Annotated in this window: 57 protein-coding genes and 4 tRNA genes (1 of these 61 only partly in view); 25 read left to right on the top strand and 36 right to left on the bottom strand. The window is 58.4% G+C overall.

Features of this window, described 5'->3' with window-relative positions:
- From AC07YV_RS22035 to gltX, 4 genes are all read right to left on the bottom strand, one after another.
- Positions 1–51, bottom strand: a tRNA-Ala gene (locus tag AC07YV_RS22035) (it extends 25 nt beyond the left edge of the window).
- 53 nt (positions 52–104) lie between these two features.
- Positions 105–180, bottom strand: a tRNA-Glu gene (locus AC07YV_RS22030).
- Between the two features lie 79 nt (positions 181–259).
- Positions 260–335 (bottom strand) — tRNA-Ala (locus tag AC07YV_RS22025).
- Positions 336–581: 246 nt separating this feature from the next.
- On the bottom strand, positions 582–2063 hold the full coding sequence (gltX, locus tag AC07YV_RS22020; protein WP_102701166.1) for a glutamate--tRNA ligase: 1482 nt from the start codon (positions 2061–2063) through the stop codon (positions 582–584).
- A 231-nt stretch (positions 2064–2294) separates the two neighbouring features.
- Here gltX and AC07YV_RS22015 point away from each other — a divergent pair, with 231 nt between their 5' ends.
- Both AC07YV_RS22015 and AC07YV_RS22010 read left to right on the top strand, forming a co-directional pair.
- Entirely contained in the window at positions 2295–3383 is a 1089-nt protein-coding gene (locus AC07YV_RS22015; RefSeq protein ID WP_102701167.1) for an HlyD family secretion protein, read from the top strand.
- Positions 3373–4923: an MDR family MFS transporter gene (locus AC07YV_RS22010; RefSeq protein WP_102701168.1), complete on the top strand. Its 1551-nt coding sequence runs from the start codon at positions 3373–3375 to the stop codon at positions 4921–4923. The genes AC07YV_RS22015 and AC07YV_RS22010 overlap by 11 nt, the downstream gene beginning before the upstream one ends.
- A 127-nt stretch (positions 4924–5050) precedes the next feature.
- Here the strand turns inward: AC07YV_RS22010 and uvrB are convergent, their stop codons facing one another.
- Positions 5051–7066, bottom strand: coding sequence for an excinuclease ABC subunit UvrB (gene uvrB / locus AC07YV_RS22005; protein WP_102701169.1), 2016 nt, complete (start codon positions 7064–7066; stop codon positions 5051–5053).
- Positions 7067–7401: 335 nt separating this feature from the next.
- Here uvrB and AC07YV_RS22000 point away from each other — a divergent pair, with 335 nt between their 5' ends.
- Complete coding sequence (locus AC07YV_RS22000) at positions 7402–8598, top strand: amino acid aminotransferase (RefSeq protein WP_007978664.1); 1197 nt, start codon at positions 7402–7404, stop codon at positions 8596–8598.
- 214 nt (positions 8599–8812) lie between these two features.
- Positions 8813–9022: a hypothetical protein gene (locus AC07YV_RS21995; RefSeq protein ID WP_102701170.1), complete on the top strand. Its 210-nt coding sequence runs from the start codon at positions 8813–8815 to the stop codon at positions 9020–9022.
- On the opposite strand, the gene AC07YV_RS21990 is transcribed toward AC07YV_RS21995, so the two are convergent.
- Positions 9019–9249, bottom strand: coding sequence for a hypothetical protein (locus AC07YV_RS21990; protein ID WP_007978659.1), 231 nt, complete (start codon positions 9247–9249; stop codon positions 9019–9021). The genes AC07YV_RS21995 and AC07YV_RS21990 overlap by 4 nt on opposite strands.
- A gap of 227 nt (positions 9250–9476) precedes the next feature.
- Between AC07YV_RS21990 and AC07YV_RS21985 the strand changes: the two genes are divergently transcribed.
- A tRNA-Asn gene (locus tag AC07YV_RS21985) sits at positions 9477–9552 on the top strand.
- 176 nt (positions 9553–9728) lie between these two features.
- Here the strand turns inward: AC07YV_RS21985 and AC07YV_RS21980 are convergent.
- Positions 9729–11246 carry a nucleobase:cation symporter-2 family protein gene (locus AC07YV_RS21980; protein WP_007978657.1) on the bottom strand — a complete coding sequence of 506 codons (1518 nt, stop codon included), beginning with the start codon at positions 11244–11246 and terminating at the stop codon, positions 9729–9731.
- A gap of 255 nt (positions 11247–11501) precedes the next feature.
- Between AC07YV_RS21980 and AC07YV_RS21975 the strand changes: the two genes are divergently transcribed.
- Both AC07YV_RS21975 and AC07YV_RS21970 read left to right on the top strand, forming a co-directional pair.
- Complete coding sequence (locus AC07YV_RS21975; RefSeq protein ID WP_102701171.1) at positions 11502–11783, top strand: BrnT family toxin; 282 nt, start codon at positions 11502–11504, stop codon at positions 11781–11783.
- A 3-nt stretch (positions 11784–11786) separates the two neighbouring features.
- Positions 11787–12092: a BrnA antitoxin family protein gene (locus AC07YV_RS21970; RefSeq protein ID WP_102701172.1), complete on the top strand. Its 306-nt coding sequence runs from the start codon at positions 11787–11789 to the stop codon at positions 12090–12092.
- A gap of 55 nt (positions 12093–12147) precedes the next feature.
- On the opposite strand, the gene AC07YV_RS21965 is transcribed toward AC07YV_RS21970, so the two are convergent.
- Both AC07YV_RS21965 and AC07YV_RS21960 read right to left on the bottom strand, forming a co-directional pair.
- Entirely contained in the window at positions 12148–12978 is an 831-nt protein-coding gene (locus AC07YV_RS21965) for an arylamine N-acetyltransferase family protein (protein ID WP_102701173.1), read from the bottom strand.
- Positions 12979–13091: 113 nt separating this feature from the next.
- Complete coding sequence (locus AC07YV_RS21960) at positions 13092–13886, bottom strand: exodeoxyribonuclease III (RefSeq protein WP_102701174.1); 795 nt, start codon at positions 13884–13886, stop codon at positions 13092–13094.
- Between the two features lie 522 nt (positions 13887–14408).
- Here AC07YV_RS21960 and AC07YV_RS21955 point away from each other — a divergent pair.
- Complete coding sequence (locus tag AC07YV_RS21955) at positions 14409–14735, top strand: hypothetical protein (protein WP_173900834.1); 327 nt, start codon at positions 14409–14411, stop codon at positions 14733–14735.
- Between the two features lie 22 nt (positions 14736–14757).
- Here the strand turns inward: AC07YV_RS21955 and AC07YV_RS21950 are convergent, their stop codons facing one another.
- Positions 14758–16356 (bottom strand): sensor domain-containing diguanylate cyclase, encoded by a 1599-nt coding sequence (locus AC07YV_RS21950; protein ID WP_102701175.1) that lies wholly within the window; start codon positions 16354–16356, stop codon positions 14758–14760.
- Positions 16357–16539: 183 nt separating this feature from the next.
- On the opposite strand from AC07YV_RS21950, the gene AC07YV_RS21945 reads away from it, so the two are divergent.
- Positions 16540–17007 carry a hypothetical protein gene (locus AC07YV_RS21945; RefSeq protein ID WP_102701176.1) on the top strand — a complete coding sequence of 156 codons (468 nt, stop codon included), beginning with the start codon at positions 16540–16542 and terminating at the stop codon, positions 17005–17007.
- A gap of 425 nt (positions 17008–17432) precedes the next feature.
- Here the strand turns inward: AC07YV_RS21945 and AC07YV_RS21940 are convergent, their stop codons facing one another.
- Positions 17433–19187: a L,D-transpeptidase family protein gene (locus tag AC07YV_RS21940; protein WP_102701177.1), complete on the bottom strand. Its 1755-nt coding sequence runs from the start codon at positions 19185–19187 to the stop codon at positions 17433–17435.
- Positions 19188–19269: 82 nt separating this feature from the next.
- Here AC07YV_RS21940 and AC07YV_RS21935 point away from each other — a divergent pair, with 82 nt between their 5' ends.
- From AC07YV_RS21935 to AC07YV_RS21905, 7 genes are all read left to right on the top strand, one after another.
- Positions 19270–19995, top strand: coding sequence for a murein L,D-transpeptidase catalytic domain family protein (locus AC07YV_RS21935; RefSeq protein ID WP_102701178.1), 726 nt, complete (start codon positions 19270–19272; stop codon positions 19993–19995).
- Between the two features lie 80 nt (positions 19996–20075).
- Positions 20076–21782 carry a copper resistance system multicopper oxidase gene (locus AC07YV_RS21930; RefSeq protein WP_102701179.1) on the top strand — a complete coding sequence of 569 codons (1707 nt, stop codon included), beginning with the start codon at positions 20076–20078 and terminating at the stop codon, positions 21780–21782.
- A gap of 10 nt (positions 21783–21792) precedes the next feature.
- On the top strand, positions 21793–22719 hold the full coding sequence (locus AC07YV_RS21925; protein WP_102701180.1) for a copper resistance protein B: 927 nt from the start codon (positions 21793–21795) through the stop codon (positions 22717–22719).
- Between the two features lie 52 nt (positions 22720–22771).
- Positions 22772–23155, top strand: coding sequence for a copper homeostasis periplasmic binding protein CopC (copC, locus tag AC07YV_RS21920; RefSeq protein WP_102701181.1), 384 nt, complete (start codon positions 22772–22774; stop codon positions 23153–23155).
- Between the two features lie 3 nt (positions 23156–23158).
- On the top strand, positions 23159–24082 hold the full coding sequence (gene copD, locus AC07YV_RS21915; RefSeq protein WP_102701182.1) for a copper homeostasis membrane protein CopD: 924 nt from the start codon (positions 23159–23161) through the stop codon (positions 24080–24082).
- Between the two features lie 116 nt (positions 24083–24198).
- The gene (locus AC07YV_RS21910) at positions 24199–24960 is read left to right on the top strand and encodes a transporter substrate-binding domain-containing protein (RefSeq protein WP_102701183.1); all 762 of its coding nucleotides are present in this window, start codon (positions 24199–24201) and stop codon (positions 24958–24960) included.
- A 166-nt stretch (positions 24961–25126) separates the two neighbouring features.
- Positions 25127–25555: a DUF2628 domain-containing protein gene (locus AC07YV_RS21905; protein ID WP_102701184.1), complete on the top strand. Its 429-nt coding sequence runs from the start codon at positions 25127–25129 to the stop codon at positions 25553–25555.
- A 53-nt stretch (positions 25556–25608) separates the two neighbouring features.
- Here AC07YV_RS21905 and AC07YV_RS21900 read toward each other — a convergent pair whose 3' ends face one another.
- Positions 25609–25830, bottom strand: a complete 222-nt coding sequence (locus tag AC07YV_RS21900) for a hypothetical protein (RefSeq protein ID WP_102701185.1) — start codon at positions 25828–25830, stop codon at positions 25609–25611.
- Between the two features lie 172 nt (positions 25831–26002).
- Complete coding sequence (locus AC07YV_RS21895; RefSeq protein WP_146025389.1) at positions 26003–29620, bottom strand: calcium-binding protein; 3618 nt, start codon at positions 29618–29620, stop codon at positions 26003–26005.
- A 458-nt stretch (positions 29621–30078) separates the two neighbouring features.
- Between AC07YV_RS21895 and AC07YV_RS21890 the strand changes: the two genes are divergently transcribed.
- The 9 genes from AC07YV_RS21890 (at position 30079) to AC07YV_RS21850 (ending at position 37772) form a co-directional block, all read left to right on the top strand.
- The gene (locus AC07YV_RS21890; protein WP_102701188.1) at positions 30079–30348 is read left to right on the top strand and encodes a short-chain dehydrogenase; all 270 of its coding nucleotides are present in this window, start codon (positions 30079–30081) and stop codon (positions 30346–30348) included.
- 277 nt (positions 30349–30625) lie between these two features.
- A complete protein-coding gene (locus AC07YV_RS21885) occupies positions 30626–30841 on the top strand; it encodes a hypothetical protein (protein ID WP_102701189.1) in 216 nt (71 codons plus the stop codon).
- A 52-nt stretch (positions 30842–30893) separates the two neighbouring features.
- Positions 30894–32132, top strand: coding sequence for a HEPN domain-containing protein (locus AC07YV_RS21880; RefSeq protein WP_102701190.1), 1239 nt, complete (start codon positions 30894–30896; stop codon positions 32130–32132).
- A 698-nt stretch (positions 32133–32830) separates the two neighbouring features.
- A complete protein-coding gene (locus tag AC07YV_RS21875) occupies positions 32831–33787 on the top strand; it encodes a DUF2806 domain-containing protein (RefSeq protein WP_102701191.1) in 957 nt (318 codons plus the stop codon).
- Between the two features lie 729 nt (positions 33788–34516).
- On the top strand, positions 34517–34711 hold the full coding sequence (locus tag AC07YV_RS21870) for a hypothetical protein (protein ID WP_008048542.1): 195 nt from the start codon (positions 34517–34519) through the stop codon (positions 34709–34711).
- A gap of 118 nt (positions 34712–34829) precedes the next feature.
- Complete coding sequence (locus AC07YV_RS21865) at positions 34830–34994, top strand: hypothetical protein (RefSeq protein ID WP_158248455.1); 165 nt, start codon at positions 34830–34832, stop codon at positions 34992–34994.
- A gap of 50 nt (positions 34995–35044) precedes the next feature.
- Positions 35045–35377 (top strand): transcriptional regulator, encoded by a 333-nt coding sequence (locus tag AC07YV_RS21860; protein WP_102701192.1) that lies wholly within the window; start codon positions 35045–35047, stop codon positions 35375–35377.
- A 341-nt stretch (positions 35378–35718) separates the two neighbouring features.
- The gene (locus tag AC07YV_RS21855; RefSeq protein ID WP_102701193.1) at positions 35719–37158 is read left to right on the top strand and encodes an AAA family ATPase; all 1440 of its coding nucleotides are present in this window, start codon (positions 35719–35721) and stop codon (positions 37156–37158) included.
- Between the two features lie 2 nt (positions 37159–37160).
- Positions 37161–37772: a hypothetical protein gene (locus tag AC07YV_RS21850; RefSeq protein WP_102701194.1), complete on the top strand. Its 612-nt coding sequence runs from the start codon at positions 37161–37163 to the stop codon at positions 37770–37772.
- Between the two features lie 339 nt (positions 37773–38111).
- Here the strand turns inward: AC07YV_RS21850 and AC07YV_RS21845 are convergent, their stop codons facing one another.
- The 23 genes from AC07YV_RS21845 to AC07YV_RS21735 all read right to left on the bottom strand — a co-directional run bounded on the left by AC07YV_RS21845 (position 38112) and on the right by AC07YV_RS21735 (position 55759).
- On the bottom strand, positions 38112–39065 hold the full coding sequence (locus AC07YV_RS21845; protein ID WP_102701196.1) for a hypothetical protein: 954 nt from the start codon (positions 39063–39065) through the stop codon (positions 38112–38114).
- Positions 39053–39742, bottom strand: coding sequence for a hypothetical protein (locus AC07YV_RS21840; protein WP_008048521.1), 690 nt, complete (start codon positions 39740–39742; stop codon positions 39053–39055). The genes AC07YV_RS21845 and AC07YV_RS21840 overlap by 13 nt, the downstream gene beginning before the upstream one ends.
- Complete coding sequence (locus AC07YV_RS21835; protein ID WP_008048517.1) at positions 39739–40284, bottom strand: baseplate complex protein; 546 nt, start codon at positions 40282–40284, stop codon at positions 39739–39741. The genes AC07YV_RS21840 and AC07YV_RS21835 overlap by 4 nt, the downstream gene beginning before the upstream one ends.
- Entirely contained in the window at positions 40281–41195 is a 915-nt protein-coding gene (locus AC07YV_RS21830) for a hypothetical protein (protein ID WP_102701197.1), read from the bottom strand. The genes AC07YV_RS21835 and AC07YV_RS21830 overlap by 4 nt, the downstream gene beginning before the upstream one ends.
- Entirely contained in the window at positions 41192–41770 is a 579-nt protein-coding gene (locus tag AC07YV_RS21825) for a hypothetical protein (protein ID WP_102701198.1), read from the bottom strand. Before AC07YV_RS21825 ends, AC07YV_RS21830 begins: the two co-directional genes overlap by 4 nt.
- Complete coding sequence (locus tag AC07YV_RS21820) at positions 41770–43956, bottom strand: phage tail-collar fiber domain-containing protein (protein WP_102701199.1); 2187 nt, start codon at positions 43954–43956, stop codon at positions 41770–41772. Before AC07YV_RS21820 ends, AC07YV_RS21825 begins: the two co-directional genes overlap by 1 nt.
- The gene (locus AC07YV_RS21815) at positions 43944–44492 is read right to left on the bottom strand and encodes a phage tail protein (RefSeq protein ID WP_102701200.1); all 549 of its coding nucleotides are present in this window, start codon (positions 44490–44492) and stop codon (positions 43944–43946) included. The genes AC07YV_RS21820 and AC07YV_RS21815 overlap by 13 nt, the downstream gene beginning before the upstream one ends.
- Positions 44485–45660, bottom strand: a complete 1176-nt coding sequence (locus tag AC07YV_RS21810; RefSeq protein WP_102701201.1) for a baseplate J/gp47 family protein — start codon at positions 45658–45660, stop codon at positions 44485–44487. Before AC07YV_RS21810 ends, AC07YV_RS21815 begins: the two co-directional genes overlap by 8 nt.
- The gene (locus AC07YV_RS21805; RefSeq protein WP_102701202.1) at positions 45657–45974 is read right to left on the bottom strand and encodes a DUF2590 family protein; all 318 of its coding nucleotides are present in this window, start codon (positions 45972–45974) and stop codon (positions 45657–45659) included. The genes AC07YV_RS21810 and AC07YV_RS21805 overlap by 4 nt, the downstream gene beginning before the upstream one ends.
- Positions 45971–48040 carry a phage tail tape measure protein gene (locus tag AC07YV_RS21800; protein ID WP_102701203.1) on the bottom strand — a complete coding sequence of 690 codons (2070 nt, stop codon included), beginning with the start codon at positions 48038–48040 and terminating at the stop codon, positions 45971–45973. Before AC07YV_RS21800 ends, AC07YV_RS21805 begins: the two co-directional genes overlap by 4 nt.
- A gap of 3 nt (positions 48041–48043) precedes the next feature.
- Complete coding sequence (locus AC07YV_RS21795) at positions 48044–48781, bottom strand: DNA-methyltransferase (RefSeq protein ID WP_494990351.1); 738 nt, start codon at positions 48779–48781, stop codon at positions 48044–48046.
- An 8-nt stretch (positions 48782–48789) separates the two neighbouring features.
- Positions 48790–48930: a DUF6890 family protein gene (locus AC07YV_RS21790; protein ID WP_173900835.1), complete on the bottom strand. Its 141-nt coding sequence runs from the start codon at positions 48928–48930 to the stop codon at positions 48790–48792.
- Positions 48931–48953: 23 nt separating this feature from the next.
- Positions 48954–49241, bottom strand: coding sequence for a putative phage tail assembly chaperone (locus tag AC07YV_RS21785; RefSeq protein WP_008048498.1), 288 nt, complete (start codon positions 49239–49241; stop codon positions 48954–48956).
- A gap of 3 nt (positions 49242–49244) precedes the next feature.
- On the bottom strand, positions 49245–49496 hold the full coding sequence (locus AC07YV_RS21780) for a hypothetical protein (RefSeq protein ID WP_008048496.1): 252 nt from the start codon (positions 49494–49496) through the stop codon (positions 49245–49247).
- A gap of 46 nt (positions 49497–49542) precedes the next feature.
- Positions 49543–49674, bottom strand: coding sequence for a hypothetical protein (locus tag AC07YV_RS21775; RefSeq protein WP_008048494.1), 132 nt, complete (start codon positions 49672–49674; stop codon positions 49543–49545).
- Complete coding sequence (locus AC07YV_RS21770; protein WP_008048493.1) at positions 49671–50126, bottom strand: phage protein; 456 nt, start codon at positions 50124–50126, stop codon at positions 49671–49673. The genes AC07YV_RS21775 and AC07YV_RS21770 overlap by 4 nt, the downstream gene beginning before the upstream one ends.
- 3 nt (positions 50127–50129) lie before the next feature.
- Positions 50130–51374, bottom strand: a complete 1245-nt coding sequence (locus tag AC07YV_RS21765) for a DUF2586 domain-containing protein (RefSeq protein ID WP_102701205.1) — start codon at positions 51372–51374, stop codon at positions 50130–50132.
- Between the two features lie 11 nt (positions 51375–51385).
- Positions 51386–52078 (bottom strand): phage virion morphogenesis family protein, encoded by a 693-nt coding sequence (locus AC07YV_RS21760; RefSeq protein WP_008048491.1) that lies wholly within the window; start codon positions 52076–52078, stop codon positions 51386–51388.
- Positions 52068–52514, bottom strand: coding sequence for a phage tail protein (locus AC07YV_RS21755; RefSeq protein ID WP_008048490.1), 447 nt, complete (start codon positions 52512–52514; stop codon positions 52068–52070). The genes AC07YV_RS21760 and AC07YV_RS21755 overlap by 11 nt, the downstream gene beginning before the upstream one ends.
- Entirely contained in the window at positions 52514–52966 is a 453-nt protein-coding gene (locus AC07YV_RS21750) for a head completion/stabilization protein (protein WP_008048489.1), read from the bottom strand. Before AC07YV_RS21750 ends, AC07YV_RS21755 begins: the two co-directional genes overlap by 1 nt.
- 110 nt (positions 52967–53076) lie before the next feature.
- Positions 53077–53844 (bottom strand): phage terminase small subunit, encoded by a 768-nt coding sequence (gene gpM / locus AC07YV_RS21745; protein WP_102701206.1) that lies wholly within the window; start codon positions 53842–53844, stop codon positions 53077–53079.
- The gene (locus tag AC07YV_RS21740) at positions 53841–54890 is read right to left on the bottom strand and encodes a phage major capsid protein, P2 family (RefSeq protein WP_102701207.1); all 1050 of its coding nucleotides are present in this window, start codon (positions 54888–54890) and stop codon (positions 53841–53843) included. The genes gpM and AC07YV_RS21740 overlap by 4 nt, the downstream gene beginning before the upstream one ends.
- On the bottom strand, positions 54890–55759 hold the full coding sequence (locus AC07YV_RS21735) for a GPO family capsid scaffolding protein (protein ID WP_102701208.1): 870 nt from the start codon (positions 55757–55759) through the stop codon (positions 54890–54892). The genes AC07YV_RS21740 and AC07YV_RS21735 overlap by 1 nt, the downstream gene beginning before the upstream one ends.
- Between the last annotated feature and the right edge of the window lie 137 nt (positions 55760–55896).

Genomic DNA, 55896 nt, shown 5'->3' with positions numbered 1-55896 from the left:
GCTGACCTCCTGCATGCCATGCAGGCGCTCTCCCAGCTGAGCTATAGCCCCGGATTTTTCGCCTCGCGGCGGAGCGACATCTTGCAACATCGCTTCTGTAAAACTGGCGTCCCCTAGGGGACTCGAACCCCTGTTACCGCCGTGAAAGGGCGGTGTCCTAGGCCACTAGACGAAGGGGACGCAAACCCTTCCATACAACTGATCAACGCTGAGTGTTGATCGCTTCAAGACCGGTGTGGCCAGGCCTTGAAGTGTAAATTGGTGGAGCTAGACGGGATCGAACCGTCGACCTCTTGCATGCCATGCAAGCGCTCTCCCAGCTGAGCTATAGCCCCTCATCGTTGATGTCATCGCTGAGGACGGGGCGAATCTTAAGGGCGTATCGCAAGCCTGTCAAACTTATTTTTGAAATTTTTCAAAATTTTTTGTCGGCATAACAACCACTTACCGCCCTCCCCCCGGAAATTCGGGAGGTTTACACCCAACGCAGACCTGTAGGAGCTGCCGAAGGCTGCGATCTTTTGACGTTGCCTTTTAAAAGATCGCAGCCTGCGGCAGCTCCTACAGGGAATCAAAAGCGTTTAGGCGATAGCGGCCAACAGCTTTTCCCACTCTTTGTTTTCTTTCTTCGACACACCGCCCAGCAGGTCGATGGCCTGGCGCAGACGGAACCGGGTCAGGTCCGGACCGAGGATTTCCATTGCATCGAGCACCGACACCGAGCTCGCCTGGCCGGTGATCGCGGCAAACATCAGCGGCATGGCATCACGCAGCTTCAACTCCAGGGATTCGACTACGGCCTGGATCGTCGCGGTGATGCTGTCCTTCTCCCACTGACGCAGGCTTTCGAGCTTCCACAGGATCAACTGCATCAACTGACGGACCTGATCACCCGACAGCTTCTTGGATTCGAACAGCTTGGCATCCGGATTCACGCCACCGGCAAAGAAGAACCCGGCCAGCGGTGCCACCTGGCTGAAGGTTTCGACCCGGCCCTGCACGTGCGGTGCAATCTTCATCATGTATTCGGAATTGAACGCCCACTTCTGCACGCGCGCGGCGAACTCTTCCACTGGCAGGTCACGCAGCCATTGGCCGTTGAGCCAGGACAGCTTCTCGATGTCGAAGATCGGCCCGCCGAGGGAGACGCGCTTCAGATCGAAGTTGTCGACCATTTCCTGCAACGAGAACTTCTCGCGCTCGTCCGGCATCGACCAGCCCATGCGGCCCAGGTAGTTGAGCATCGCTTCCGGCATGAAGCCCATGCGCTCGTAGAACGTCACCGAGGTCGGGTTCTTGCGCTTGGACAGCTTGCTCTTGTCCGGGTTACGCAGCAGCGGCATGTAGCACAGCTCCGGTTGTTCCCAGCCGAAGTACTCGTAAAGCAGGATCAGCTTCGGTGCCGATGGCAGCCACTCTTCGCCGCGCAATACATGGGTGATACCCATCAGGTGATCGTCGACCACGTTGGCCAGGAAGTACGTCGGCAGGCCGTCGGTCTTCATCAGGACTTGCATGTCCATGCGGTCCCACGGGATCTCGACGTCGCCACGCAGCATGTCCGGCACCACACAGACGCCTTCGCTCGGCACCTTCATGCGGATCACATGGGGTTCGCCAGCGGCCAGGCGACGGGCGACTTCTTCCTTGGACAGCAGCAGCGCGCGGCCGTCGTAACGCGGGGTTTCACCGCGAGCCATCTGCTCGGCGCGCATCTGGTCCAGCTCTTCGGCGGTGCAGAAGCACGGGAAGGCATGCCCCCTGTCGACCAGTTGCTGGCAATACTTCTGATAAATATCGCCGCGCTCGCTTTGCCGATACGGACCGTGCGGGCCGCCGACGTCCGGGCCTTCGCTCCAGTCGATCCCCAGCCAGCGCAAGGCGTCGAAAATCTGCTGCTCGGACTCACGGGTCGAGCGCAATTGGTCGGTGTCTTCGATCCGCAGGATGAACTCACCGCCGTGCTGCTTGGCAAAGCAGTAGTTGAACAAGGCGATGTAGGCGGTACCTACGTGGGGATCCCCGGTAGGCGATGGCGCGATGCGAGTGCGGACGGTGGTCATGGCATGTCTCGAAAAGAAAAAAAAGCGAAGTTCAAACTAGGCGCGAATGGTAACAGGCGACAGCCGCCCGGCTCCAGCGAACAGGGCATTTAAGCCAAGGTTGCGTCTGTAACGCCCCTATGACGCGGTGAATGGCCGAATATCCGCCCATGGCATTTACCACTTATCGGCTGTATGCCAGATTTGCCTGCTGATAACTTCCCTTACAATTTCTCGACTACAGTTTGCCTCATGCCTGCCCAACTCAAGCGTCGCCTCTTTACATTCCTGCTGATGGTCCTGTTGATTGCCGGGGGCCTGTTTGCCCAGTGGTTCTTCAAGGGGCGCTTTTATGAAAGTACCGACAACGCTTATGTCCAGGGCGAGATCACCCGTGTGTCGAGCCAACTGGGCGCACGCATCGATCAGGTGCTGGTGCAGGACAACCAGCATGTCGAGAAAGGCCAGTTGCTGATCAAACTCGAAGGCGACGACTTCCGTCTCGCTGTCGACCGCGCCAATGCCGCCCTGGCCACCCGCCAGGCCGAGCGCCTGCAAGCCCAGAGCAAGCTGACCCAGCAGGCCAGCCTGATTGCCGCCAGCGAAGCGCAAGTCGCGTCCAGCCAGGCCAGCCTGGGCCGCTCGCAGATCGACCTGACCCGCGCCGAGACCTTGCGCAAACCCGGTTATGTCTCGGAAGAACGGGTGACCACCCTCTCTGCCGAATCCCACATTGCCCGCTCGCAAGTGGCCAAGGCCCAGGCCGATGCGCAAAGTCAGCGCCAGCAAGTCAACGCGTTGACCGCCGAGATCAAACGCCTCGACGCGCAGATCGCCAACGCCAAAACCGACCTGGCCCAGGCCGAACTGAACCTGACCCGCAGCGAAATCCACGCTCCCATCAGCGGCCTGATCGGCCAGCGTGCCGCCCGCGAAGGCCAATACGTGCAGGCCGGCGCTTACCTGCTGTCGATCGTGCCGGACGAAGACATCTGGATTCAGGCCAACTTCAAGGAAACCCAGATCGGCCACATGCAACCCGGCCAGGAAGCCGAACTGACCTTCGACGCCTACAGCGACACGCCGATCAAAGCCCGTGTCGACAGCCTGTTCGCCGCCTCGGGCGCGCAGTTCAGCCTGCTGCCGCCGGACAATGCCACGGGCAACTTCACCAAAGTCGTGCAACGGATTCCGGTAAAACTGACCTTCGCCGCGGACAATCCGCTGCGCGGCAAGATTCGTCCGGGCATGTCGGTGACCGCCAAGGTGAACATCAAGGATGCCCCTGCAGACGTCACCCCCAAAGTGAGCAGCAAAGACGCCCCTGACGATGGCCGGTGATCAACTGATCCGCCCGGTCGGCGAACCGACCCGGCGGGACTGGATTGCGGTGATGAGCGTGATGCTCGGGGCCTTCATGGCGGTGCTGGACATCCAGATCACCAATTCCTCGCTCAAGGATATCCAGGGCGCACTGTCGGCGACCCTGGAGGAAGGCTCGTGGATTTCCACCTCCTACCTGGTGGCGGAGATCATCATGATCCCGCTCACCGCCTGGCTCGTGCAGTTGCTGTCGGCGCGACGCCTGGCGGTATGGGTGTCCCTCGGGTTTCTCGCGGCCTCCCTGCTCTGCTCCATGGCCTGGAGCCTGGAGAGCATGATCGTGTTCCGCGCCCTGCAGGGGTTTACCGGCGGCGCGCTGATTCCGCTGGCGTTCACCCTGACCCTCATCAAGCTCCCGGAACACCACCGCGCCAAAGGCATGGCCATGTTCGCCATGACCGCCACGTTCGCGCCCTCCATCGGCCCGACCCTCGGTGGGTGGCTGACGGAGAACTGGGGCTGGGAGTACATCTTCTACATCAACATCCCGCCCGGCCTGATCATGATCGCCGGCCTGATGTACGGCCTGGAGAAGAAAGAAGCGCACTGGGAATTGCTGAAAAGCACCGACTACGCCGGGATTCTCACCCTCGGTGTCGGGCTCGGTTGTCTGCAGGTATTCCTGGAGGAAGGCCATCGCAAGGACTGGCTGGAATCCAGCCTGATCGTGACCCTGGGCAGCATCGCGCTGGTCAGCCTGATCACCTTCGTCATCGTGCAGTTTTCCAAACCCAATCCGTTGATCAACCTCGGCATCCTCGGCAACCGCAACTTCGGCTTGTCCAGCATTTCCAGTGTCGGCATGGGGGTCGGGTTGTACGGCTCGATCTACCTGCTGCCGTTGTACCTGGCGCAGATCCAGAACTACAACGCCCTGCAGATCGGTGAAGTGATCATGTGGATGGGGGTGCCGCAGCTGTTTCTGATCCCGCTGGTGCCCAAGCTGATGAAATTCGTCTCGCCGAAATGGCTGTGCACATTGGGCTTCGGGCTATTCGGGTTGGCGAGCTTCTCTTCGGGCGTGCTGAACCCGGACTTTGCCGGGCCGCAGTTCAATCAGATCCAGATCATCCGCGCCCTGGGCCAGCCGCTGATCATGGTCACCATCTCGCTGATCGCGACGTCCTACATTCTGCCCCAGGATGCAGGGTCGGCATCGAGCCTGTTCAACATCCTGCGCAACCTCGGCGGGGCCATCGGCATCGCCCTGCTCGCCACGCTGCTGGATGCGCGGACCAAGGTTTATTTCGATTACCTGCGTGAGTCCATCGTGCCGAGCAATCCGCAGGTGGCCGAGCGTATTGCCTCGCTGACCGACCGGTTGGGCAGTGAAACGGCGGCATTGGGCAAACTCAGCGAGATCGCGCATCAACAGGCGTCGATCATGGCCTACAACGATGCGTTTCATTTTGTCGGGATTGCGCTGGGGATCAGCATGCTGGCGGTGTTGCTGACTAGAAAATTGCCGGCAGGACTCAAGGCCGGCGAAACTCATTGATACACCGCAAACCTATGTAGGAGCTGCCGAAGGCTGCGATCTTTTGATCTTAAAAAATCAAGATCAAAAGATCGCAGCCTGCGGCAGCTCCTACAGGGGGATTTGTCCGGCCATCAATTGGCGTGTTTCAGACGGTAATCAGGCGCTCGCGCAATTTGGTGATCTCGTCGCGCATCTGCGCCGCGGCTTCGAATTCCAGGTCACGTGCCAACTGGTACATCTTCTCTTCCAGCCCCTTGATGCGCTTGGCAATCTCGCCCGGTGAGCGCAATTCGGCTTCGTATTTGGCGTTTTCCTCGGCGGCCTTGGCCATGCCTTTGCGCTTCTTGCTGCGCGAGCCGGGCACCGTGGCGCCTTCCATGATGTCGGCGACGTCCTTGAACACGCCTTTGGGCGTGATGCCATTGGCCAGGTTAAAGGCAATCTGCTTGTCGCGACGACGCTCGGTTTCGCCGATGGCCCGCTCCATGGAGCCCGTGATGCGGTCGGCATACAGAATCGCCCGGCCATTGAGGTTACGCGCCGCCCGCCCGATGGTCTGGATCAGCGAGCGCTCGGAGCGCAGGAAGCCTTCCTTGTCGGCATCGAGGATCGCCACCAGCGACACTTCCGGCATGTCCAGGCCTTCGCGCAACAGGTTGATGCCCACCAGCACATCGAAGGTGCCCAGGCGCAGGTCGCGGATGATTTCGACCCGCTCCACGGTGTCGATGTCCGAGTGCAGGTAGCGCACGCGTACGCCGTGGTCGGCCAGATAGTCGGTCAAGTCTTCGGCCATGCGCTTGGTCAGCGTCGTAACCAGCACCCGCTCTTCCAGAGCGACACGCTTGGTGATTTCCGACAGCAAGTCGTCGACCTGGGTCAGTGCCGGGCGGATCTCGATTTGCGGGTCCACCAGCCCGGTCGGGCGCACCACCATGTCAATCACGCGCCCGGCGTGCTCGGCTTCATAGTTGCCCGGCGTCGCCGAGACGAAAATCGTCTGCGGGCTGATGCTTTCCCATTCATCGAAACGCATCGGCCGGTTGTCCAGGGCCGAGGGCAGGCGGAAACCGTATTCGACCAGGGTTTCCTTGCGCGAGCGGTCGCCCTTGTACATGGCGCCCACCTGCGGAACGCTGACGTGGGATTCGTCGATCACCAGCAAGGCATCGGCCGGCAGGTAATCGTAAAGGGTTGGTGGCGCCGCGCCGGCTTCGCGACCGGACAGATAGCGCGAATAGTTTTCGATGCCGTTGCAGTAACCCAGTTCGAGGATCATCTCCAGATCGAAACGGGTGCGCTGCTCCAGGCGCTGGGCCTCCACCAGCTTGTTGTTGGAACGCAGGTATTCCAGGCGTTCCTGCAACTCGACCTTGATGCCTTCGACCGCGCCCATCAGGGTTTCCCGGGGCGTGACGTAGTGGCTCTTCGGGTAGAAAGTGAAGCGCGGCAGCTTGCGGATGACTTCGCCGGTCAGCGGATCGAAGGCCGACAGGCTTTCCACTTCATCGTCGAACAGTTCGATGCGGATCGCTTCGAAATCCGATTCCGCCGGGTGGATATCGATCACGTCGCCGCGCACACGGAAGGTCGCACGGGCGAATTCCATGTCGTTGCGGGTGTATTGCAGGTCGGCCAGGCGCCGCAGCAATTCACGCTGGTCGAGCTTGTCGCCGCGATCCACGTGCAACACCATCTTGAGATAGGTTTCCGGGCTGCCCAGGCCGTAGATGCACGACACCGTGGTGACGATGATCGCGTCCTTGCGCTCGAGCAATGCCTTGGTCGCCGACAGCCGCATCTGTTCGATGTGGTCGTTGATCGAGGCATCTTTCTCGATGAAGGTGTCCGAGGACGGCACGTAGGCTTCGGGCTGGTAGTAGTCGTAGTAGGAAACGAAATACTCCACCGCGTTGTTCGGGAAAAACGCCTTGAACTCCCCGTACAACTGCGCCGCCAGGGTCTTGTTCGGCGCCAGCACCAGCGTCGGGCGCTGCACCTGGGCAATCACGTTGGCGATGCTGAAGGTCTTGCCCGAGCCGGTCACACCGAGCAGCGTCTGGTGCGCCAGCCCGGCCTCGATGCCCTCGACCATCAGGCGGATGGCTTCCGGCTGATCGCCGGCGGGCTCGAAACGGGTGACTAGCTGGAATTCAGACATGAAATACCTCTGGATCACTCTTGCCGGACAAACCGGCACGAACGAGAAAGACCGCAAACGACCGATGTCGCCCGAGGAAAAAACTGGATTGTGCTCAATGTGGAGCCGATTGCCAGCGCTTTCAAGGCAAACGTCCTGCATCACGCAAAACCTTTGCCGAGACCAATCGACTGACGGTCGATAAATAATCGGAAAAACTTGCCTTAAAAGGTCAATCGCCTGTCGCCAGCCATCGCCGATGGCCTCTATACTAGCTCCCCGTTTGTGCACCGCTCTAGTGCATTCGGCTGGAGCGCGACACGTCCCTCCACTCTCCATTCAGAGCCGCCGCAATAATGAGCCTGTTCTCCGCTGTCGAAATGGCACCACGCGATCCAATCCTGGGCCTCAACGAAGCATTCAACGCCGATACCCGTACCAACAAGGTCAACCTGGGGGTCGGTGTTTACTGCAACGAGGAGGGGCGAATTCCACTCCTGCGCGCCGTTGTCGAAGCCGAAACGATTCGCGCCGCTCAACACGTTTCCCGTGGCTACCTGCCAATCGACGGTATCGCCGCCTACGACCAGGCCGTGCAAAAGCTGCTGTTCGGCAATGATTCGCCACTGCTCGCCGCTGGCCGCGTCATCACCACCCAGGCCGTTGGCGGTACTGGCGCTCTGAAAATCGGTGCCGATTTCCTCAAGCAACTGCTGCCGAACGCTGTCGTGGCGATCAGCGACCCGAGCTGGGAAAACCACCGCGCCCTGTTCGAAACCGCCGGCTTCCCGGTGCAGAACTACCGCTACTACGACGCCGCGACCCACGACGTGAACCGTACCGGCATGCTGGAAGACCTGAACGCGCTGCCAAACGGCTCGATCATTGTGCTGCACGCCTGCTGCCACAACCCGACCGGCGTGGACCTGAGCCCGGCCGACTGGAAAAACGTCCTGGAAGTCGTTAAAGCCAAAGGCCACGTGCCGTTCCTCGACATGGCGTATCAAGGTTTCGGCGATGGCATCGACGAAGACGCCGCTGCCGTGCGCCTGTTCGCCGAGTCGGGCCTGACTTTCTTCGCATCCAGCTCGTTCTCCAAGTCGTTCTCGCTGTATGGCGAGCGCGTCGGTGCCCTGTCGATCGTCAGCGAATCGAAAGAAGAAAGCGCGCGCGTGCTGTCGCAAGTCAAACGCGTGATCCGTACCAACTACTCCAACCCGCCGACCCACGGTGCCAGCGTTGTCGCTGCCGTGCTGAACAGCCCGGAACTGCGCGCCCAGTGGGAAGCCGAACTGGCCGAAATGCGCCTGCGCATTCGTGGCATGCGCACCCAGATGGTCGACCTGCTGGCAAAAAAAGCGCCTCAGCGCGATTTCAGCTTCGTCGGTCGCCAGTGCGGCATGTTCTCCTACTCCGGCTTGAGCGTTGAGCAAGTTCATCGCCTGCGCAACGAGTTCGGCATCTACGCCCTGGACACCGGCCGCATCTGCGTGGCCGCGCTGAACCAGAGCAACATCGAGGTGGTGACGGACGCGATTGTCCAGGTCATCTGATTCAGCCTTGAAATGAAAAACGGGAAGCCTTCGGGCTTCCCGTTTTTTTATGGACCATCGATATTCCCCTAGACTGAATCAGATCAACGTGTGGGAGCGGGCTTGCTCGCGAAAGGGCCAGCAGCTCCAACACCGATGTCTCAGTCAGATCGCATTCGCGAGCAAGCCCGCTCCCACAGGTTTGCGTACACCTGAATGACCTACGAGATCCCACATGAAAAACGATGACCTGCGCGCCGACCGCGATGACCTGGATGACCTGGATCACTTCATCCCCCGCGCCCCGGCCAAACGCGGCAACAACCTGGTAATGCAAGTCGCTGCGGGTGTATTCCTCGGCGGCCTGGTCCTGTGGCTGGTGCAATTGGGTGCCACAGCGCTCTACGCCAAACTGATGGTTGCCACCATTACCTTCGGCGGTTAAGCCAGTTCGGTCGCACGCTGACTGGCAGCGTCGTCGTAGGCGACATACAGCGATTCGGCGACCTGGCTCTTGATCGCCTTGGTGCTTTCCAGCCCCAGGACGAAACCTTCGGCCTTGCCACCCGCGCGGTTCAATGCTTCAGCGGTGCCGGCCTGAGTGATGGCGTCGAACAACTTTTCGGCATGGGGACCGACCCCCTTGGGCAGGCTGATCTGAGAGATGCTCATGGGTGCACCCCGTGGTGTCGAGGCGGGAGGGGTAAATGATTCATGGTGCGTACCTTTTCGGCGAATGGCCGGCAGCGCGTGTCACCACTTCCGGGCGGCCATGGTAGACCTCTGGGGCGATCCTGGTAACCGCCAATCGCCGCTAAACCACCGCCCGTCCCGATAATTCGCTCCAATTGTTATTCGATGCTTGACTTCTCTTTTTGAATCAGTAAGATACGCGCCATTCCGCGATAGCTCAGTTGGTAGAGCAAGTGACTGTTAATCACTGGGTCCCTGGTTCGAGTCCAGGTCGTGGAGCCAGACAGCAACACCGAAAAGCCCCTGAATCGAAAGATCCAGGGGCTTTTTTGTGGCCGATACAAATATCAAAAGATCGCAGCCTGCGGCAGCTCCTACACAGGCTGCGATCTTTTGATCCATAAAAAAAGCCGATCTGTCCATTCAACAGATCGGCCCCTTTTCAGTCGCTGCGAACGTCAGACATGCTCACTGCTTTTCGCATGTACCGCGTGTGGCTCGCCATGCCCGTGGTCCACCTCAACCACCGGAATCTCCTTGCCGTCGCAATCGTGCAGCTTGCCGTCGCTGAAGTAGTCCCCTTCGCGCAACGCCGCCAGATCCTGATAACGCAGCACCCGCTCGGTACCGGCCGCAAACACCGATTGCTGGTCGGAGTTACCGGCAGTGAGGTGGTTGAAGGTCAGGTTCAACACGATGGCCATGATCGCCGACGAACTGATGCCCGAATGGAAAATGGTCGCGAACCAGCTTGGGAAGTGATCGTAGAAGCTCGGTGCCGCGATCGGGATCATGCCGAAGCCGATCGAGGTGGCAACGATGATCAGGTTGACGTTATTGCGGTAGTCGACCTTGGACAGGGTCCGAATGCCGCTGGCCGCGACGGTGCCGAACAGTACGATGCCGGCGCCGCCCAGTACGGAGGTCGGCACGGCGGCGATGACCCGGCCCATGAAGGGCAGCAGGCCGAGGAGCACCAGGAACAGACCGCCAGTGGCGACCACATAGCGGCTCTTGATGCCGGTAACCGCCACCAGCCCGACGTTCTGGGCAAAGGCGCTCTGGGTGAAGGAACCGAAGATCGGCGCGAACATGCTCGACAGCATGTCGGCGCGCAGGCCGTTGCCCAGGCGCTTGGAGTCGACCTTGGTGCCGATGATCTCACCGACGGCCAGAATGTCGGCCGAGGTCTCCACCAGCGTCACCATCACCACGATGCACATCGACAGGATCGCAGCGAAGTGGAAGGTCGGCATGCCGAAGTGGAACGGCGTCGGGAAGCCGAACATCGGGCCCTGGGTCACGGACGAGAAATCCGCCATGCCGAGGAACACCGCGATCACCGTACCGACGACCATGGCCAGCAGGATCGACAGGCGGGAGATGGTCGCACTGCCGATTTTGCTCAGCAGCAGCACCAGCACCAGCGTCACCGCCGCCAGACCGATATTCGCCATGCTGCCGAAATCCGCTGCGTGGCTGTTGCCGCCCATGGCCCAGCGCGCGGCTACCGGCATCAGCGTCAGGCCGATGGTGGTAATCACGATGCCGGTCACCAGCGGCGGGAAGAACTTGGTGATACGCGAGAACACCGGGGTTATCAGCAATCCGATCAGGGACGCCGCTATCACCGCCCCCAACACCGACTGGAACCCGCCCTCCCCGCCACTGCTGACAATCGCCACCATGGTCGCGACGCCGGAGAAGGATACGCCCTGCACCAGCGGCAACTGACAACCAAAAAACGGTAGACCCAGGGTTTGCAGCAGCGTTGCCAGCCCCCCCGCAAACAATGAAGCAGCAATCAACAAACCGATGTCCGCTGGCGAGAGCCCGGCCGCCTGGCCGATGATCAATGGCACAGCGACGATACCGCCATACATGGTCAGAACATGTTGCAGGCCATAAGCCATATTCGCGCCGATCCCTAGGTTTTCGTCCTCGGGCCGTTGGTGTGAAACATGGGGCGTTTTCATGGTAGGGGGTTCCCTGGTTTTTGTTATGCGCACACTGTATGCAAGACATAGGACAAATGTCTATAGAGTTGTATACAACTTATCAGTCACAAAATGGATACTTGTCCATTTCCGCCTGATAGGCCCCCTCCCGGCTCCGCAAAAAACCTTGAAATACATCCCTCGCTGCCTCCCCCCGAGTGCTGACTAGTCTTTTGAATTCCTGGCGACCATCGGTAAGACTCGCCTCTTTCATATACATATAAAGTATGCATAATGAAGTCATTCGACATTCAGTTCCACAAGGCAAAGAACGCAGCCAACAAACTCAAGCACCAAGGCATCAGCCTCGCAGAGACTGAACCGGTGTTCCATGACGAACGAGCGCTGACCATCGAGGACCACCACCACGACGAACAACGCTGGATCACCCTGGGGCTGGATGCCAAAGGCCGTTTGCTGGTCGTCGCGTACACCTACCGCGATCCGAATTTCGTTCGAATCATTTCCGCGCGCATCGCCACCAAAAACGAGCGCCGTCAGTATCTGGAGACATGACCGATGAAAGACGAATACGACTTCAGTGACGCCAGCCGCGGGGCCGTGGCGCCCGCCAAAGGCAAGACCCGCATTACCATCATGCTCGATGACGCTGTTATCGAAGCGGCCCGAGCACTGGCAGAACACGAGGGGTATGGCTACCAGACGGCGATCAACAATACGTTGCGCCGGGCCCTGCTCAACGAAGGCAAGACGGCAAAACTGAAACAAACCCTCACGCCTGCCGAACTCAAGGGCCTGGAGCAGAAACTGGCAGAGGCCTTGCGCGAAATCCAACGGGTGATGGCGCCGGGTGTTCGGCCCTGAAACACAAAGGGCCGATCAATCCGACCCGCCCTTTGTGATGTCTGCGATCAGCCCGCTATTGCGGCGCTGCGATCAATCGCTCCAGCGTCCTCGCCAAATGCGCCTGCTCCGGTACGCGGATGCCGAACTCGCTGTCCAGCAACCCAACCAGTTGCTGCACATCCGTCACCTCCCGCCGCTCGCTGTCATGGCCGATCCGGTGAATGGCGAAGCTGCCGTTATTGAGCGTACGGCGCCAGCCCTCCCCGGTGCGCGCCACCATCAATTGCCTGGCGAAGGTCGACTCGGGGTGGGTCGAGACGTACCAGTTGCCCACAGCAAAATCGATATCTTCCTGGCGTTGCAGGTCGAAGATGTACATCGCTCGCCATTCACCGGCCACATTGGCGCGCAGGGTAAAACCGTCAACGTGCAGGTCGATGCGATACGGCTCGTGCGGGGTGAGCTGTTCGGCGCGGGAATCGAGCAGCAGTGGCGCGGTCGGCACCATGCCGCCAAAGCCGACGTCGGTGATGTAGCGTACGTCATCAATGATGACCAGGCTCAGGCGATGGGTCCGGGCCGTCCAGGCACCCTCCGGCTGCCCCATCACCACCCGACCGCTGATGGCGCGGGCGTCGAAACCCAATTCCTGAAGCAAGGCCAGAAACAACTTGTTGAGTTCGTAGCAGTAACCGCCACGACCCGCGTGCAAGACCTTCTGCTCGATGGACGGCAGGTCGATCAGCACCGGTTCGCCGGATAACGTGGTGAGGTTCTCAAACGGGAAAACCCCGGTATGACGCAGCTGCAGTTGGCGCAAGGTTTCCAGGGTCGGTGCCGGGGGTGCATCGAAGCCCAGGCGTTGCAGATACAAAGCAGGGTCAGTCAGGCGTGGCTCGCTCATCGTTCAATCCTTTTGCACGCAAGCGGCGGATTGCTCCGCCAATGGTCGCTATGTATACGGGATCAGGCACGGCCACCGACAATTGATTTAGCCAATCACCCGTCATGAAAAACTCAACGCCGCTTGCGCGCCCCTAATTGAATCCAGGTCGGCGCATGGTCGCTGGCGTGGGGCTCATTGCGCACCCAGGCATCCACCCCGGCGTCTTGCAGATACGGGCTCAGGACCGGGTTGAGCAGCAGATGATCAATGCGCAGACCGGAGTTTTTCTGCCAGTGCTGGCGGAAGTAATCCCAGAATGTGTAGAGCCGATCCTGCGGATGCAAATGCCGCAATGAATCGGTCCAGCCCTGGTCCAGCAACCGCTGGTAGCACTCGCGGCTCTGCGGTTGCAGCAAGGCGTCCTTGAGCCATGAGCGCGGGTTGTAGATGTCCAGGTCGGTGGGCACCACGTTGTAGTCGCCCGCCAGCACCACCGGATGTTCACTGCCTTGAAGTGTCTGCGCATGACGGATCAGTCGCTCGAACCATGCCAGCTTGTACTCGAATTTCGGCCCCGGCTGCGGGTTGCCGTTGGGTAGATACAGGCAACCCACCAGAACCCCGTGGACCGCGGCTTCCAGATAACGACTGTGGTTGTCGCTGTCATCGCCGGGCAACCCGCGTCGGCTCTCCAGCGGCTGCGCATCCCGCGCCAGGATTGCCACGCCGTTCCATGACGCCTGCCCCTGCCAAATGGCGCCGTAGCCGAGCGCCTCAAGCTCGGCAGCCGGGAATGCGCTGTCCACTGCCTTCAGTTCCTGCAAGCAGGCGATATCCGGTTTTTCCCGCTCAAGCCAGGCCAGCAGGTTGGGCAGCCGTGCGCGCAGGCCATTGACGTTGAACGTGGCGATCCGCAGCTTCTTCATGAATGGACACTCCTTAGGACGAGGTGCCTGAACTGTGACACCTGCCCTTTTCGGTGGTTGCATCCGTGGTCTCGGGGCGGCAGCACATTGAGCGCAAGCTGGTCGATTCGAGGGTGTACGCAATTTCCCGTCCGGCACAGATCAAATGTGGGAGCGGGCTTGCTCGCGAATGCGCAGTGTCAGCCAACATCAATACTGAATGGGTCAACGTCTTCGCGGGCAAGTCGGATCGCCGCACCGCCGCTCCCACAGGGTTCGAGGGTGTACGCAATTTCCCGCCCGACACAGATCAAATGTGGGAGCGGGCCTGCTCGCGAATGCGCAGTGTCAGCCAACATCAATACTGAATGGGTCGACGTCTTCGCGGGCAAGTCGGATCGCCGCACCGCCGCTCCCACAGGGTTCTCGCTTGGCTATGGATCGGTGGCCCTCCAGGGCCCCGCGCCACTCGTCAACCGGATCGGCCCCCACCTCGTGCCCTGTCACACTAATACCAGGTAACGACTCATCCTGGAGACGACCATGATGAACATAAAAATCACTTCACTGCTCATGGCCGCATGGTTGTCGGCTACGTCCGTGGCCACCTTTGCGGCGTCCGGCGAGGGTCCTGGGGCGACCGGTACGGCACCCGGCGCCACCCGCAGTTCAACCATGCTGCCAGACAGCAACAGGCCCAGCGATTCCTCAAGTAATAACGGGCGCGCAAAGAGCCCCGGTTCGACAATGGGCAGCACCGGCGTCAATGGTCCGGGCAGTGGCGCAGGCGGTGGCACCGGTGCGCCCGGCGGCGGAACCGGCGGTGCTGGCGGCGGGACGGGTAGCTGGACAGGCAAAAGCGGCCAATGACACTACCGGCAGCAAAAGCACTTCAACGATCGGAGCGCATCAATGCCTCGCCACCACCGGCCATCGACAACGTAGCCACGCGGTTCCGTCCCGAATGCTTGGCTTGATACAACGCCGCATCCGCCCGCTGGACAAACACGTCCATGCTGTCCCGCCCCGAGGGCACGAACGAATAGCAACCCAGGCTGACCGTCACGTAGCCATTGGGTGAGCCGGTGTGAGTGATGTTCTTGTCGATGACACTGCGACGGATCTGCTCGGCAATCGTCATGGCGCCATGGATGTCGGTGTCGGGCAGCAGCACCGCAAACTCTTCACCGCCGTAGCGCACCGCCAGATCGGCCTTGCGGTGGCAGCAACTCTTCAGCGCGCGTGCCACTTCGGCCAGGCAGTGATCCCCCACCACGTGGCCGTAGGTGTCGTTGTAGCGTTTGAAGTAATCGATATCGAGCATGATCAGGCTCAAGGGGCTTGCCTGCCGGGCACCGCGCCCGAACTCGATGTCCATCGCCCGTTCGAACAACCGGCGGTTGGCCAGGCCGGTCAGGCTGTCATGCGTGGCGATCAGCTCAAGTGCTTGCTGGGCCCTGCGCAAATCCGACTCGACCCGCTCACCCACGCGCACCTGATGAATGAACACCCAACCGAACAACCCCACGCCCAGCAACACCAGGGCAACGATGAGGCTGGAGCGGAATGCCGTGTCGTACCAGCCCGCGAGAATGGATTCCGTGGACGACGCCGCGGTGACCACCAGTGGATACGCCTCCAGTTGTCGGTAACCGTACAGGCGCGTCACACCGTCGATGACGGACGTGAACATCGCATTGCCGGAAGTGGCCTGTGGCAGGGACTTCTGGAAAATCTCGCTCTGGGCCAGGGATGCGCCGATCTGCGCCTCCACAAAAGGTCGACGCGCCAATAGCGTGCCATCGGTCAAGCCGAGAAACATCGAGCCGTTGTCGTCGAGACTGAAGCTTTTGAAGAACTGGTCGAAGTACGACATCTTGATGCCGGCCAGCAATACGCCCTGGAAATACCCGTTCCTGTCGTTGACCCGTTTGGAAACAGGGATGATCCACTCGCCGTTTTCCCGGCTGCGGATGGCCGGGCCGATATGCGCCACCGATGATATGTTCTGCTGGTGATACTTGAAGTACTCGCGATCCGCGACCCCGGTACCCCGGGGCAGGTTTTCAAACGAGGTCACCACCCACTGGCCCTTCTGGTCGAACAACAGGATGCCGTGCAATTGATCCAGTGCCAGCACCCGCCGGGCAAAGGTCTGCTGCAAGCGGGGTCGCATGTCCTGGCCGAAACCGTCGACCTGAATCCAGTCCACCAGGCTGGTCAGCACCAGGTCAGCCTTCATGAAGGTGTCTTCGGCTTGCTGCGCCATGGCCCGCGTCAGGTTCGAAGACGCCACTTGCGCCAGGCTCAGATCATGGCGACGGGACTGCTCCAGTTGCAGGTAGAGCAAACCGCACAGGCACAGACACACCGTCGCAATGAACAACACCGCGGCCTTGCGCAGCGGTATGCGTTTCAATGCAACGCCAGGGGCGTGGTCCGGGTTGTCAAAGCGCGTGGGCAAAAGTTCATCCTGTCGGGGGCAAGGCATGGGCAACGGCCCAAAGCCCTCAGTTTTTGTGGGCCGTAGTTTACGGGGTTATCCACGACAAAGGGGCAACCACTTGCCCGGCGGTCTCCCCCCTGCCCGGTGGCGCTGCAAACATGACCCAGGGCAGCACTGCCTGTGCGTCAACGAGCTACGATTAGACTGACCTCCATACAGGGAATCGACATGAGCAAGGCAGACGAACTCGCCGAAAAATTGAAACAGACAGGGCTGACCAGCGCGGATCAGGCGATCGATGGCTGGCCGGGCCAGGTCTACGAATTGTATCAACGGATAGAGCACTGGCTGCTGCCCTTGACCGAAGCGGGCCTGGTCCTGCGGCGCAACGCCACCCACGTGTTCGAAAGTCATGCCGATGGTGACGCTTACGATTACGCCATCGACCAGTTGGTGATCTCCGGCAACGGGCACAGCATGACCTTTGACCCGGTTGCACGCTTCACCGCCGATGGCGAGGGGCGCGTAGAGATTCACTCCCCGGGCAACGAGTTCGCCCTGTTGCGCACCGTGGACGAACACGGCGAAACACACTGGTGGCTACAAACGATCGAGCAAGCCACAGCGCAACTGGATGCGGTGGCGCTGACAGAAAGCGATCTGCTTGTCGTGGTGCAACAAGGGTTGGCGCTTTAGGTGGGTGCCACAGGGCTCGGGAAACTGTAGGAGCCAGCCTGCTGGCGATGGGCTCGAATGCGCCGCGTTTATCCAGTTCACCCGCGTTATCGTTAACGTCCATCGCTGGCAAGCCAGCTCCCACAAAGGACCGTGCCCACGCTGAAACTGTAGGAGCCAGATTGCTGGCGATGGGCTCGAATGCTCCGCGTTTATCCAGTTCACCCGCGTTATCGTTAACGTCCATCGCTGGCAGGCCAGCTCCTACAGGGGACCGCGTTTATCCGGATCACCCGCGTTATCGTTAACGCCCATCGCTGGCAGGCCAGCTCCTACAGGGGACCGCGTTTATCCGGATCACCCGCGTTATCGTTAACGTCCATCGCTGGCAGGCCAGCTCCTACAAGGGGCCATGCCCACGCCGAAACTGTAGGAGCCAGCTTTGGTTACTGTTGGTTCCGCCCCGTCACCACCAGCGGGATCTCTGCCTGACGCAAGTCCAGCGGAGGCAATTTCGTCGGCTGACTCAAGCCCTGCAACACCCGGGTGTCGTAATCATAAATGTCCGGCTTGAACGTCACCCGCCCGTCAGTGCTCAGGTCCACGGTCCAGTAGGCCAGCAGCACCGGCACCTTCACCGGCAGCTGGATATTCTCGGTCCTGCCATTGGCCAACTGCTTTTGAATCCCGGCACTGTTCCAGCGCACCGGGTCGTTGAACAACAACTCGACCAGTTGCAGCGGGTTTTCCACGCGGATGCAGCCCGAACTGGTGGCCCGGACCGTCTTGGCAAACAGCTCGCGGTGCGGCGTGTCATGCAGGTAGATCGCATAGTCATTGGGGAAGCGGATCACCACCTGCCCCAACGAACTGTCGGGGCCGGCATCCTGACGCAGGCGGATGCCTCGCGGGTTGCTCCAGTCAACGTCCGAGGGATCGAGCACATTGCCTTCGCGATCGAGCACACGAATCCGGTTGGCCGCCAGATAGCCAGGATCGTTCTGGACTTTCGGAATCACGTCCTGCTTGAGGATGGTCGGCGGCACGGTCCAGGTCGGGTTGAACGTGATGTAGGTGATTTCGGCCTGGAACACCGGCGTACTGCGCACCGGCTTGCCGACCTGCACCCGCGAACGCCAGATCGGCAGACCGTCGCGGTACATCGCCACCTTGTAGCCGGCGATATCGACGATCACGAACGTGCCCTGAAGTTTGTACAACAGCCAGCGGGCGCGCTCCATGTTGACCCGCACCTGATCGATCCGCGCCTCGACCGGCACATTCAGCGCCGCCAGCGTCGCCGCCCCCGCCACGCCATCGGACCCCAGGTATTGCTCGGTCTGATACTTCTTCACCGCAGCGATGACCTTATCGTCGTAACCGGCTTTTTTCGCCAGATGCGGGTCCAGGTACCCGCCCGCCACCAGGCGCGCACGCAATTGAGCGACCGCCACCCCGTCCATGCCGGGCTTGAGCGATTGACCTTCGGTGACTTTCGGCCAGCCGCCCGCATCACGCACCTGGCGCAACCGCGCCAGGCCTTCACGCAAATTGCGGTAAATCTCTTCCTGAGGCGGCGCATCGGCGAATGCACGTGCCACGTCATGGGCATCGAGGGCGGCGAACAGGTTGTTCATGTCCTCGCGGGCATTGCCGCCGGCAGGATCGAAATTCCAGTGAATGTCCAGCCGCGACGGATCGACCTTACCCCGGCGCAGTTGCAACAGCGCGGTGATGAAGGTGCGGGTGGCCGCCATGTCGAACATCGCCCGTTGTGCCGTGGAAGGCATGGCGGCCACCAGCGACTCATGGGCCTGGGCCAGTTCGGTGATGCGGAAATCCGCCGGGTTCAGGCCGTCGATCCGGGTGTCTTCAAGGCTCTTGAGTAACTGCACCACATCATGATCGTCTGTCCATGCGGCGCGATAGTTGCGATGCATATAGAAATCCAGCACCACCCGGCTGACGTCCACACGCTGGTTGCGCTTTGCCGTGAGCAACGGCGGAAAGGCCGAACGCAGCGGTTCCAGCGTTGCCTGAATCGCCTGGCCGACCGCATCGTCGGGCGCCGCGGCATCGCTTAGGCTGCTCGCGGCAGATACCGGCTCAATCGGCGAAGTTTGCGCAAAGGCTGCACCGCTGATCAGAAAGCCCATAAAAAACATGCGGCTTATGACGAATGACCTTGTTAATTGCACCATGGATAATCCTTAATCCCCCGATTCAACGGCGCCAGCTTTGCGCGCGCTGCTAGACTCGAAATTATCATGATGAGACCCGACTATGGCGCTAAACCGCTCTGGCCTTTTATTTGCCATATTACTGACGTGCCTTTCAGTAACGTCAGCCTACGCCGATTCGCTTGAAAACGCGCTGGTCAAAGCAGCACCAGGCGCCGACGCCAAAGTGATTGCCCTGGCCGTTCGCGCCACCCAATGCAGCCGTGCCCAAGGCGTCGCCCCAGCCCAAAGACTGGCGGTGATCGATTACTCCCTGCCTTCGACTGAACAACGCCTGTGGGTCTTCGACCTTAAACGGCGCAAGTTGCTGTTTCACGAACTGGTCGCCCATGGTCGCAACAGCGGCGAGAACATGGCGACGCTGTTCTCCAACCGCAACGAAAGCCACGCCACCAGCCTCGGTCTGTTCCGCACCCAGCAAAGCTATCTCGGCCAGAACGGTTACTCGCTGCGCATGGAAGGCCTGGAGCCCGGCTTCAACGACAACGCCTTTGACCGGGCCATCGTCATTCACGGCGCGCCCTACGTCAGCCCGGTGCTGGCCCGCGCCAATGGCCGCATCGGCCGCAGCCTGGGTTGCCCGGCCGTCAGGCCGGCGATTGCCCATCGGCTGATTGATTCGATGAAGGACGGCCAGTTGTTGTTTTCCTACTACCCGGACCAGCGCTGGTTGAAGTCGTCCTCCTACATCAACTGCGGCGACACCGTGGCCTCAAGGGAAAAGTCCACTTCAAGCCAGAAAACGACGTCCAACCTGTCAAAACTGTAATCCCCGCCTCAGCCAGCTGAAAGGCACCGCCCGCTAGCCTCGTCGACAAGTTCAACAGGCTGACGGGCGGAACACACGGCATGCACTCCCACACATCAAGACGCACCTTCGTCAAAGGCCTGGCCATCAGCGGGCTCTTCGGCGGCCTCGGGTTATGGCGCACGCCGGTCTGGGCGATCAGCAGTCCCGGCGAACCGCAGGTGTTGGCCGGCAATGAGTTCGACCTGTTCATCGGCGAATCCCCGGTCAACTTCACCGGCACCCCGCGCACTGCACTGACCATCAACGGTGGCATTCCCGGCCCGCTGCTGCGCTGGCGTGAAGGCGATACGGTGACGCTGCGGGTACGCAACAGACTCAAGGACAACACCTCCATTCACTGGCACGGCATCTTGCTGCCGGCCAACATGGACGGCGTGCCGGGCCTGAGTTTCAAGGGCATCGAGCCGGGCGGCCTGTACGTCTACCAGTTCACCGTGCGGCAGAACGGCACCTACTGGTATCACAGCCATTCGGGGTTTCAGGAGCAATCCGGCGTCTACGGTCCGCTGGTGATCGACGCCAAGGACCCGGAGCCGTTCCAGTACGACCGCGACTACGTGGTGATGCTCAGCGACTGGACCGACGAAGACCCGGTCGACCTGATGAAGACGCTGAAAAAACAGTCCGATTACTACAACTTCAACAAGCGCACCGTGGGCGACTTCATCCACGACGTCAGCGAAAAAGGCTGGGGGCCGACCGTCGCCGATCGCAAAATGTGGGCCGAGATGAAGATGAACCCCACCGACCTGGCGGACGTCGGCGGCGCCACTTACACCTACCTGTTGAACGGCCAGGCGCCGGACATGAACTGGACCGGGTTGTTCCGCCCGGGGGAAAAGCTGCGGCTGCGCTTCATCAACGGCTCGGCCATGAGTTACTTCGACGTGCGCATCCCCGGCCTGAAAATGACCGTGGTCGCCGCCGATGGCCTGCACGTCAAACCGGTGAGCGTCGACGAGTTTCGCATTGCCGTGGCGGAAACCTTCGACGTTATCGTCGAACCGACCGAGGCGGCCTACACCCTGTTCGCCCAGGCGATGGATCGCACCGGCTACGCACGCGGCACCCTGGCGGTGCAGGCGGGACGGGTAGCGCCGCTGCCAGCACTGGACCCACGCCCCCTGGTGACCATGGATGACATGGGCATGGCCGGCATGGACCACGGCAGCATGGCGGGCATGGACCACAGCAACATGGCCATGGGGGACATGCCCGGCATGCAGTCCCACCCTGCCTCGGAAACCGACAACCCGCTGGTGGACATGCAAGCCATGTCCACCTCAGCGAAACTCGACGACCCCGGCATGGGCCTGCGCAACAACGGCCGGCGCGTGCTCACCTATTCCGACCTGCGCAGCACCTTCGAAGACCCGGATGGCCGCGAGCCTGGCCGCACCCTTGAGCTGCACCTGACCGGGCACATGGAAAAATTCGCCTGGTCGTTCAACGGTGTGAAGTTTTCTGACGCAGAGCCCCTGCGCCTCAAGTACGGCGAGCGGCTGCGGATCGTGCTGGTCAACGACACGATGATGATGCACCCCATCCACCTGCATGGCATGTGGAGCGACCTCGAAGACGAGAACGGCCAGTTCATGGTGCGCAAACACACCATCGACATGCCACCGGGCTCCCGACGCAGCTATCGGGTCACGGCCGATGCGCTCGGCCGCTGGGCCTATCACTGCCATCTCCTGTACCACATGGAAATGGGCATGTTCCGTGAAGTTCGCGTGGAAGAATGAGGCGCACCCCATGATTCGATTCACCCCGATTTTTTTCGCACTCGTGACCTCGACCGCGATGGCCGCCAGCGACGGCATGCAAGGCATGGATCACAGCCAGATGGATCATGGCCAGATGCAAGGCATGGATCATGGCCAGATGGACCACAGCCAGATGCAAGGCATGGACGAAGGTCAGATGCAAAGCATGGAAGACGCCCAGATGCAGCCCGCCGCCCCCAGCGAAAGCCGTACGCCGATCCCGGTGCTGACCGATGCCGATCGCGCGGCGGTGTATGCCGATCCCGCCGGCCACCATGTGCACGACAACACACTCAATTCGTTTTTCCTCGCCGACAAACTCGAATGGCAGGACGCCGATGACGGCAGCACCCTGGCCTGGGATTTGTCCGGTTGGGTCGGCGGCGACATCGATCGCCTGTGGCTGCGCTCCGAAGGCGAGCGCACCAACGGCGTGACCGAGGATGCGGAAATCCAGGCCCTGTGGGGCCACGCCATATCCCCATGGTGGGACGTGGTCAGCGGCGTGCGCCAGGACTTCAAACCCGGCGCTCCGCAAACCTGGGCCGCCTTCGGCGTGCAAGGCATGGCGCTGTACAACTTCGAGGCCCAAGCCACGGCCTTCATCGGCGAAGGCGGCCAGAGCGCCATGCGGCTGGAGGGCGACTACGACATCCTGCTGACCAACCGGCTGATCCTGCAGCCCACCGTCGAACTCAACGCCTACGGCAAAAACGATCCGCAACGGGGCATCGGCGCGGGGCTGTCCAACACCGAGGCGGGCTTGCGCCTGCGCTACGAAATCCGCCGGGAATTCGCGCCCTACCTCGGCGTGACCTGGAACCGCACCTACGGCAACACCGCCGACTACGCCAACGACGAAGGCGAGGATCGCAGCGAAGCCCGCCTCGTGCTCGGTATTCGGATGTGGTTCTGAACAGACTCAGCCAAAACCAACAACAGCCGCTTCGAGCGGTAAAGGACCTTGCATGCGCATCATCAAACCCGCCGCCGTCGTTATCGCGTTACTCAGCGGTCTGCTCATGAGCACCCTCGCTCAAGCGCACCCCAAATTGCTCGCCTCCACCCCAGTGGAAGGCGCAGAAGGTGCGCCGCCCGACAAGATCGAACTGCACTTTTCCGAAAACCTCGTCACCCAGTTTTCCGGCGCCAAACTGCTGATGACCGAAATGCCCGGCATGGCCCACGCCCCGATGCCGGTCAAGGCCAAGGTCAGCGGCGGCAGTGATCCGAAAACCATGCTCATCACCCCGACAGCCCCCCTGGTTGCCGGCACCTACAAGGTGGAATGGCGCGCGGTGTCGTCGGACACCCATCCGATCACCGGCAACGTCACGTTCAAAGTGAAATGATCGATGAGCGACCCGGCCAACGTCGTTCTGCGGTTTGTGTTGTATGTGGATTTGATGCTGTTGTTTGGCGTGGCGCTGTTCGGGCTCTACAGCTTTAAAGGACAGGAACGGCGATCCGGGACGGTGCTGCCCTTTCGCCGATGGCTGACGGGAACTGCCGGGGTCGGTGCACTGCTGTCCATCGCCGGCATGGTGCTGATGGTCCGCGCCATGAGCGGCGAATCAGACGTTGCCGAGCTACGCCCTCACCTCGAGATGATGCTGTTCGAGACAGACGTCGGGATGGCCTGGGCCGTGCGGATGATTGCGTTGGTGGTCGCAGGTCTGGCGGTGATGCTCAACCCACGCGCCCCCGGCCTCAGCCTGGCAATCGCCAGCACTGCCGGCGGCATTGCCCTCGCCAGCCTGGCCTGGAGCGGGCATGGCGCCATGGACGAAGGCAGCCGTCGTTACTGGCACTTCACCACAGACATCCTGCACCTGCTGGTGGCGGGCGCCTGGCTCGGCGCGTTGCTGGCGTTTGCGTTGATGGCGCAACCCCGGGCCGTGCAAACCGAAGCACACATACGGTTGTTGGTTCACGCCGTCAGGCGATTCGAGCTTGTCGGTGCCCTGGTCGTCGTGATCATCACCGTGACGGGCGTTGTGAACTACCTGTTCATCGTCGGGCCGAGACTCGATGAGGTTTTACTCAGCCACTACGGAATTCTGCTGACGATCAAAGTGCTGCTGTTTGCCGGGATGCTGGTGTTGGCGGCGCTGAACCGCTTTCATCTTGGCCCCTTGCTGGAGCGGTCATTGCGCGAGGGCCAGTATCGCGTGGCAGCCCATGCACTTCGACGCAGTGTGGTCGTGGAAATGGCCGCGGCGGTTTTGATTGTGGGGTTGGTGGCGTGGTTGGGGACGTTGAGCCCGGAAGTGGAATGAGGCATCTTCAAGGGGCATTGATTTTTCACACCGGTGAAAGTTTCACTACACTCCCCCTTTCAAAACCACTCCAGCACAAAAGCCCGATATCAATGACGAAAATCAACAGAGCAATGATGCTCGGCGGCTTGCTCGCACTCTCCCTTGGCGCCCAGGCAGAACCTTCGCATCTGGACAGCGTCATGCAACAGGGACAACTGCGCGTTTGCACCACCGGCGACTACAAGCCCTACACCCTCAAGGCCGAGGACGGCGCGTATTCCGGCATCGACATCGCCATGGCCCACGCCCTGGCCGACAGCCTGGGCGTCAAGGTCGAGTGGGTGCCCACCACCTGGAAAACCCTGATGCCCGACATGCTCGCCGGCAAGTGCGACATCGCCATGGGCGGCATCTCGGTCACCCTGGAACGGCAGAAAAAAGCCTTCTTCAGCAACATCCTGGACGTCGACGGCAAAATCCCATTGGTGCGTTGCGAAGACCAGGCGCTGTACCAGACTGTCGAACAGATCAACCGGCCCTCGGTTCGCCTGGTCGAACCCGCCGGCGGCACCAACGAAGCGTTCGTCCACGCCTACCTGCCCCAGGCGCAATTGCAGCTGCGCGATAACCTGAGCATCTTCCAGGAACTGCTGGATAAAAAGGCTGACGTGATGATCACCGATGCGTCGGAGGCGCTGTATCAGCAGAAGCTCAAACCGGGCCTGTGCGCCGTCAACCCGACGCACTACCTGCAATACGGCGAAAAAGCCTACTTGCTGCCCCGTGACGACATCACCTGGAAGCTGTACGTCGATCAGTGGCTGCACCTGGCCAAGGCAACGGGCAAATATCAGAAGATTCTGCGGCAGTGGCTGGCGGTGCCTGAGGGCAAATAACGGCATGCCAAGGCGCTTGGTCATGCCTTGTTAAATCTCGTTACATCCTTGAAACTACTCTCGCACCGGTAGCAGGCCGGTCACAGGCAAGACGCGTTGACAAGCACACCGAACGATAATCCGGTCGATGCCTCGACCGAGCAGAACCCTCAAAAAAGGACAGACAATGAGCAGCACGGATGAATTGCAAACCTACAATGTCAGCCCGAAATGGCAGGAACGTTTCGCTTTTTTTGATCAGTACGGCGCCCCAAAAAGCCCCGATTTCAAACGGGGCTTCAAACAGCTGCCAGCGCGCAAGCGCATCCTGATCAACCTGAACTTCATCGCATTTTTTTTCGGGCCGATCTATTTCTTCGTGCTTGGGCTGTGGAAAAAGAACCTGGCGATCATCGCGATCATCGTTGCCCTGTCCTTTGCCCTGGCATTGATTTTCACCCTGCTGGGTTATGAACAAGCCCCCAAAGCCTTCGACACCGGTATGAACGTCGCCTTTGCACTGATGTACGGATTGAGCGCCAACTACGCCTACTACCTGAAACAGGTAAAAGGCTCGCAAGGCTGGAATCCTTTTGAAGGCTTAAGGCTGGCCTGAGTCTCGCCCGGATAGCAAAACGGTGGAATCACTCCACCGTTTTGCGTCACTGGTCAATCGTCGTGCAACAACCCCGCACCATACTCGCCAAAACTATTGCCCAGCGCACTGCCATGGAAACTCATCGGGTTGGCGTTGCTGTGGGTGGGTCCCGGGCCAAAGCCGGCCGGCTGCACCGAGTCGGCAGAATAATCACGATGGGCACTCACACCCGAACAGGCGCTCAACAGCACGGCACCTGCGATTAGCGAGACCTTGATCAGGTTGGCGATCATTTTTTTATTCCTGTGGGTTGGGGCGTGGGGACATGACCTTTGGCGGTCATCCTATGCCTCGTCTGTGCCGGGCATCATGAAACAATGCGCGGCGACAGCATCGGTTCAGGAACCCTGTGCACCGGGCGATATCTTGCCAAGTGCACAGGTATAGAGCCCCAGCGACGCACCATCAGGCAATGATGTCTGCGCTAGCGAGTGTCGCAACACCAATCAGGGAAATCTCGAACTCGGCAGCCGTGTCGGCATCGGTGCTGCCGAACAGGATGCCACCAGCGAAGCGCACCTGCCCGGTCGCGTTACTGCTGAAGGCGTTCGCCCCGATAAAACTGAAGGCATCATTGACCGCGGTGGCCACATTGGCGTCCAGGGTCGACAGGTCGATTTTGTCGCCTTCACTGGTTTTGAAATCCCCAATCACATCGCGCAAGGCGCCCAGGCCCATTTCGCTCAAGGCATCGAAGTCGAAGCGATCGGCGCCGAGATTGCCATTGAGCTGGTCAACACCCGCCCCGCCTGTCAGCAGGTCGTTACCGGCGCCGCCATTGAGCACATCATTGCCCACGCCCCCGTTGAGGGTGTTGGCCGCCGCATTGCCGGTCAGGGTGTCGTTGAAATTACTGCCCGTCAGGTTTTCGAAGGCCAGCAGCGTATCGCTGCCTGAACCACCGGTGGCCTGAGCAGTAGTCAGGGCCAGGTTGACCGTCACCGCACTGGCGGCAAAGGCAAAGGACGCGGTATCGACACCATCGCCGCCATTGAGGATGTTGTTGCCGGCACCGGCAAACAGCGTGTTGTTCAATGCATTGCCGGTACCGTTGGCGGCCGTGGTTGCCAGCAGGCGCAGGTTTTCCACGTTGGCGCCCAGGGTATAACCCGCCAGGGAGCTGTAGACAGAATCCGTGCCACCGGTGGCGGCGACCGCATTGGTTTCACTGACCACATCGCCGACGTTTTCGACAAAGTAGATGTCCGAACCGTCGCCACCCACCAGTGTGTCGACGCCGGCCCCTCCATCGAGGGTGTCATTGCCGGCGCCGCCATTGAGCCCATCATTGCCTGCGCCGCCACTGAGGGTGTTGGCCGCCGCATTGCCGGTCAGGGTGTCGTTGAAGTTACTGCCCGCCAGGTTTTCGAAGGCCAGCAGCGTATCGCTGCCTGAGCCGCCCGTGGCCTGGGCGGTGGTGACAGCCAGACTGGCGATCACCGCACTGGCGGCAAAGGCAAAGGACGCGGTATCGACACCATCGCCGCCATTGAGAATGTTGTTACCCGCCCCGGCAAACAGCGTGTTATTCAACGCATTGCCGGTACCGTTGGCAGCCGTGGTTGCCAGCAGGCGCAGGTTTTCCACGTTGGCGCCCAGGGTATAGCCGGCCAGGGTGGTACTGACCATATCTGTGCCGCCGGTAGCCGCAACGGCATTGGTTTCACTGACCACATCGCCGACGTTATCGACGATGTAAGTGTCCGAACCGTCGCCCCCCACCAGTGTGTCGACGCCGGCCCCTCCATCGAGGGTGTCATTGCCGGCGCCACCATTGAGCCCATCATTGCCCGCGCCGCCACTGAGGGTGTTGGCCGCCGCATTGCCGGTCAGGGTGTCATTGAAATTACTGCCCGCCAGGTTTTCAAAGGTCAGCAGCGTATCGCTGCCTGAGCCACCCGTGGCCTGGGCGGTGGTGACAGCCAGGCTGGCAATCACCGCACTGGCGGCAAAGGCATAGGACGCAGTATCGACCCCGTCGCCACCGTTGAGAATGTTGTTGCCGGCCCCGGCGAAGAGCGTGTTGTTCAACGCATTGCCGGTACCGTTGGCAGTCGTGGTTGCCAGCAGGCGCAGGTTTTCCACGTTGGCGCCCAAGGTATAGCCGGCCAAGGTGCTGCTGACCGTATCCGTGCCACCGGTCGCCGCGACGGCATTGGTTTCACTGACCACATCACCGACGTTATCGACAACGTAAGAGTCCGAACCGTCGCCACCCACCAGAGTGTCTGCACCGGCACCGCCATTGAGGGTGTCATTGCCCGCGCCGCCACTGAGGGTGTTGGCACCGGCATTGCCGGTCAGGGTGTCGTTGAAGTTACTGCCGGTCAGGTTTTCGAAGGCCAGCAGCCTATCGCTGCCCGAGCCACCAGTGGCCTGGGCGGTGGTGACAGCCAGGCTGACCGTCACCGCACTGGCGGCAAAGGCGTAGGACGCGGTATCCACACCATCGCCGCCATTGAGAACGTTGTTGCCGGCACCGGCAAACAGCGTGTTGTTCAATGCATTGCCGGTACCGTTGGCGGCCGTGGTTGCCAACAGGCGCAGGTTTTCCACGTTGGCGCCGAGGACGTGGTTCGCCAGGGTAGTGTTGACCGTATCGATGCCACCGGTAGCCGCAACGGCATTGGTTTCAACGACGACATCGAACAGGTTATCGACGAAGTAGGTGTCGGAGCCGTCGCCGCCGGTCATCCTGTCGATGCCGGCACCACCGTTGAGCGTGTCGTTGCCCGCATCGCCGTTGAGATGGTCGTTTGCACTGCCGCCCGTGAGGGTGTCGTTACCCGCCCCGGCATCAATGACCACGCTGCCGACACCCGCCCAGGTCAGCACGTTGGCCGCGGCATCGCCCGCCAGGCCGGTCAGTTTGTTGCCGCTGGCATCGAAACGCTGGAAGTAAGTGCCTGAACCTGCGCCGTCCTGGCCGATCGACTCCCACACCACCACATAACCGCCATCAATCAGCGTGGTCACCCGTGTGATGATCTGATCGCCCGCTACCGTCGTGTTGACACGGGTTTCCGCACCGACCAGAGCGCCACTGGCATTAATACGCTGGGTAAAGACACCGGATGCGTCACCCGGGCCGTTGCCGACCCATGTGATCAGATAACCGCCATCGAACATTACCGAGACGTGAGCCTCTCCCTGAGCACCCGTGGTCGTGGTGTTGACCCGGGTCTGCGGGCCAATCTTGCCGCCGGCGGAGTTATAGAGCTGGGAAAATACGTCTCTTTGTTCCACTCCGGTAACAGTATTCGGGTAAGACTCCCAGACGAGCAGGTAATTGCCGTTGGCCTGCACAGCGACCATATGCTCGGACTGGGTATCCACAGAGGGTATGTTGACCAGGGTTTCCCCACCGACCTTGGCACCAGCCGAGTTAAAGCGCTGGGTGAAGATGCCGTAGTCATCTCCCGGACCATCCCCCTCCCACACCGCCAGGTAACCACCGTCGGGAACACCAAAAATCTGTGGAAAATCCTGAGGCCCCGCAGTGGTGGTGTTGATGTGAACTTCCCCACCGACCTTGACCCCGCTGGCATTGAAGCGCTGCAGAAAAGACCCGAAGTCGCCAGCGGTTTCCTCTGCCCCCCAAGTCACCACATAACCACCGTCGGCCAGGGCGGTAATTTCAGGGGAATCGCGAAAGCCTGCCGTGGTTGTATTGACCACAGTCTCGCCACCGACTTTGGCCCCGCTGACGCTGTACTGCTGGGTAAAGATGCACTGCACCCCACCGGTATTGAGACCGGACCAGGTCACCACGTAACCGCCGTTAAGCAACCCGACCACCGAAGGCTGACTCTGCTCGCCCCCCAGCGTGGTGTTGACCAGCGTCTCGCCCCCCACCTTGGCACCGCTGGCGTTATAGCGCTGGGTAAAGAGACCGGTGGCGTCACCCACACCATTGCCTTGCCAGGCAATGACAAAACCACCATCGATCAACCCGTAGATATTGGGATCTCCCTGTTCCCCTGCAGTCGTGGTGTTGATCAGAGTTTCACCAAAATTTGGCATGGCATACCCCTTCTGCAGGATGACGAGGCGAGTCGCGGAGATTTGAGAGATTGAGGATAGATGGGTGCCATCAAAACGCTAGCTCGTCTGTCGGGTATGGATCCGATTTATGGGAGGTTGGGGGAAGCAGGGTTTCAAAAAGAGCAGCGTCCTACACGACATCAGGAATTGTCCGTACACTCCGCCATTGCTGCGCCTTTGCCACGAGTCCTATAGTCCGGCCCACGCCCTCACGGCGTCTCGGGTTTGGCGACTCGATTGCAATTGAACTGAAGCCTTCGACCATTTCGGAGCGCTTCGGAACGCATCTCGCTGCCTGTTTTATGGTGGCTGTGCGCGGGAGACCTCAGGGTCTGCCGGTTTCTCCATTGCCCGGTTCGCCAACCCGCGTACGGCTACCACCCTCTCGTTTGGCGACGATTGAGTGATAGCTCTCATAAACTAATGGAGCTTCACTTATGAATGAGTACATGGCTTTAACCAGCAATGCCGATGACCTGCCCTCGCTGTTCGTCAACACCACCCAGCCTCTGCATTCACTGCTCAGCACGGCCAGCTACAGAATTCGAGCTGTAACGCAGATTCTTGAAAATCTTGCGATGCGGGGTGACATCACCAGCGATACGGTGGTTCTCAGCGACTTTGCGTTGTTGTGCTGCGTGCCGTTGCGCGATGGTTGTGATGTGTTGGATGTGATTGCGCGGCGGATGGATGCTGAGTTGTCCTGATGCAAAAAAGGGGCGCCTTTCGGGGGCGTCCTTTTGCATTCATGATTACTACCCGGGATGAAAACGCGTCGATGATGGATTGGAGCAACTAACTCACAATCGCCCGTAAACAAAGGCCTTGGTAACTCTCTGATTTTCTTTGTACCAGTTTCGTACCACCCTCCTCCTAAACGCGTTTCTCTCGCTTTGTCTTGAAGCAAATTTTAAGCAACCCTTTTCGGCTCCAATCAGGGGCACTCTCGCCTATGCTTAAGGCTTTCCAAATGGAGTTAAAGGCATGGCAAGTGAATATTCCCTCCCAGTTGTTCTAGAAAAGATTTACGAAAACCAGATAGCCCTGGAAGCTGCCATCATGGAACTGACCCTTTTAGCAGAGCAGCAGGGTTTCTCCGACTTCGGTGACAGCGCCCGCACGGCGCTAGATCGAATTGGTGAAAACGCCGGTTTTATAAAGCAGGGATTAGCACGCCTGAAAACAATGAATAATTACTAGCCTTGACACTACCCGCGCGTGTTTTTTCTTATTTTAATGGAGGGGTATAAAATTGGACCCAAAAAGAATAGAAAGGATCGAAAACAAAATTCGAGGCGTTCTCAAAAACTGCCTAATAAAAGATAGCTGGCCAGATTATGAATCCGTATCCACACACCTCGAGTCATTATCTAAAGAAATATTAAAAGACAAAAAAGAATGGATAGACTCAATAGACGTCTTCTCTATATTTTATGATTTCACCTATGAAGCAGTCAGGGCCGTAGTAGGTGAAAGCCCGGCAATCGAAGGGCAACTCTGGAACGAGATTCTCGGCGAAGAAAATGGTCAACACTTAACTAATACCTTTAGGGATTATCTTTTATCAATACCTAGAGAAATCCATGTTTATTTACCTATTCCAGAAATCACAAAAAACATCCCTACAACAATAATACTCAGCAAAGACGCATCACTAGTTTCTTTTCTCGAGGCAGATCAAGTTCCCGGCGGATACACTCGCAGCCTGCTATCTCCAGACAACAAGCTAGACCTAGGAAAAGTTTATTTAAAGCAAAGAATTTATGGGCATGCGAGTCGACGATTCGAGAGCACAGGAAACAAAATCGCAATCAACAACTTCAAAATAATTCTCCAGCAGGGAATAACCAAAGGCTTATTCAAACAATCCAAGGAAGGTAAAGCCGGCTTCGGTCTTTTCGGATTACTAACCCACCATCACATAAAAAAGCTTACCATCGTCTCTATTGACGAAGGCTTTGAAAAACCAAAAACGATAACCTCCGAACTCCCAATAGATCTATGCAAGTTGTTGAACAGCATAGATATAAACTGGGATGACGAATCCATCAAAAACTCAAACGAACAAAACCAACTAGACAGAACAATCACCTCAACGCTCACTAAACCCGTACAATTAATTGAATTTTCCGGCGATGAGGCGACAAGAGTGAAGGCAGCCATTATTTGGTGCTTCGACTCGTACATTGTTGAAAATCAGACATTGGCATTCTTACAAGTCTGCTTTGGACTAGAAGCGTTACTGGGCGACATGACCTACAATGGAAATCTAACCGAGACGCTTGCAGATCGGTGCTCGTACTTGATAAGCAACAATATCAAGGGAAGGCGAGCAATAAAGAAAAATTTTAAGGAGCTATACGAGGTCAGATCAAAACTAGTCCATGGAAATGCTACGGAGCTTGATAGCAATCAACTTGGCCACTTAAATTGGGGCAAAAGTATTTTGGAATTCGCAATCTTCAAAGAGATAAAACATCTTGATCTTTGAGCTACGCACCCGCCCAAGCTTCCCCAGCTGATAACGAGGGTTCGATTCCCTTCTCCCGCTCCACTATTTTCAAGGCCTGCAGCGCTGTTCACCCTTTACCGCATCCCACACAGGGACGTACTGGGGGACGTTTGATGAAATCCCGCATAGCCTGACCCCAACCCCCTGTATAGGTGCCAATCCTAAAATCTGTGGGGGGTCCAAAAAAAAGTAATATTAGTAATATCTCCTCCGAAAATCAGCTACAGCCCACGTAGATCAAGGCGTCCAGCCGTTTTATGCAAAGGCGATATTTTAGCGATAGGAAGGCGATATTATTACCTTTCTATAAAGCTATATTTCCACTCCTTAAAACCCAATGAATCCGGGGGTTTGGCGGAAATATTACTTTTCATATCGCTTAATATTACATTCCCTTGTAATACCGAAAGCCCAGTAAAACCGGGGCCTCCAGACCCATTGCCGCCCCCGTATAGCTGATATCGCTCTTTTGGAGATGACCACCCCATTTTTAAGAATCAATCGCATTAAAACGCAAGAATTGGATCGGATTCATGAAGGTGAACCTGGTTGAATCTGAAGCACGATTTTCCTGATCTCAGGCGTCAACCTCGGTGATAGACTGTCAAGCCAGAAATGACTATCGTTGGGCTGCTTATATCTTGGTATCGGACACTTAAATATAAAAGGATGATTAGATGATCGACGCTGCCAGTGTCAAAGGAATCGGGACTGCTATTAAAACCTGCGTTAACCTTACTAAAAGTGTAGGCCCGCTTTTCATATCTCAGTTCGACTATGCAAAATTCAAATACCTAGACTTCAAACAAAAGCAAGCCCAAGTGGCAGGTTATGCCGAGTTCTTCTTTGCTGAAACACGAGCACTCGTCGAGCTAAAATCAGAGCAACGGCGAGACAGCTTGTCAAAAACGGGATTAGAACGAATCAAAGCGGAAGAAAATATAAATCTAATATCCAAAGAAATAAATAAACTACTGGTTTACTCGAAAGTCCCAACCCACATTCGCTACTTGGAACTAGACCAAAACCAACAAGAAGATGTTGCTGTCGATGAAGTCATCAACATTAATGACACCTGGATTGACCGATTCAACGACCTAGCTAGCAAACTAAATGAAGAGTGGCGCCAAAATCTTTTGGCAAAGGCGTTTGCCATAGAAGCAGATAAACCAGGAACAATTGATTTAGACACTCTGTTCACAATCGGGAAGCTTGATCAGAAATCGTTCTACTTTTTCGACGCAATTCTTTCCGCGTCACTAAAAATGTACGAAGTTTATGTATTACCCCTTGAACACGACACTCTCGATGTAGAGTTTGACATCAACGGAAATAAATACAACATCAGCAACATACTCTATCAACTACAGCACACAGGCTTATTGGTCTACGACGATAAAATGGGAGTACATCTAGAATCGCAAAAGCTAGTGCAATTTCGTTACCAGAATGATGTTCTAGCAGCGATATCCCCTAAAAATGAATTCATTCCTGCCATAGTTACGACTAGGGCTGGTTCGGCTCTTGCCTCGATGTGCACAATTACATCGAGTGAAACAGGACGCAAAGTATTTGACACATTCGAAAATAAACTTTTGCAATTGAGAGCGCTACATAAACGCTACGTTTATTGATTCAGTAGTTATTCGCTGTCAGCGCCTGTACCCTAGGCGCTGACTTTCAACCGTTCCCCCATCGATCCGCTTAAAACAGCGTCCGGCCACGGTCTTTTTGAGTGACTCAACCGACGCCCAAGCTATTAACAATAGCAGGCGCGGAAGTGAACAATTTTGTGAAATGCTCTGAACTCCCACACACCCTACTTTTACTGGCCTCCAGCGCAATTTGTATGAGTGTGCGGCACCATTGTTGCCCTGTTGATGTGAACGTCAAAATTATGAAAACCCTCGAAAAGAGCATTTTTTTCCAGGGCGGCCCTGTAAATAGGGAGGTTCATAAACTCGCCGTTTTTTGTTGCATCAGACTATCTGCTGCAAACACCTCTCACTTTTTTGCAAAACTTTGCACGTTGTGAAACAACCACTCACCGGTCAGAGCCCACGGCCGGCCTGCGGTGCAACATGCTTTGCACCACCCATCCGCTTTGCACAAAAAGAGGACCCAAAGCCCGTCGGCGGGAGGGGGAAAAGTGCGTTCCTTGCCTGCGCTTTCTTCGCGCAAGAGTTTTTCCAGTTAAGAGAAGGCACATGGGGGCGTGCGCTGCCCAAGCGCCAGCGGCAGCCAGTGCAGTCACGTAAATAGTGGAAATGTTGGCACAACACGACCTTTCTATCTGACCCTAAAAGGGTCAATATGACTTCCAAGGGGGACGCAGAAGGCGCCGCCCAAACCAAGGAAGCCAGATGGACCTAGATGAAAAAGCCTACCTCGAACTGGATAAGCTCCAGCTAGAAAATCGGAAGTTAGTCGCTGAGACCCGCAAGCTAATCGCCGAAGAACAGAAGTTGAGAAGGGAAGGAATGTTTTACCCGCTACTGGTTGGAGCGGCCCTGATTACCGCGGTAGTTTCCCTGATCAACCTGCTAAACAAACCCTGAGTCACCGGCCCCGAACATCGGGGCCAACCCTCTCGGCCTTGAGCTTTACCGGGAATCAGTCCAAATTACCCAAAAGGGCCGCGATAGGCGCGCCTGCCAACCCTTACGAGGATGAACGATGAACCACACCCACAAGACGCCGATCAAGCCGATGGCCGATGAGATCGCCGCCCTGGACAAGCTCCTGAGCAAGAAGCCCACCTACGGCTTCGTGCCGTTCTTAATCGGTGCCGCCTGCGCCGGTATGGTGTTCATGGCGTACACCTATATCTCGCACCTGTAACTGACCTTTTCCAGATTTTGCCCCAGTGTGTTGGGGCTTTCGGACTTTCAATGAAACGAATTCAGCATTATGGACCGCCTACGGCGGAAGATCTGGCGCGCCTGAAAATCGAACTGGGGTTCACCAGTCCACAGATGGCGGATCTGGCCGGATTGGGGAAAGGGTCACAGTGGCGGAAGTACACGGGCCGTACTGAGGACCGCGTGATGGGCATGCACATGCACTTTTATATGGCGGCGTTGCTGACGCTGAGTGAAGAGGAATTAGCCCGTGTCGTGGCTACCATGCGGGCGCAGGGGGCCAACGTCGAACTAGGGCCACTACCAGCCGGCCCGCCGGCTTTGGCTGAAGCCCAAGTTACTGCGAAATTGCCCTCCACTTGACCAACCGGTTACGTTCGACCTGACCAGAGATGGCATCGGATTTGACCAACCTGCTTTGTAATCATGATCGGCAGAGAACTGCCAAAAGCAGTCACGCAGCGTTTACAAAACAACGGTCGATTCACACCTCACGCCAATCCATGCCGATTGATCGATATTAGTAGACCTAAAGCTAGCGTTATTCGGAGATTGCTGGGGTTGGCATTAGTACTCGAACACAATCAGCGTTTGCATGTTTCTCCCAGAGAAGAGCTCGCTTGCCATCAGATGATAACTATGAAATCTATTTACTTTACTTGCAAAGCGTGCTAATTAGACCAAATCACTGAAAGGAGTCACGGATGCAGGTTAAAATCGAAGATTTCGGGCCAGTTAGTAGTTTTGAGTTTGACAGTGACAAAATATTTCAACTGATTATTGGTGACAACAATATTGGTAAGTCGTATGTTTTGTCTGCGTATTACTTTGTTGTTAAGTCTCTTCTAGACCTTGCTACCCTCCCGTGGAGATATTATCAATTTGCAGAGTTCATGGAGGCTCAGGAAGATTATTTTGATGATAAAACTGATGCTGAAGTGGACAAGGTATTAAAAGCCAAATTAGGTTCCAGAGATATAGATATAACGCTTTTTTATAAAGAGTGCGTCAAATTTGCAATTACCCAGTCCTTTCTTAATGTGTTTTCTGAGTATGTTGATGGTTCTTACAAGGAGGTAGGGTCCGTCGTTAATAAGATGTCTGGTGCAACTCAGGCCAAGATAACCGTGACATTACCGAAACTCGAATTTACGGTCGCTGGGGATGTTGGCTCTTTTTCGGTAGTGAACATAAATCTTGGGTATAAAGTTGTATATCGAGAATCTAAGCAAAATCGCGATCCGGTTTTTCAGAATAACACATTTGTCATTTATAAGACGGCGGGCGTAAAGGAGCACGCTCAAAAGATACGGCAGCGTGCATTTGCGCAGACTACCAGTAAATTGCTTTCTGGGCTAAACGGGTTCAGGGATATAAATTATCTTCCGGCCTCTCGCTCTGGCCTTTATCAGGCACTGTCTGCCTTTGGTCAAATTATTGCGGAGCTATCAAAGAGCAGATCATTTTTAAGTTCTAAGATCGAGTTGCCGGCGATATCAAGACAGCTGAGTGATTACTTTATTAAGTTAACGAGCATTTCTGACGTATCAGAGTTGACGTTCCCAGAGTTGGGGGCAATTGCTGACAAAATTGAATCATCTGTACTAAAAGGGAAAATTGAATACGACTTTGAAGAAAAGCGTTTGTACTACCGACCTGAGGGTACCGACCTTAGATTAGATTTATCCGCTACTTCATCCATGGTTTCAGAAATTGGACCAGTCGTTGTCTATATTCGTCATATTTTAGGAGCCATTCGCGTAGGGCGTGTGGCTAAGAGTTCGCGCCGCTTTAAACAAAAATTGGAGATTTCTAAATCAATATTGGTGATTGAGGAGCCTGAGGCACATTTGCATCCTGATAACCAATTAAAAATGACGGAGCTATATGCTGAACTAGCTAAATACGGAGTTCACATTGTGATGACCTCTCATAGTAACTACGTATTTAACAAGGTTAGCAACTTGATCGTCGGTGGCGTGCTATTGCCAGAGCAAGTAAAATGCGATCTTTTTGATATGACCTCGAAGGGTAGTGTTGGTCGAGCTCAGGGTATCGATGAGTACGGCATCGATGATAATAATTTCTCCGATGCTTCGGAGGCTCTGTTGGCCGAAAAGCTAAATCTGTTGGGTTCAAAATAAAAATGATCTCGCAACTTTATTCTGACGAAAAAGTATTTGAAGTTTTAGCTTATTCGATCGAAGAGGAGGGAATTTCCGTAAGCCTTGGACAGTCTCTCTTGATTGGCGATGAAGTAGATGTAGATAAAGCTATTATCATGAAGCCGGATTTATACTACTGTACGCAAAGAATGAAGGGATATACTCCAAAGTCGGCAGACGGAATAGTTTTTGTTGCTAACGGCGATGACTATCATTTGTATGTTGCGGAACTTAAGTCGTCCCGACTAGCCGATGTAAAGCGATCAGACATTAAAGAGAAATTCGACACGATATTTGAGCGTTTTTTTGCCCAGGACTATGCTCACGTATTTGACAATCTAGCGGCGCCTTATAATTTGGTCACATTGAATATCTGGCTGGTATGTGACCCTCTAAGATTGCGATTAAAGGCCGCCGATGAGGATGAGTTCATTAGATTAGCAGCAGCTTCAAAAACTAAAATGAGGACATTGTTAGCTGATTACGCGACCGGGTTCAAACCATACTCTTTCAAAGGGATAGTAGCTACTGTACAGCCGATGTTATCCCCCCCAATTATTGAAGTTGATGGCTTCACAGACTTACTTGCTTAATATATTACTATTTTACAGTATCAAGTGAGTCGCCCTTCAATTTATATACGCCGAATGGCTGCATTTGGCCGATTCTGTTGAAAACAGTCGGCCATGCTTTACACATCAGAAAAGTACGCGTCCAAGTCCGAGATTGAAATCTTTACTTTTGGCAGAGGCTACCAGACTCGGATTTCACGTAGCAGCGTGCAAAAACGACGATTTCACCAGTCAATGATCAGGCCGTTTTGGCAGAGCGACTTTTTCAACAGAATCTGCCGTTTTTTGCCTATCGTGGTCACGAATGACGCGGGTAAAATCCAATTCAAATGGGCGGGCAAGTCAGTGCAATTGCCCCAGCTACAGAGTGATAGGTTTTAACAGACCGACCAGAGTGGTGGCTTGTGCCGCGTTATCGGTGAATGCCCCCGCATCGCTCGGACTCGGCGCCGGCCCGGGTACATGAGTATGGCCGGCCAGTTGTGTGTTCATCGCCGTTACCAAATCGAGCAGGTCGCACAACACCTGCAGCACGTTCACCCCTTCCGATCCCATCCAGGTCTTTTCCGCCACACTGCGCCGTAGGCCGGTGATGCGCTCTTCCATATCGCCACCCACCGAAGCATTGAGCTTCTGCCCTACGACCAGATTCAGGTCGCGGCCGGTGGCCTGGTGCAGGTCGTCCACGGCCGCCAGGCTGGCGGAGCCGCCCGAGAGCAGCTTGAGCGAGCCCAGGGCCTCGATCTTTTTGATGCCACCCACTGACTCGATGCTGTGGTCATCCACGGTCACGCTGTGGCGCTGGTAGTGCTCAGTGTTCTCCAGCGCCTCCACACGGCGCTCGCTGGCCTGATCATGGATCTGGCCATCCGTCTGGCGCAGCCAGTTGCCATCGGCGTCGACGCGCTGCTGTACCGCCTCGCTGTGCTGCCAGACCTGATCGCCTTTGGGCAGGTTGGGCAGGCTCAAGCCCTGGGGCAGGATGGCCAGGACAAAGGGTTTGTGCGGCAGGCCATAGGCAAACGACACCACGACCATCGTGCCTTCATCGGGAAGGCCGTAGATCCCCATGGACTCACCACCCATCGGCAACGGCAGCGGCACGCCCTGGAGCAGTGGCAATGCCGTATCAGGCTCGCCGTCCGGCCCCAGAACCTCAAGGTCAGCGGCGAAACGTGGGCGGAAGTCGTCACACAGCCCCGCGTTTGTGGGTGGGTCCGGGATGGCGACCACCCGGGCAAAGCGCGGCAGGTGATAGCCGCCAGTCAGTTCGGGATACTGGCGGTCAACCACACGGCGAATTACGTCTTCCATTTGATGCTCATCTGACTTTCGGTGAGGGTCACGGCGGTGATGCGTTCGCCCTGATTAATCGGCGCACCAGGACGAATCCCAGGCAGTGCGGCAATGACCGCACTCTGGTTGCTGTTGTAGCTGTCAAAGAGTTCGCGGGGCAGTTGCAACGGCTGACGCTGGCCCCAGAAGCTGTCGGCCCAACTGCCCACATAGATTTCGCCGTCGCCCTGCTGCTGCCACATAAAGTCAGGGATCGAAAACACTTTGCCGAGGCTGTCGATGGCTTGCACGCCGTTGGCCAGGTTGAAGAAGAACGCGGTTTTGGTGTGGGCGTAGGCTTGGTCGGGAACCCGAAAACGTAGGCCATTGCGCTCACTGATCGCAGCCAGGACCGCGTGCAAGTCCACATGACGCAGGTTCAGCGGCATCGGGATTTCCAGTGCGGCGGACAGTTCACGACAGAGCAGGACTTGCTGTTGGCTGTTGGCGGCAGTGCAACGCTCCACGTAGCCCAAAAAATGCCGCTGGAGTGGGCTGTCGTTGTAGCCGATGTCGAAGGTCACTAACCCGTGTACGGATTCGCTGGCGGTGATGGTGAAACTGGCGCGCCCCGGGGCGTGATAGTCCAGGCGTGTTTCATCTTTGCAGAGGGGGTAGGACACGCCGTCGACGGTCAACACTTTGTGCAGGTTCATGGCGTGACCGGTTTTAACCAGTCGTCGACGGACTTCAGGACTTTCTCAAATCCGTCCATTTCAACGGGCGCGCTGCCACCGTCTGCACCAGACGTACCAGAGACGGGTTGTCCTGGTGCACTTTGCTGCACGACGGGATTACTCGGGCTGCGTTGCTCCACGCGCTCCGGTATCGACAGTTTTTCGATCAGATTGAATTGCACGCGCCAGGCTCGCAGGCTGTCGTCTTCATTGGCGTTCACGTTGTCGCGAAACTGCACCTCGCGCACACCGAAGGCTGAGGCCGTGCGATTGACGATCCGATAGACCGTGAGCTGTCCGCCGCCAGCGGTCGAACTGGCCAGGCGCATCAAGTTGCGCAAGTCGGACTCGTCACGGTAGGGAATCATCAGCGTGACGCTGAGTGTTTTGGGTTTGAAGCCCTTGTGCGCCTGTGCCGTATTGCTGGTTTGGCCTGACAGGTCTTCGCTTTCAATGGTCAGAGTGGCCATGACCTTGAGGCCCTTGCCCTGAACTTTCTCTCCGTTGAGTAGCAGCGTCATAACCCGATCAGCTCCTGCACAAAGCTCAGGCTCTCTTCACTGCCGAGCAACAACAGGCCGGCACACAGCACCCACTCATAGCCGGGCGTAGGGCCTTCGAGCAGTTGCCGGCGTAATTCAGCGGCATCACCTGGGCCGATCATGCGCGCCTGCATCGTGGCATCGGGCAAGCCGTTGGCCAGTGCGTTTTGCAGGTCACTCAACTGCTGATCGCACGCGGCCTGTTGCTCAGCCTTGCGGGTCGCCAAGGCGCTCAAGTCAGCCATCGGGGACGTGTCAGCGGCGTAGCTTTCATAGATGGCCAACTGGCTGTTCAGCGTCTGCTGGGACACCCGGGTTACGGTGCAACGCTCCAAGGGTAAGGCTCCCCAGCGCGGCAGTGTCTCGGCCGTGGGCAGTGTCCACTTCTCCGCTTCCAGGCGTGCGATGTTCGCGGCACGACGTTCGGCGCGTTCCAAGTCGGGAGTGGGCAGCAAGGCATTGAAGCGGCCCAGGGTGGCGGCAAACTGGTCGAAGCGTGTCGAGAGGAACAGCACGCACAAACCGTACTGCTCCCCCTCGGGACGCCCAGCATCGATGTCAGTGAGTTTGTCGGCCAGCGCCTCCAGCAAGTTGGGTGCTGAGAGAAACTTTTGATATCCCCGGCCCTGGCCCATGCCGCTTTGGAACGGCGTCACCACGAGACTGGCCGGCGCGGTGGCCAGTTGCTCGGTCATGGCGGCGCGCCCGACCTCAATGGCCTCTTGTGCGGCGGAACCCACGGGACCGGGGTTGGTGGTGGCCGTCATTCCGGCCAGGCGCTCTTCCGTTTTGGCGATTTCAGTGCTGGCCAGGCCTTTGGCTTCATCCAGCCCTTCGACCCACTGGGTGGCCTCGCTGGGCCATTGCATGGTGACCGACGTCCAGGTCATGGCTGCTGGCCGTCTGGCGCGGTAGGACGGGCGTCGAGGTTGGGAAACAGCTCGTTGGTTGGCCAGGCCCGCAGTTCATTGCGGTAGGTGCGCCAGGCCAGCTCCGTGCTGAGCGCGGCCGGGTCGGCATCCAGATGCTTGTCGATCTCTCTGCCCGCCCAATGCAGTTCATTTTCGATCCACGACCGTTCTCGACGGCTTTGAATCACCAAATCGCGGGCGGCATCGAGCACCCAAACGAAACCATCCCAGAGATAGGCCGCACTCGGTCGCGGCAAGGTCGTCAGCTCGGGCGGCAACTCGCCCGGCAGCGAATACAGCACCTCGGCGCCATCGGTAGTCTGATACACCGGACCACGAAAGTCTGGCACGACCACCCACGCCCCATCCCTCCAGACCACCACCTCCCCGTCCCCGGCTTCGGGCGGTTCTTCCAGCGTAGCGCCCGCTGGCAGACCGCAGCCACAGCTGACATAGGTTTCGTGTTGACCGAGGTATTCGGTGGTGGTTTCACTGTACGTGTAAACCTCGATCCAGCCGCTCTCTTCAAAAAAACCATTCACTAAAGTCGGCATCAGTACATCCTGCAAATGTAGTTGTACGCCACGTTGCGCATACGGGTTTCCGTACTCACACGGACGACGGCTGAAGGATTGAAAACGACTGAGCGGTAACCCGTTGTAGTGACTTGCGGTGCGGCCGGCGTGATGGCCGTGCTGTAATTGCCACCCATAAACGCGCCAGTCGCGGTGTTCACCAGTAACGTCGAGTCGTCGTCTTGCAGGACGAGCTCGCCCGTCATGTTTTGCAGCGTGTCGAGCTGAGCACTCAACACGGGGCGGCCCCAATCGGGGTCAACGCCACGTCCGCCATCCAGGCCACGAATCGACTCACCGCGCAGATCTGGCAGGACGCCGCTGGGATACACGGCCAGCAATGCTGGGTACCACTCGGCATTGAATGGCTGACCCGCCATCAAAACGCATTTTTCGGGCGGCGTAGCGGTTGGCCATGGAAACGGCACACCGACAGGGACGGCAAATATTGAAGCAGGGTCAAAGTTACTAGTGTCCCAACCCGTTACCCACTCACTGAATACATATCCCTCTGGGGTCTGAACACCGCCACGGGTGTAAGTTGTACCGGTGTTATAGCCGATGATTTGTTGCCAGAGAGTGTCTTGACTGACCGCAACCAGCATGGGGGAGAATTGACACCCTTCTGGAACGTTCGGGCCGGGGTTCACCCGGTAAATGCCCACAGTGGTGATTGTGTTTAGATCGGTGCCGTCGGGAAGGACAATCCCCCCGTGCCCCCAGCCATAAGCACCCGTGAGCAATACATGGCCTGGCGTGTCATCTTGGGGAGAGGTCTGTTTAACCAGATCGGTTGAGTCCCAGGTGCTTTCCCATTCGCCCCAAACACCGGCAGTCAAGGCCCGGCGATGTAGGGTGTGGTCGGCATTCCCGTAGATCTCCTGGAAGGCGTATTGACCTGGTGTAATCGCCGAGACGCGAACCCAACCCTCATAGATCCCGCCTCCTGGCCCTCCTATGCCATTGCTGACGAAATAGAGGGCTGTCACCGCGTTCAGGCCACCGATGTCAACATCACTGACCGCATAGGCGGCCCCGCCCCAGCCGAACGCTCCGACCTTCATCAGCACATCAGGCGTGACATCGTGCAGATCGATTTGAGCATCCAAGTAGGCGGCTGAACCGAGTGCATCCAGCTCGGTGTCGATACCGACCTTGACCGCGTGCAACGCAGCCGTAGTGGCCAGAATCTCACTGCTGTTCGACTCCGGGTCATCGCTTTTTGCATTCGGCAGATTGCCCAGGTCGACATCGTCTTTGGTGGTGGCACGAGCCCGCAAATCTGGATAGTCGCCACTGCGCGCCGCGAGGTGCTGAATCAACGCTCCAGCTATCGGTTCAACGGTACTGCGCAGGTCGGTGATTTCGGTGGAGCTGAGGACGGTGGCCACCGGCACCAAGTAGTGCACCACCCCATTGGTGTCGACAAAGTCCACCAGGTCGTCGCCGTAGCTGGCGGCCAGAACCACGTTCACTTCGCTTAACTGACCTTGTAGCGAGATGTCGTACCACAAGGTAAAGGGAATCGCCGGTGGCGTGATGGATGCACCGGCGGGCTGATGGACGGCCAAACCTTCCACGTAGGCGGTGCCTGGCTGAATCGTGAACTGCTCGTTCTGATAGACCAACGCCAGGCTGTCGCCAAAGAAGCAGGCTCGTCCGAACATGTCACGGTTGCTCAGGCGCTCGCGTTCGTCCATGCCTGCCATGCGCACGGTGAAGTCAGCCTGCCAGGTGTCGGCGTTGATGGTCAGCTCGGTGACCGACTGTGCACCGTCAAACACCAGCATCATGTTGCGGGTGATGTTGTTGCCGATCTGCTGGTTGGGAATGTTTTTGCGCTTCTGCTGCACCGGCGTGTAAGCCGCGGCTAACAGCACACCTTCAGCGGTTTCCAGGCCCAGCCAGTTGAAGTCCCAGTCGCCGACATTGGAGCCGATCATGCTGCTGTAGACCACTTGATTGGGGTCCACATAACCGCCTTTGGTGATGTCCGTTTCGTACATCATTTGCTCCGGCGGTGGTTTGCCGGCATAGCGGTCCACCGGGGTGGCCGGATCGAGCCCCGGCACCAGGGCGTAGAGAAACTTGCTCACGACCAGGACTTCCTGAGCGGCTTGCTTTTCGGCGATCAGGTTTTCACCGGCAATGGTTATTGCGGCCATGTGGCTTCCTCGTAACTGGCAATCAGGGTTTGCTGGTCGTCGTTAAACTCCACCGCGAACACCCGCAGGTTATCCAGCGGGGTCACGGTCAAAAATGCGTAACGGCGGCAGGTGCGGCCGTAACTGCGGAGCAGCACACGCAGCAGGTCAGAGTGCAGCGCGCTCTGTTCGTCGGTGATCTTCACGAACACCACGTCCCAATCGCGGCCTTCCATGCGTTCTTGAATCTCGACGCGGCCGACGCCCAGGCGCATCAGTATCCTTTTCAGACCCGCCGTACTGCCCGCGTCCACGGCGTTGATGTAGGCGTGCTTGATCCGCAGGCGGTACAGGCTTTCCTCTTCCCCCGGGAAGCGGGTGATGTCGCGCTGCCAGGCGAGCAGGTCGAGCAAAGACAGGGGGCAGATGTCGGGGTCGATCTGGTGCAGCGGCCAATTCAGCCAGCCCTCGACGTTGGCCCACCAGGCCTGCGCGGCGTTTTTGAGCTTGGCCAGCTCCGGCCCGTCGAGCCAAAATGGCAGTTTGAGGTTAAACACCGGGCACCACCTCAAGCGTCTGAATGCGGGGAATGTTCAGGTCGGACACGATGTCGAGGTTGTCGAAGTGCAACGAGTCGAGTTCGGGGAATTTTTGGTGCAGCTCTTCGCCCAGACGGCTGAAGGAAAATCGCGACTGGGGATAGGTCAGCGTCGGCTGATAGTCGGCTTGAGTGCTTTCCCGAAAGGCCGTGCGGATGAACATCTCGACATCGGCAAACAACTTGTCCGACTGCTCCACCGGCAGGTTCAGCACCGGCCACAGCGTGACGCGGATGTCATGCAGGGTCTCGGGCATGGCCATGACCAGCATGTCGTCGCCGTGACCATGGTTGCCCTGGTCGCGGATGTAGTCGTTGATTTCTTCCAGGTAGCTGTCCGCCGGCACGTTGGCTTCAAACAACACGAAAGCATTGGCGCTACCGGGGCCGCGTGGGGCTTCGTGTTCAAAGTACACGCCGTCCGGTTGAACGCCGGGAAAGGTGGTGATGAGCGCACGATAAACCGCGTCGGTGTTCCACTGGTTGATGGCTGAGTACTGATTGCGCGTGCGCAATCGAAGGTCTTCATCCGACTCCTTGTCGGTGCCCGGGACGGTCATCCAGCCGTCCAGGTTGACCACGTTGACGATGCCCGGTACCGGCTCCGGCAAAATGGCGTAGTAACCCGGCGCGAGGTTGTAACCGCTGCCAGGTTCAGCGGCGATGGCTGGAATCAGGATCTGGGTGAGGCCGTCGGTAAAGGTGCCTGGCAGGCTGGTCAACAGCTCGTACACATGCCCGTTGATGGCACCAGACTGGACCCGTGTGCCGGCAGCAACTTCCAGCGTGCCGACCGGGCTGGAACGGGTGAACAGCAGATTGCCTTCGGTTTTGGTGGCGCCCATCGGCTCCACCTGTACCGCCCAGGCGAGCATTTCCAGATACTCACCTTCGGCAGTTTTGACGTAGGCGTTGGGCAGCGAGACTTCAACCATAAAGTCGATGAACCACATCACAGGCTCGGTCACGATGGCGGTAACGACCCGCCAGAATGGTGACCAGGCACTGGTATTGCTCAAGCGGCTGCCCTGTTCGGCGATCTCGCTTTCCCACGCGGCTTGCAACTCTTCCTGCGTGGTCGGAATGCCGGCGTCGGCCAACGCCTGACGAAAATCTACGTCGCTCAAAACGCCACCTCGATGCTGCCAAATTTAATGGTGTCGGCCTCGATCAAGTACTGGCCGTACCCCGGTTGAGTGATGCGCGCCGTACCTGGCACCAGTCGTTCGTCAGCCTCGACCATCAGCTCCAGCTGCTGAATGCAGTCGCGCTGACGTAGGCTGTTGCGTTCGGCGATCAAGGTCACCAGCAGGCCGCTTTCCCGAATCATGTGGGCGATGTCCTGGGCAATGCTGGCGCGGTCTTCGATCTCCATGGGCTGGTTGGATGGATCGAACACCAGGTCGTTGGCACTGATCAGCAAGTCGACGTATTCGCTCATCCGGCGGCCATCTCCAGCATCTTGTCGAGCTCGTGCTGCGACAGGGGTTGGCTGGTATGGATCTCGACCTTGCCAATCTGCGTGCCCTTATTCTGGGTCGTGTTGTTCTGGAACGACTGCATCAAGCCACCGGTGGGAACCTCACTGGGGCCGGCAGGTAGCAAGCTAGGAATGGCACCGTTGATGGTCTGCTGTGCCTTGGTGGCCATGTTGGCCTGGTCGGCGGCCTGCATCGCCTCGGGGACTCCGGGCACTACCGCTCCGTTGAGTGCTACGGGCGTACCTGGGCCTATTGCGGCGCTCAGGGCTTCAGCAGTGCCCGGGGCGGTCGGCGTCGCAAAGCGGGTTTCGATGTTGATACCAGGAATCTGATTCAGCAGTTCGATCAAGCCGTTGGCCGCGTCTCCCAGCAGGTCGAACACCGACAGGTCACTCCAGGCAGTGGTGAACGCGCTCCAGGCATCGCTGGCCAGCGTGCCGAACGCGGCAAGCCAACTGCTCAAGGCCTGGAATTGTTCATTCAGCCAGGTGAACGCGGCACTGTTGAGCAGCGCCGCCGTCCATTCATCCCAGTAGTAAATGGCTGCAACAATGACAGCGACCAGGGCGACGATGCCGGTGACGACCAACCCGATCGGGTTGGCCAACAGGGCCGCATTGACCAGCCAGATAATCCCTTGCCAAATCATCATGGCGGCACTGACGGTGCCCATGCCGATGGCCATGACGCCGAGCAACGTGATGTACAGGGCACCCCATACGATGTTGGACATCACCGCCGCCTTGGTCAGTAACCAGCCCATTCGGAAGATCTTCTGAATGACGATGAAACCGACCATCACCGTGCGTGCCATCCCCATGCCCAAGGTGAAGAGCGAGACGGCCGCCACCAGCGCAATGACGCTGAGCACGGTCATGCCAATCACTTTGGACAGGTGGGGGAACAGCTTGGTCCACTTCAGAATTTTCGCGCCACCCTCGGTGAGCATTTTCAACAGGGGCGTGAGCGCGGGGCCGATCAGTTGGCCGAACGCAATGTTCAGCACCTCTATCGTGCTGGCAAATTGTGCCCAAGGATCAATCATCGCTTCGGCCATGGTCTGGGCTTGCTCCATGCCCTTCACCTGGCCCAGGGCGTTCAAACTGTCGGCCAGGCCATCGGTGTCGGCCATCAGCAACTTGATCATGCTCACGGCTTCGTCGGAGCCAAAGGCTGCTTTCAAGGCGTCCGACTCGGCCACATCCAAGGTTTCGCCGAACTTGCCTTTGATTTTTTCGAGGATCTGCAGGACGGGCAACATGGCGCCCTGAGCGTCGGTGAATTTCAAACCGAGCTTGCCTTGAGCTCCCCCAATTCCGGCCAAAAAGGACTTGTACTGGGTACCGGCCTCGCCACCGCTCATAGTGGCTTGCAGCGTGCCGAGGATCGCCATTTGCTCGTTCAAGCTAATGCCGGCAGCGGTGGCGTTGGCTCCGACGGAGGTAAACGCGTCACTCATCCCCTGCCCCGTCGTCTTGAACATTTTCACAGCGGTCGCCGTGACACCGGCCAGGTTCTCGACCCAATCGCCTTTGCCCATGGCGTCGGCTTGATCTTTGAAGATGCCGTACATGGTGCCGACGTAGTTGGTGATGGTGGCGGCATCGGTCTTGGTGGCTTTGGCCAGCACGTTGGACGCATTGGTAAAGGTGGCCAACTGGGTGCCGGTGAGTCCGGCAATGGCGCTTTGAATGTCGTAGGCCGAGCGGACAAAGGCCTGAGCGTTTTCGCCGTAATTGATGGCGAACTCCAGGGACTTTTGGTTGAGCAGATCCAGGCTTTCGGCGGCAACGCCGAGTGACTTCACTTCGCCCAATGCCCGCTGCTGGTCAATCGCGGGGCCCATGGCCGCCTGCAATGCGTAGCCGGTGGCGACCATGCCGGCCGCCCCCACGCCCATCTGGGTCAGCCCCTTTTGCGCACCGCTGGCCAGCTCGGTAAAGCTAGCGTTCACCTTGCTCAGGGGGCCGGTGATCATGTCGGTTAGCGCAACGATGAAATTGAGCTTGGCGTTGTTGTCAGCCATGGATTAGGCCACGGCTCGCTGAGCTGAAAGCGCGGCAAGACGCTGGCGCGTCACCTCGCAGTTGTGCTCAAGCATTTCCGAGCCTTGCCAGCCATAACCTTCCATCGCAGCGGCGACCAGTGTGGTGCCCGACCCGGCAAACGGGTCGAGAATCACCCCATCCCGGCCGCAAATTTTGACGATCTGACGCATCAGCTCAGTGGGCTTTCCGGTCATGTGGAATTTATCCGCCTTGCGCACCGGTTCGCGGATCACTCCTGGCAGTGTCGGGGCAGGACGGTCCAGCGGCATGGCCCCTTTGCCCCCCCAGACAATGTATTCAGCCTGGGCACGGAAGCGCCCTAACTGAGGGCGTACACCTTCGGTCTTGTCCCACACGGCAATGCCACGCCAGATATACCCCGCCGCCTGCAACGCATCGGTGGTCAGGGGCAGTTGTCGCCAATCACTGAACAGGCAAACCGGTGCGCCGGGCTTCAGTACACGAAAGGCCTCGGACAACCACATGACGCTCCAGTGCAGGTGGGATCGCTGATCCCGATTATCTCCGGAAAAATCCGCATGCAGATTGCTGCCGACGTATTTCTTCGAGGGGTCTTGCTGTCGTGCGCTGCTGTGCAAACCACCACTCGAATACGGTGGATCTGTAATCAGCGCATCGACGGAATCATTCTCCAGAGTTGCCAAAAAACGCAGGCAATCACCGTGATACAGCTGGTTCGTTTTCATTGCGTGTTCCATATCTCGGGTTATCCCTTGAACGCCCGGGAAATGCCGTTGGCGATGGCGATTTCCATACGGCTCCAATACTGGTCGTCCAGCCACTTGGCGGTGCCCATGTTGTCCGTGGTCGGCTCTTCACCCGGTAGCCAGTGGTCGACCAGGGCCATCAACTGGCCCAGGGCGTTTTCGTTTAAGCGCTCGGCGCGGGCGAGCGCTTTTTTACGTTGATCTCAATGTCCGGGGTGTATTCCTCCAGCAGTGCGCCGGCCAGTTGCAGGGTAATCACCGGATTGGCCAGCAACGGGCGCAGGCTGGCCAACTGTTCTTGCTTGACCGTTTGGGTCAGCAGATTGTTGGCGGGAGCCACCTTGTTGCTCGGCGTCAGGTGGTTGAAGTACTTGCTCACGTCCACCGGATCGAGGGCGAAGGTGAATTCGTTGTCGCCGACTTCCAGGGTGATTTCGCGTCGTTCGCTCATTGCTCAGTTCCGTTTATTTGAAGTGCTTAAAAGTGCGGTCAGACGCCGCTCCAGGTTCTCTTCCAGCTTGCTCAGCGCCTTGTCCAGGTGCTCATTGCGCACATACTCCTCGGCGATCTTGATGCGGAACTCTAGGTGCTCGCGGCGTGCAAAGCTGATTTGCCGGAACAGGTACACCTGGAAGCCCAGCACGCCGGTCACCAGCAAGTCAGTGAGCAGCAGCATCACGCTGACGCTGGCGGGTGAAAGGTCCATCAACGTCTCCAGATATCAGGGCCGCACAGGCGAGCGGCGCGCCGTCTTAGCCAAACGTGCAGCTGGTCAGGTCGTAATTGAGTGCCAGGTCCCAGGCGCCATTGGCGAGCCAGACCAGTAAAACCAAAATGCTGAGTGACCAACTGATACGAGCCAGCCACATGTCGAATTTGCTCATCCGAGTAGGCCTTCAATTTCGCTCGGATCGAGATACGGCACGCCGTTGATGCGGATAAAGTCGGGGGACGTGACGTCGAACGGCACCTTGTGCACGCTCTTTTCGCCACCCTTGGGATCGATGTCGAGCAGGTTGGACACCTTCAGCTTCAGGCCGAAAGCCTCCACCCGCAGCTCCTCGCTGGGGGTCTTGGCAAAGAACACGCTGTCGAAGGGTTCCAGGGCTCGAAAGCTGCCTGCCTGACGGGCCGCGTCGATCAGCAAGGAGAAGTTGCCGCTGTCCAGTTCCATCTCGCCGCTGGCCGACACGTCGCCGTCCACATGGCCGTCCGGAACGCCGCCGGTTTGTGCCACGGCGGTGTTGTCGGTGATGTCCAGGCTGATTTTTTCGACGTGGATTTGCAGATCGCCAATGTTCACATCGAAGTTTTTGCCGCCAATGCGCGCACCCATGGGTTACTCCTCTTCGCCGTTGGATAGGTCCAGGGCGATGTATGCCGTCAGGTCTTTCGGGCAGTTGTAAGGGGTCACCGTGAAGTAGATTTCCACGGCTGTTTTACTCTTCCAGAAGATGGTCACGTCACCGTCTTTGGGCGATTCGATCTCGCCGGGCTGCACTTGGCCGTTCACCGTGACGGAGCGCGCCATGTCGCGCAGCGGGCGCATGAATGCAGACGTCGCGGTGGCCATGCTGTTGGGCGTGTTGTTCAACCGGCGATCCGCGACCCGCTGGATCAGCAACACCTGGATGCGGCGCGAGGCCTTGTCCACGATGCGCAGGTACTCGATCACCTGAAAGTCGGAGCCCGGCGCGTCCAACGTATTGCCGTCGGCCCAGAACACACCCGGGTAATCCGGGTAGGTTTGCGACACGGAAAAACGGGCCTTATCCAGCTCGGCGCGCACGCTGCCCGGCAATGGCACGCCGGCGGCATCGACGGGCACGGGCCCCAAACCCTGCAACGGGCCGGAGGCAACCCGCATAGGACTGTCGGCAATGCTGACGATGGCATTGGCCAGGCGACCAGCTAGGACGCCCTGGTCATTGCCGTGCAGCTGTGGCACGACCATGACCCGTTGAGCGGCCACGCCGGCAGTGATAGCGCGCTGGGCCGTCAGGTAGGTCGACCAGTCTTCGGGGATACGCGGGGCCGGTGTTTCCCCTTCGGTGGTTTGAACCGCCTTGGACGTCGCACGTGGGCTTTTCGCGGCCGTGTCCGGATCTTTGGCCGCAGCGGCTGTTTTCAACGGGGGCTCCGGCTCCGGAGTAATGTCGATGCCCCTGGATGCCGCCATGAAGAACACGCGGCGCCCGTACACGTTGGTAATTTCCGTCGCTTTGTCTTGCATCGCCGTCAGCTCGGCACCGGTGATCACCGGCGTGGTGATGATCACGCCTTCGACCGAAATACCGGCTTGCTGGGCTTTGTCCAGGGCTTCGGCCCAGTCACCGTCCGGGGCAATCGGGGCCGCCATACAGGCCCAGCGGTCACCGCCATTCAATTGCGCGGCGGCAATCTGGGTTTTCAGATCGGAGGCATCGACCCCCAGTTCGACATCGAGGTCGCTTTGGGTATTGAGCGCGACCAGCTCGCCGACGTTGGCGGACGCCGGACCGATGAACAGAAAGTAACGCTCGATCTCCGTCACCGGGCCTTGGCCGAGGTTCAGGTTGTTGACACTTACTTTGCCAAGAGCCATGGAAGGGGCCTCTATCGCGGTGAATTAAGGATTTGTGGAATGAGGTAGGTCACCAGCTCGTTGACCTCTTGCTGGTTGGCGATGCCGAAGAATTCGCGGCCTGGGAGTTTGATGTCCCACTTCGCCGGGCCGGGGTCGTCGCCCTTGAGTAAACGGATCAACAGGCCGGCCTGGTCGTAACTCAGGTTCGCCTCGATCCACGCCACACCGGGTCGCATAAAGCGGGGTTTGCGGCGCTTTTTGTCCGGGTTCTGAACGGCACGTTTGTAGCCCAGCACCCGCAGGCGTTTGGCCTGAAAACGGGTGGCCATGAGGGTGTTTTTGCCCTTTTGCCGGCTCAGTTGGTCAGCACCGCCACGCAGGGTCATGCCGGCGTTATGAACGCTGGCGATCATGGCGGTTTTGGCGTTGCCCCAGCCCACTTCGGCGGCGTTGCCGACCAGGCGCTTGACGCCCATTCTTTTGGCCAGGCCGGTGAGCATGCGTTTCTTCTGCCCTTGCTTGCGAAACTTGCGGGGCTGGAAAGGACTGTCGTTCAGGTCGCTCTGTTTGCGCACACGCTGCCGCCATTGGCTGCGCAGACGCAGGCCAACGCGGTTCATCAAGCGCGCTTGTAATTTGGGCGGCAGGCTGAGCATGGCCAGCTGGGTTTGTACATCCAGCATGCCCTCGACGGTCAGGCTGATGGCTTGTTTACGCGCCATACAGCACCTCCCCACGCTCAGCAATCCAGAGGTCGAACGGTTCAAGAGCCCAGGTGGTCCCAAAGGCTTCGAACTCACCGTCTGGCGATTCGGTCAGGTGCAGCGGCTCGATAAATTCCACCGTGATTTCCACATCCGACGCGTCCGGGTCCATCTGTTCAATATCGAAGGTCGGCGCCGGAAGTTCATCCAGGTGGCGGTCGGGATCGTTGTTCACCAACCAGGTGCCCAGCAAGGCCATCAGCCGCGCCGGTTGCTCGGTAAAACGCTCCAGGAAGATCACAGCGCGGTAACGCATGTCGCCCATGTGCAAGCCGAGTTCTTCAGGCTTCCAGACCAGCGTCAAGTTGACCTGCTCCGCGCAACTTTCCAGCTGCTCGGCGACCACCACGCGATGTTCGATCAGGTACTTGGTCAGGGCACGGAGCTTTTCCATCAGAGCAGTTCCGCGGTGACACGCCCACGGCCTTGCAGAACGCGCACGGACTGCTGGCTGTAGGACAGAAAAAGCTCATGTCGTTCCGGGGCTTCTTTGCCCAGGTTCTCGGCGCTCTCGCGGCGGTTGACCGTGGCGAACTGCTGGAGCAAAAAGGACTTGGCGCGGCAGTACGCGGCACGCCGGTAGCTCGCCAGGTAGAAGCTTTCCAGCTCCATGCCGGAGCCTTCCAGGTACTTGTAGCCCATGTCCTGCCATTCGGCTTTACGCTTGGCCAGGTCCAGGTTGACTTCACCCATGGCGAGCGTTAGCCCCTCGACCATCATCTCCGGCAGGTACTCCGCCGGCAGACGATAGGACGCCTGGAATTCGGCCAGCTCAAGGTCCGGCCAGAAACCGTCGTTGGGTATCGTGCAATCCACCAGGGTGGTCGGCTTACCGCCAAAACTCATGTGCTGACCTCCTCGGTGGGTTGTTACGGAATAGATGCGGGGGTGACTGCGTTAGGCGGTTGGCACAGGGCCTTCACCTCGGCAGGCCCCCGCTGGGGGGGGTTAGTCGTTTATTCGGTACCGGATTTTTCGTCGGCTTCCTGCTTGCGCAGGGCCTTGCTGGCCTCATCCATCCGGGTCTTTACACCGATCTCGGGGTACAGCTCATTGGCCCGGTAAAAGTGCGCGCAGGCTTTGGCCCAGCGCTTGTCTTCCATGGCGAGGATGCCCAGCAGCTTGTGGTAGCGCGCCGGGATCTTCTCGAACAGCTCCCACGAAGCGGCCGGTGCCGGCAGCTCGCGTGGGTCGCCATCCAAGGGATCGCGGTGGCCTGGCCATTGACCGTCCACACGCAACAACAGCTGCGACAGGTACGGTTCCGGGTTGCGCTGGGCTTTGTGCTGCGCCTCGGCCCACTCGACCATCGTGTCACCCACAAAGGTGGGGATATCGCGACGGAAGCGCTCCGGCATGGCCTGGCCCTGCTCGATGGCAAAATCCGCCAGCTCCAGGGCCTGCTCGAACTGCTCGGTGTCGAACAGCCAGACCAGGACCTGCATCAGCACCAGGTTCGGGTGGTTCAGACCGGATTCGCGGTAGCGCTGCACGTACACCAGGTACTTGGGCAACAGCTCGTCGCGCTTCAAGCGCTGGCGAGCCTCCAGCGAGTTCAGCTCCGACAGCCGGCCGCAATCCTCGGCCAGCGCCGCGTTCATCAACGCCAGGTGTTTTTGGGCGTTGGCCGGTCCTGCCAAGGCCGTGGCCGAGGTGTAGGGTTTTGGGTCGGCTATCGGCCCCTGCTCAAGCAGGCGCTTTTTGTGATTGAGGGCGAGGCTCATGACAGTGGAGTCTCTGGCGGCACGGTGACCGTGACGAACTCGACGTTGGCCGCTTCGATGCCGGCGAACTTGCCCAGTTGCTCGACCACATAGCCCTCATTGCGCGCGTTGTAGTCTTCAACCTGCGAGCGTTTCGGGTTCTGGATGATCTGGCGGCGCCAGCTGCTGTCCTGGAAATAGATCGACAGGTTGTCCCAGCTGGTGACCACCACGCCCTTGCTTGGAAAGTGCGGGCAGGTGAACGACGGCAGACCGCCATAGGTGGCGATCACCTGGGCCATCTCGATGCGTTCTTTTTCGGTCGGCTTGTCGCCTTGAGCGGCATACAACTTGCCCTTGTCGTAGGCCAGCAGGTCGCGCCCGATAATGGCAACCAGGTCGCCACCGTCACGGAATTCCTCGTCGATCATCAAGGACACGTCGAAGACCAGGGCGTCCAGGTTGGCGTAATCGCCGCCGACACCGATCTGGATTTTTCCAGCTGTCGCACCCTCGACCAGAATCTGTTGCGGGGCTTGCTCGCGAACGATCTGCATCCAGCCTTTGTTGACGTCCTGCAACAACGGATTGGCCGTGCGGTCGGTGTTCGAGGCAACGCTGGTGCCGTTCCAGCCGATCATGATGCGGTCGAGGCCGATCTGCTTCTGCACGGCAGCGGCGTACTTCTGCGCAAAGTCGGGGAACTTGGACCAGGCGTCGATGGTGGCGTATTTGAGCGCCACGTCGCTTTGGGTATCGAACAGCTCGTACCCGATGCCATCGAGTCCCAACACGTCACGGGCGACCCGGTCATTGGTGGCCGTATTGATACGGCCCGTGACGGTGCCGTTGACGCCGATCATGACCTTCTCGCCCTTGATCTCGGTCACTGCCAGCACGTTGATGCGTTGCAGGAAAGCCGAACTCAGGGTGATTTTTTCATTCAAGGTCTGCGCATGGGTCGGCTCGACGTTGAATTCTTCATGGACCGAGGCCACGGCATAGGTCGATGCAATCGCCAGGGCCAGGGTGCTGAATTTCAAGCGGGCAGCATTACTCAGATTCATCAGTAAACGGCCTCTGGTTGGTCACTCACGGCGCCGGTGATGTGAGGCAGCTCCTGCCCCTTGCCGTGATTCAACGCGGTGTTGAATTTTTCGGCGAGCGAGTCCAGCGAGCCCTTCAGGCTGTTGAACTGTTCGACGGTGATGCCGGTGGGCTGATCGCCCGTCTTGTCGGTGGTGAGCGCGGTGTCTGGCTCGTTCGGCTTCTGCGTGGCAAAGGTGGCGGCGCTCGTTTCCAGGCTGGTGGCCACGGTGCCGAGTTTGTCCACCGCTGCGGCAAAGGCCTGCACGGTTTTTTGATCCATGGGGGTGTTCTCTTCTGTGGGGAGTGCGTGGAAGTCGGTGTCGCCCTTGCCCCGGAGGACCGCGAATGCACGGGCAAAAAAAGACAGGGCCGCCGCTTCTTCGCTGTCGCCCACGGTCAGGTCGTCCAGCGGTTCCAGGTTGGCAAAGTAGTTGCCAGCTTCAGCGCGGCTGGAAAAGTGCAGCGCCTCGGTACCAAGGCTGGCCGGGTTGTCCGTCACTGCCATACCGCGCAGATAGGCTTTGCCGGTATCGGCGAAGTTCGGCTGAATCTCGATGCTCGAAAACAGCACCTGGTCCGCTTTGTTCAAGCCGAGCAAGCGGTCGTTGGGCTGGAGCTTGGCGAACAGCGCCACCTTGCCGCCGGCCACGTCCTCGGCTTTCACCTCGGCAACGGTGCCTAGGCTGCCAAAATAGCGAATGTGCTCGTACCAGATAGTTGCGGTGTAAGTGGCCGGGTCGTAAGCGCTGGCCATGTCACGCAGGTCCTGGGCTTCGATGGTTCGGCCATCAACGGTTTTGCCGCTGGTGGCGACACGTTTCCAGTCAGAAACAAGGGTGCGGGGCATGGGGCAAAGTCGCTCGATTCGGTGCAGTGGCCGCCACGATAGGCAGCTGCGCCAGCCCGAACAAACGGTTCCATTGCGCGAAAATCCTATATTCAGGAAATAGGATTGAGCAGGAATTTAAGGGCGGGTTTGTAGGG

Source organism: Pseudomonas sp. GW456-E7, from assembly GCF_059424105.1.
This window is presented reverse-complemented; position numbering and strand designations above follow the sequence as displayed.

What these genes read in the sequence shown, in the direction of transcription:
- gltX (WP_102701166.1), bottom strand. Translation starts at nt 2,063, where the DNA reads ATGACCACCGTCCGCACTCGCATCGCGCCATCGCCTACCGGGGATCCC.
- AC07YV_RS22015 (WP_102701167.1), top strand. Translation starts at nt 2,295, where the DNA reads ATGCCTGCCCAACTCAAGCGTCGCCTCTTTACATTCCTGCTGATGGTC.
- AC07YV_RS22010 (WP_102701168.1), top strand. Translation starts at nt 3,373, where the DNA reads ATGGCCGGTGATCAACTGATCCGCCCGGTCGGCGAACCGACCCGGCGG.
- uvrB (WP_102701169.1), bottom strand. Translation starts at nt 7,066, where the DNA reads ATGTCTGAATTCCAGCTAGTCACCCGTTTCGAGCCCGCCGGCGATCAG.
- AC07YV_RS22000 (WP_007978664.1), top strand. Translation starts at nt 7,402, where the DNA reads ATGAGCCTGTTCTCCGCTGTCGAAATGGCACCACGCGATCCAATCCTG.
- AC07YV_RS21995 (WP_102701170.1), top strand. Translation starts at nt 8,813, where the DNA reads ATGAAAAACGATGACCTGCGCGCCGACCGCGATGACCTGGATGACCTG.
- AC07YV_RS21990 (WP_007978659.1), bottom strand. Translation starts at nt 9,249, where the DNA reads ATGAGCATCTCTCAGATCAGCCTGCCCAAGGGGGTCGGTCCCCATGCC.
- AC07YV_RS21980 (WP_007978657.1), bottom strand. Translation starts at nt 11,246, where the DNA reads ATGAAAACGCCCCATGTTTCACACCAACGGCCCGAGGACGAAAACCTA.
- AC07YV_RS21975 (WP_102701171.1), top strand. Translation starts at nt 11,502, where the DNA reads ATGAAGTCATTCGACATTCAGTTCCACAAGGCAAAGAACGCAGCCAAC.
- AC07YV_RS21970 (WP_102701172.1), top strand. Translation starts at nt 11,787, where the DNA reads ATGAAAGACGAATACGACTTCAGTGACGCCAGCCGCGGGGCCGTGGCG.
- AC07YV_RS21965 (WP_102701173.1), bottom strand. Translation starts at nt 12,978, where the DNA reads ATGAGCGAGCCACGCCTGACTGACCCTGCTTTGTATCTGCAACGCCTG.
- AC07YV_RS21960 (WP_102701174.1), bottom strand. Translation starts at nt 13,886, where the DNA reads ATGAAGAAGCTGCGGATCGCCACGTTCAACGTCAATGGCCTGCGCGCA.
- AC07YV_RS21955 (WP_173900834.1), top strand. Translation starts at nt 14,409, where the DNA reads ATGATGAACATAAAAATCACTTCACTGCTCATGGCCGCATGGTTGTCG.
- AC07YV_RS21950 (WP_102701175.1), bottom strand. Translation starts at nt 16,356, where the DNA reads ATGCCTTGCCCCCGACAGGATGAACTTTTGCCCACGCGCTTTGACAAC.
- AC07YV_RS21945 (WP_102701176.1), top strand. Translation starts at nt 16,540, where the DNA reads ATGAGCAAGGCAGACGAACTCGCCGAAAAATTGAAACAGACAGGGCTG.
- AC07YV_RS21940 (WP_102701177.1), bottom strand. Translation starts at nt 19,187, where the DNA reads ATGGTGCAATTAACAAGGTCATTCGTCATAAGCCGCATGTTTTTTATG.
- AC07YV_RS21935 (WP_102701178.1), top strand. Translation starts at nt 19,270, where the DNA reads ATGGCGCTAAACCGCTCTGGCCTTTTATTTGCCATATTACTGACGTGC.
- AC07YV_RS21930 (WP_102701179.1), top strand. Translation starts at nt 20,076, where the DNA reads ATGCACTCCCACACATCAAGACGCACCTTCGTCAAAGGCCTGGCCATC.
- AC07YV_RS21925 (WP_102701180.1), top strand. Translation starts at nt 21,793, where the DNA reads ATGATTCGATTCACCCCGATTTTTTTCGCACTCGTGACCTCGACCGCG.
- copC (WP_102701181.1), top strand. Translation starts at nt 22,772, where the DNA reads ATGCGCATCATCAAACCCGCCGCCGTCGTTATCGCGTTACTCAGCGGT.
- copD (WP_102701182.1), top strand. Translation starts at nt 23,159, where the DNA reads ATGAGCGACCCGGCCAACGTCGTTCTGCGGTTTGTGTTGTATGTGGAT.
- AC07YV_RS21910 (WP_102701183.1), top strand. Translation starts at nt 24,199, where the DNA reads ATGCTCGGCGGCTTGCTCGCACTCTCCCTTGGCGCCCAGGCAGAACCT.
- AC07YV_RS21905 (WP_102701184.1), top strand. Translation starts at nt 25,127, where the DNA reads ATGAGCAGCACGGATGAATTGCAAACCTACAATGTCAGCCCGAAATGG.
- AC07YV_RS21900 (WP_102701185.1), bottom strand. Translation starts at nt 25,830, where the DNA reads ATGATCGCCAACCTGATCAAGGTCTCGCTAATCGCAGGTGCCGTGCTG.
- AC07YV_RS21895 (WP_146025389.1), bottom strand. Translation starts at nt 29,620, where the DNA reads ATGCCAAATTTTGGTGAAACTCTGATCAACACCACGACTGCAGGGGAA.
- AC07YV_RS21890 (WP_102701188.1), top strand. Translation starts at nt 30,079, where the DNA reads ATGAATGAGTACATGGCTTTAACCAGCAATGCCGATGACCTGCCCTCG.
- AC07YV_RS21885 (WP_102701189.1), top strand. Translation starts at nt 30,626, where the DNA reads ATGGCAAGTGAATATTCCCTCCCAGTTGTTCTAGAAAAGATTTACGAA.
- AC07YV_RS21875 (WP_102701191.1), top strand. Translation starts at nt 32,831, where the DNA reads ATGATCGACGCTGCCAGTGTCAAAGGAATCGGGACTGCTATTAAAACC.
- AC07YV_RS21870 (WP_008048542.1), top strand. Translation starts at nt 34,517, where the DNA reads ATGGACCTAGATGAAAAAGCCTACCTCGAACTGGATAAGCTCCAGCTA.
- AC07YV_RS21865 (WP_158248455.1), top strand. Translation starts at nt 34,830, where the DNA reads ATGAACCACACCCACAAGACGCCGATCAAGCCGATGGCCGATGAGATC.
- AC07YV_RS21860 (WP_102701192.1), top strand. Translation starts at nt 35,045, where the DNA reads ATGAAACGAATTCAGCATTATGGACCGCCTACGGCGGAAGATCTGGCG.
- AC07YV_RS21855 (WP_102701193.1), top strand. Translation starts at nt 35,719, where the DNA reads ATGCAGGTTAAAATCGAAGATTTCGGGCCAGTTAGTAGTTTTGAGTTT.
- AC07YV_RS21850 (WP_102701194.1), top strand. Translation starts at nt 37,161, where the DNA reads ATGATCTCGCAACTTTATTCTGACGAAAAAGTATTTGAAGTTTTAGCT.
- AC07YV_RS21845 (WP_102701196.1), bottom strand. Translation starts at nt 39,065, where the DNA reads ATGGAAGACGTAATTCGCCGTGTGGTTGACCGCCAGTATCCCGAACTG.
- AC07YV_RS21840 (WP_008048521.1), bottom strand. Translation starts at nt 39,742, where the DNA reads ATGAACCTGCACAAAGTGTTGACCGTCGACGGCGTGTCCTACCCCCTC.
- AC07YV_RS21835 (WP_008048517.1), bottom strand. Translation starts at nt 40,284, where the DNA reads ATGACGCTGCTACTCAACGGAGAGAAAGTTCAGGGCAAGGGCCTCAAG.
- AC07YV_RS21830 (WP_102701197.1), bottom strand. Translation starts at nt 41,195, where the DNA reads ATGACCTGGACGTCGGTCACCATGCAATGGCCCAGCGAGGCCACCCAG.
- AC07YV_RS21825 (WP_102701198.1), bottom strand. Translation starts at nt 41,770, where the DNA reads ATGCCGACTTTAGTGAATGGTTTTTTTGAAGAGAGCGGCTGGATCGAG.
- AC07YV_RS21820 (WP_102701199.1), bottom strand. Translation starts at nt 43,956, where the DNA reads ATGGCCGCAATAACCATTGCCGGTGAAAACCTGATCGCCGAAAAGCAA.
- AC07YV_RS21805 (WP_102701202.1), bottom strand. Translation starts at nt 45,974, where the DNA reads ATGAGCGAATACGTCGACTTGCTGATCAGTGCCAACGACCTGGTGTTC.
- AC07YV_RS21800 (WP_102701203.1), bottom strand. Translation starts at nt 48,040, where the DNA reads ATGGCTGACAACAACGCCAAGCTCAATTTCATCGTTGCGCTAACCGAC.
- AC07YV_RS21795 (WP_494990351.1), bottom strand. Translation starts at nt 48,781, where the DNA reads ATGGAACACGCAATGAAAACGAACCAGCTGTATCACGGTGATTGCCTG.
- AC07YV_RS21790 (WP_173900835.1), bottom strand. Translation starts at nt 48,930, where the DNA reads ATGGCCCTGGTCGACCACTGGCTACCGGGTGAAGAGCCGACCACGGAC.
- AC07YV_RS21785 (WP_008048498.1), bottom strand. Translation starts at nt 49,241, where the DNA reads ATGAGCGAACGACGCGAAATCACCCTGGAAGTCGGCGACAACGAATTC.
- AC07YV_RS21780 (WP_008048496.1), bottom strand. Translation starts at nt 49,496, where the DNA reads ATGGACCTTTCACCCGCCAGCGTCAGCGTGATGCTGCTGCTCACTGAC.
- AC07YV_RS21775 (WP_008048494.1), bottom strand. Translation starts at nt 49,674, where the DNA reads ATGAGCAAATTCGACATGTGGCTGGCTCGTATCAGTTGGTCACTCAGC.
- AC07YV_RS21770 (WP_008048493.1), bottom strand. Translation starts at nt 50,126, where the DNA reads ATGGGTGCGCGCATTGGCGGCAAAAACTTCGATGTGAACATTGGCGAT.
- AC07YV_RS21765 (WP_102701205.1), bottom strand. Translation starts at nt 51,374, where the DNA reads ATGGCTCTTGGCAAAGTAAGTGTCAACAACCTGAACCTCGGCCAAGGC.
- AC07YV_RS21760 (WP_008048491.1), bottom strand. Translation starts at nt 52,078, where the DNA reads ATGGCGCGTAAACAAGCCATCAGCCTGACCGTCGAGGGCATGCTGGAT.
- AC07YV_RS21755 (WP_008048490.1), bottom strand. Translation starts at nt 52,514, where the DNA reads ATGGAAAAGCTCCGTGCCCTGACCAAGTACCTGATCGAACATCGCGTG.
- AC07YV_RS21750 (WP_008048489.1), bottom strand. Translation starts at nt 52,966, where the DNA reads ATGAGTTTTGGCGGTAAGCCGACCACCCTGGTGGATTGCACGATACCC.
- gpM (WP_102701206.1), bottom strand. Translation starts at nt 53,844, where the DNA reads ATGAGCCTCGCCCTCAATCACAAAAAGCGCCTGCTTGAGCAGGGGCCG.
- AC07YV_RS21740 (WP_102701207.1), bottom strand. Translation starts at nt 54,890, where the DNA reads ATGAATCTGAGTAATGCTGCCCGCTTGAAATTCAGCACCCTGGCCCTG.
- AC07YV_RS21735 (WP_102701208.1), bottom strand. Translation starts at nt 55,759, where the DNA reads ATGCCCCGCACCCTTGTTTCTGACTGGAAACGTGTCGCCACCAGCGGC.